At 65.6% G+C, this 56,688-nt stretch carries 56 protein-coding genes and 1 pseudogene (1 of these 57 only partly in view); 23 read left to right on the top strand and 34 right to left on the bottom strand.

All coding sequences use genetic code 11. The features are described from left to right. Positions 1–118 precede the first annotated feature (118 nt). Positions 119–691, bottom strand: a complete 573-nt coding sequence (locus tag A5785_RS20840) for a hypothetical protein (protein WP_231894132.1) — start codon at positions 689–691, stop codon at positions 119–121. Positions 692–764: 73 nt separating this feature from the next. Between A5785_RS20840 and A5785_RS20845 the strand changes: the two genes are divergently transcribed. From A5785_RS20845 to egtD, 3 genes are all read left to right on the top strand, one after another. After that, positions 765–1,295: a DUF5709 domain-containing protein gene (locus A5785_RS20845; protein ID WP_005206712.1), complete on the top strand. Its 531-nt coding sequence runs from the start codon at positions 765–767 to the stop codon at positions 1,293–1,295. Between the two features lie 178 nt (positions 1,296–1,473). Next, the gene (gene egtB / locus A5785_RS20850) at positions 1,474–2,799 is read left to right on the top strand and encodes an ergothioneine biosynthesis protein EgtB (RefSeq protein ID WP_064869045.1); all 1,326 of its coding nucleotides are present in this window, start codon (positions 1,474–1,476) and stop codon (positions 2,797–2,799) included. Further along, the gene (egtD, locus tag A5785_RS20855) at positions 2,796–3,755 is read left to right on the top strand and encodes an L-histidine N(alpha)-methyltransferase (protein ID WP_064869049.1); all 960 of its coding nucleotides are present in this window, start codon (positions 2,796–2,798) and stop codon (positions 3,753–3,755) included. Before egtB ends, egtD begins: the two co-directional genes overlap by 4 nt. Before the next feature lie 153 nt (positions 3,756–3,908). On the opposite strand, the gene A5785_RS20860 is transcribed toward egtD, so the two are convergent. Continuing rightward, entirely contained in the window at positions 3,909–4,946 is a 1,038-nt protein-coding gene (locus A5785_RS20860; protein ID WP_156525549.1) for an LLM class flavin-dependent oxidoreductase, read from the bottom strand. A 157-nt stretch (positions 4,947–5,103) separates the two neighbouring features. On the opposite strand from A5785_RS20860, the gene A5785_RS20865 reads away from it, so the two are divergent. After that, the gene (locus A5785_RS20865; RefSeq protein WP_064869055.1) at positions 5,104–5,490 is read left to right on the top strand and encodes an SHOCT domain-containing protein; all 387 of its coding nucleotides are present in this window, start codon (positions 5,104–5,106) and stop codon (positions 5,488–5,490) included. An 87-nt stretch (positions 5,491–5,577) separates the two neighbouring features. Here the strand turns inward: A5785_RS20865 and A5785_RS20870 are convergent, their stop codons facing one another. From A5785_RS20870 to thiC, 3 genes are all read right to left on the bottom strand, one after another. Then, the gene (locus A5785_RS20870; protein ID WP_197494480.1) at positions 5,578–6,384 is read right to left on the bottom strand and encodes an HAD-IIA family hydrolase; all 807 of its coding nucleotides are present in this window, start codon (positions 6,382–6,384) and stop codon (positions 5,578–5,580) included. A gap of 87 nt (positions 6,385–6,471) precedes the next feature. Beyond that, positions 6,472–7,335 carry a bifunctional hydroxymethylpyrimidine kinase/phosphomethylpyrimidine kinase gene (gene thiD, locus A5785_RS20875; protein ID WP_064869058.1) on the bottom strand — a complete coding sequence of 288 codons (864 nt, stop codon included), beginning with the start codon at positions 7,333–7,335 and terminating at the stop codon, positions 6,472–6,474. Continuing rightward, on the bottom strand, positions 7,332–9,047 hold the full coding sequence (gene thiC / locus A5785_RS20880; protein ID WP_082937890.1) for a phosphomethylpyrimidine synthase ThiC: 1,716 nt from the start codon (positions 9,045–9,047) through the stop codon (positions 7,332–7,334). Before thiC ends, thiD begins: the two co-directional genes overlap by 4 nt. 249 nt (positions 9,048–9,296) lie before the next feature. Between thiC and A5785_RS20885 the strand changes: the two genes are divergently transcribed. The 4 genes from A5785_RS20885 to A5785_RS20900 all read left to right on the top strand — a co-directional run bounded on the left by A5785_RS20885 (position 9,297) and on the right by A5785_RS20900 (position 12,484). Beyond that, positions 9,297–10,259: a daunorubicin/doxorubicin resistance ABC transporter ATP-binding protein DrrA gene (locus A5785_RS20885; protein ID WP_064869195.1), complete on the top strand. Its 963-nt coding sequence runs from the start codon at positions 9,297–9,299 to the stop codon at positions 10,257–10,259. Next, on the top strand, positions 10,256–11,065 hold the full coding sequence (locus A5785_RS20890) for an ABC transporter permease (protein WP_064869060.1): 810 nt from the start codon (positions 10,256–10,258) through the stop codon (positions 11,063–11,065). Before A5785_RS20885 ends, A5785_RS20890 begins: the two co-directional genes overlap by 4 nt. Next, positions 11,062–11,913, top strand: coding sequence for an ABC transporter permease (locus A5785_RS20895; protein ID WP_064869062.1), 852 nt, complete (start codon positions 11,062–11,064; stop codon positions 11,911–11,913). The genes A5785_RS20890 and A5785_RS20895 overlap by 4 nt, the downstream gene beginning before the upstream one ends. Before the next feature lie 223 nt (positions 11,914–12,136). Then, positions 12,137–12,484: a GNAT family N-acetyltransferase gene (locus tag A5785_RS20900; protein WP_049697561.1), complete on the top strand. Its 348-nt coding sequence runs from the start codon at positions 12,137–12,139 to the stop codon at positions 12,482–12,484. A 103-nt stretch (positions 12,485–12,587) separates the two neighbouring features. On the opposite strand, the gene A5785_RS20905 is transcribed toward A5785_RS20900, so the two are convergent. The 5 genes from A5785_RS20905 to A5785_RS20925 all read right to left on the bottom strand — a co-directional run bounded on the left by A5785_RS20905 (position 12,588) and on the right by A5785_RS20925 (position 15,831). After that, positions 12,588–12,890 (bottom strand): GlsB/YeaQ/YmgE family stress response membrane protein, encoded by a 303-nt coding sequence (locus A5785_RS20905; RefSeq protein WP_049697562.1) that lies wholly within the window; start codon positions 12,888–12,890, stop codon positions 12,588–12,590. Positions 12,891–13,020: 130 nt separating this feature from the next. Further along, positions 13,021–13,566, bottom strand: a complete 546-nt coding sequence (locus tag A5785_RS20910; protein ID WP_082937885.1) for a barstar family protein — start codon at positions 13,564–13,566, stop codon at positions 13,021–13,023. Between the two features lie 24 nt (positions 13,567–13,590). Beyond that, complete coding sequence (locus tag A5785_RS20915) at positions 13,591–14,130, bottom strand: ribonuclease domain-containing protein (RefSeq protein WP_064869064.1); 540 nt, start codon at positions 14,128–14,130, stop codon at positions 13,591–13,593. After that, positions 14,130–15,194 carry an N-acetylglutamate synthase, CG3035 family gene (locus A5785_RS20920; protein WP_064869066.1) on the bottom strand — a complete coding sequence of 355 codons (1,065 nt, stop codon included), beginning with the start codon at positions 15,192–15,194 and terminating at the stop codon, positions 14,130–14,132. Before A5785_RS20920 ends, A5785_RS20915 begins: the two co-directional genes overlap by 1 nt. Positions 15,195–15,213: 19 nt before the next feature. Further along, positions 15,214–15,831, bottom strand: a complete 618-nt coding sequence (locus tag A5785_RS20925) for a peptide deformylase (protein ID WP_064869068.1) — start codon at positions 15,829–15,831, stop codon at positions 15,214–15,216. Positions 15,832–16,087: 256 nt separating this feature from the next. Between A5785_RS20925 and A5785_RS20930 the strand changes: the two genes are divergently transcribed. The 5 genes from A5785_RS20930 to A5785_RS20950 all read left to right on the top strand — a co-directional run bounded on the left by A5785_RS20930 (position 16,088) and on the right by A5785_RS20950 (position 19,817). After that, a complete protein-coding gene (locus A5785_RS20930) occupies positions 16,088–16,456 on the top strand; it encodes a DUF3263 domain-containing protein (protein WP_049697566.1) in 369 nt (122 codons plus the stop codon). A gap of 45 nt (positions 16,457–16,501) precedes the next feature. Beyond that, positions 16,502–16,981, top strand: a complete 480-nt coding sequence (locus A5785_RS20935) for a LytR C-terminal domain-containing protein (protein ID WP_064869070.1) — start codon at positions 16,502–16,504, stop codon at positions 16,979–16,981. Positions 16,982–17,051: 70 nt separating this feature from the next. Beyond that, positions 17,052–17,723, top strand: a complete 672-nt coding sequence (sodC, locus tag A5785_RS20940; protein ID WP_064869072.1) for a superoxide dismutase[Cu-Zn] — start codon at positions 17,052–17,054, stop codon at positions 17,721–17,723. 53 nt (positions 17,724–17,776) lie between these two features. Next, a complete protein-coding gene (locus A5785_RS20945) occupies positions 17,777–18,907 on the top strand; it encodes a glutamate--cysteine ligase (protein WP_049697569.1) in 1,131 nt (376 codons plus the stop codon). Between the two features lie 172 nt (positions 18,908–19,079). Then, positions 19,080–19,817, top strand: coding sequence for a hypothetical protein (locus A5785_RS20950; RefSeq protein ID WP_064869075.1), 738 nt, complete (start codon positions 19,080–19,082; stop codon positions 19,815–19,817). Positions 19,818–19,832: 15 nt separating this feature from the next. Here A5785_RS20950 and A5785_RS20955 read toward each other — a convergent pair whose 3' ends face one another. The 7 genes from A5785_RS20955 to A5785_RS20985 all read right to left on the bottom strand — a co-directional run bounded on the left by A5785_RS20955 (position 19,833) and on the right by A5785_RS20985 (position 28,885). Further along, positions 19,833–22,151, bottom strand: coding sequence for a diguanylate cyclase (locus tag A5785_RS20955; RefSeq protein WP_231894131.1), 2,319 nt, complete (start codon positions 22,149–22,151; stop codon positions 19,833–19,835). Between the two features lie 125 nt (positions 22,152–22,276). Next, the gene (gene mnhG, locus A5785_RS20960; RefSeq protein ID WP_064869081.1) at positions 22,277–22,609 is read right to left on the bottom strand and encodes a monovalent cation/H(+) antiporter subunit G; all 333 of its coding nucleotides are present in this window, start codon (positions 22,607–22,609) and stop codon (positions 22,277–22,279) included. A 13-nt stretch (positions 22,610–22,622) separates the two neighbouring features. Beyond that, positions 22,623–22,886, bottom strand: coding sequence for a monovalent cation/H+ antiporter complex subunit F (locus A5785_RS20965; RefSeq protein WP_049697570.1), 264 nt, complete (start codon positions 22,884–22,886; stop codon positions 22,623–22,625). Beyond that, on the bottom strand, positions 22,883–23,674 hold the full coding sequence (locus A5785_RS20970) for a Na+/H+ antiporter subunit E (protein WP_049697571.1): 792 nt from the start codon (positions 23,672–23,674) through the stop codon (positions 22,883–22,885). Before A5785_RS20970 ends, A5785_RS20965 begins: the two co-directional genes overlap by 4 nt. Next, positions 23,671–25,278, bottom strand: coding sequence for a Na+/H+ antiporter subunit D (locus A5785_RS20975; RefSeq protein ID WP_049697572.1), 1,608 nt, complete (start codon positions 25,276–25,278; stop codon positions 23,671–23,673). The genes A5785_RS20970 and A5785_RS20975 overlap by 4 nt, the downstream gene beginning before the upstream one ends. Next, the gene (locus A5785_RS20980) at positions 25,275–25,964 is read right to left on the bottom strand and encodes a Na(+)/H(+) antiporter subunit C (protein WP_049697573.1); all 690 of its coding nucleotides are present in this window, start codon (positions 25,962–25,964) and stop codon (positions 25,275–25,277) included. The genes A5785_RS20975 and A5785_RS20980 overlap by 4 nt, the downstream gene beginning before the upstream one ends. Beyond that, positions 25,961–28,885, bottom strand: a complete 2,925-nt coding sequence (locus tag A5785_RS20985; RefSeq protein WP_064869084.1) for a Na+/H+ antiporter subunit A — start codon at positions 28,883–28,885, stop codon at positions 25,961–25,963. The genes A5785_RS20980 and A5785_RS20985 overlap by 4 nt, the downstream gene beginning before the upstream one ends. Positions 28,886–28,960: 75 nt before the next feature. On the opposite strand from A5785_RS20985, the gene A5785_RS20990 reads away from it, so the two are divergent. Together A5785_RS20990 and A5785_RS20995 are read left to right on the top strand one after the other, a co-directional pair. Further along, positions 28,961–29,377, top strand: coding sequence for a hypothetical protein (locus A5785_RS20990; RefSeq protein ID WP_049697575.1), 417 nt, complete (start codon positions 28,961–28,963; stop codon positions 29,375–29,377). A gap of 139 nt (positions 29,378–29,516) precedes the next feature. Beyond that, positions 29,517–30,101 (top strand): hypothetical protein, encoded by a 585-nt coding sequence (locus A5785_RS20995; RefSeq protein WP_064869087.1) that lies wholly within the window; start codon positions 29,517–29,519, stop codon positions 30,099–30,101. 27 nt (positions 30,102–30,128) lie between these two features. Here A5785_RS20995 and A5785_RS21000 read toward each other — a convergent pair whose 3' ends face one another. The 4 genes from A5785_RS21000 to moeA form a co-directional block, all read right to left on the bottom strand. Then, positions 30,129–32,432 (bottom strand): AAA family ATPase, encoded by a 2,304-nt coding sequence (locus tag A5785_RS21000; protein WP_064869090.1) that lies wholly within the window; start codon positions 32,430–32,432, stop codon positions 30,129–30,131. Further along, the gene (locus A5785_RS21005) at positions 32,429–33,535 is read right to left on the bottom strand and encodes a CDP-alcohol phosphatidyltransferase family protein (RefSeq protein ID WP_442902869.1); all 1,107 of its coding nucleotides are present in this window, start codon (positions 33,533–33,535) and stop codon (positions 32,429–32,431) included. The genes A5785_RS21000 and A5785_RS21005 overlap by 4 nt, the downstream gene beginning before the upstream one ends. 1 nt (position 33,536) lies before the next feature. Then, positions 33,537–34,361: a phosphatidylserine decarboxylase gene (locus A5785_RS21010; RefSeq protein WP_442902870.1), complete on the bottom strand. Its 825-nt coding sequence runs from the start codon at positions 34,359–34,361 to the stop codon at positions 33,537–33,539. A gap of 102 nt (positions 34,362–34,463) precedes the next feature. Next, positions 34,464–35,711 carry a molybdopterin molybdotransferase MoeA gene (gene moeA / locus A5785_RS21015; protein WP_064869093.1) on the bottom strand — a complete coding sequence of 416 codons (1,248 nt, stop codon included), beginning with the start codon at positions 35,709–35,711 and terminating at the stop codon, positions 34,464–34,466. 67 nt (positions 35,712–35,778) lie between these two features. Between moeA and A5785_RS21020 the strand changes: the two genes are divergently transcribed. Then, positions 35,779–36,579: an HAD-IIA family hydrolase gene (locus tag A5785_RS21020; RefSeq protein WP_049697580.1), complete on the top strand. Its 801-nt coding sequence runs from the start codon at positions 35,779–35,781 to the stop codon at positions 36,577–36,579. A 209-nt stretch (positions 36,580–36,788) separates the two neighbouring features. On the opposite strand, the gene A5785_RS21025 is transcribed toward A5785_RS21020, so the two are convergent. From A5785_RS21025 to A5785_RS21040, 4 genes are all read right to left on the bottom strand, one after another. Further along, positions 36,789–37,268 carry an SRPBCC family protein gene (locus tag A5785_RS21025; RefSeq protein ID WP_049697581.1) on the bottom strand — a complete coding sequence of 160 codons (480 nt, stop codon included), beginning with the start codon at positions 37,266–37,268 and terminating at the stop codon, positions 36,789–36,791. Positions 37,269–37,370: 102 nt separating this feature from the next. Further along, a complete protein-coding gene (locus tag A5785_RS21030; RefSeq protein ID WP_005206677.1) occupies positions 37,371–37,802 on the bottom strand; it encodes a DUF350 domain-containing protein in 432 nt (143 codons plus the stop codon). A gap of 78 nt (positions 37,803–37,880) precedes the next feature. After that, complete coding sequence (locus tag A5785_RS21035; RefSeq protein WP_064869096.1) at positions 37,881–39,224, bottom strand: NtaA/DmoA family FMN-dependent monooxygenase; 1,344 nt, start codon at positions 39,222–39,224, stop codon at positions 37,881–37,883. Then, on the bottom strand, positions 39,221–40,423 hold the full coding sequence (locus A5785_RS21040) for an LLM class flavin-dependent oxidoreductase (protein WP_064869099.1): 1,203 nt from the start codon (positions 40,421–40,423) through the stop codon (positions 39,221–39,223). Before A5785_RS21040 ends, A5785_RS21035 begins: the two co-directional genes overlap by 4 nt. Positions 40,424–40,578: 155 nt before the next feature. On the opposite strand from A5785_RS21040, the gene A5785_RS21045 reads away from it, so the two are divergent. Then, a complete protein-coding gene (locus A5785_RS21045; protein ID WP_064869101.1) occupies positions 40,579–40,764 on the top strand; it encodes a hypothetical protein in 186 nt (61 codons plus the stop codon). After that, positions 40,761–41,924, top strand: a complete 1,164-nt coding sequence (locus A5785_RS21050; protein WP_064869104.1) for an LLM class flavin-dependent oxidoreductase — start codon at positions 40,761–40,763, stop codon at positions 41,922–41,924. Before A5785_RS21045 ends, A5785_RS21050 begins: the two co-directional genes overlap by 4 nt. A gap of 19 nt (positions 41,925–41,943) precedes the next feature. Here the strand turns inward: A5785_RS21050 and A5785_RS21055 are convergent, their stop codons facing one another. The 3 genes from A5785_RS21055 to A5785_RS21065 all read right to left on the bottom strand — a co-directional run bounded on the left by A5785_RS21055 (position 41,944) and on the right by A5785_RS21065 (position 45,660). Then, positions 41,944–43,068 carry an acyl-CoA dehydrogenase family protein gene (locus A5785_RS21055; protein WP_064869107.1) on the bottom strand — a complete coding sequence of 375 codons (1,125 nt, stop codon included), beginning with the start codon at positions 43,066–43,068 and terminating at the stop codon, positions 41,944–41,946. A gap of 27 nt (positions 43,069–43,095) precedes the next feature. Beyond that, entirely contained in the window at positions 43,096–44,265 is a 1,170-nt protein-coding gene (locus tag A5785_RS21060; RefSeq protein ID WP_064869110.1) for an acyl-CoA dehydrogenase family protein, read from the bottom strand. Between the two features lie 147 nt (positions 44,266–44,412). Further along, complete coding sequence (locus A5785_RS21065) at positions 44,413–45,660, bottom strand: MFS transporter (protein WP_231894130.1); 1,248 nt, start codon at positions 45,658–45,660, stop codon at positions 44,413–44,415. Positions 45,661–45,786: 126 nt separating this feature from the next. On the opposite strand from A5785_RS21065, the gene A5785_RS21070 reads away from it, so the two are divergent. Both A5785_RS21070 and A5785_RS21075 read left to right on the top strand, forming a co-directional pair. After that, entirely contained in the window at positions 45,787–46,380 is a 594-nt protein-coding gene (locus A5785_RS21070) for a TetR/AcrR family transcriptional regulator (RefSeq protein WP_064869113.1), read from the top strand. An 82-nt stretch (positions 46,381–46,462) separates the two neighbouring features. Further along, positions 46,463–47,877 (top strand): annotated as a pseudogene (locus A5785_RS21075) (amidase). A gap of 263 nt (positions 47,878–48,140) precedes the next feature. Here A5785_RS21075 and A5785_RS21080 read toward each other — a convergent pair. The 6 genes from A5785_RS21080 to A5785_RS21105 form a co-directional block, all read right to left on the bottom strand. Then, on the bottom strand, positions 48,141–48,839 hold the full coding sequence (locus A5785_RS21080; protein WP_064869116.1) for a nitroreductase: 699 nt from the start codon (positions 48,837–48,839) through the stop codon (positions 48,141–48,143). Continuing rightward, on the bottom strand, positions 48,836–49,279 hold the full coding sequence (locus A5785_RS21085) for a nitroreductase family deazaflavin-dependent oxidoreductase (RefSeq protein WP_064869120.1): 444 nt from the start codon (positions 49,277–49,279) through the stop codon (positions 48,836–48,838). The genes A5785_RS21080 and A5785_RS21085 overlap by 4 nt, the downstream gene beginning before the upstream one ends. Further along, on the bottom strand, positions 49,276–49,677 hold the full coding sequence (locus A5785_RS21090) for an SRPBCC family protein (protein ID WP_064869123.1): 402 nt from the start codon (positions 49,675–49,677) through the stop codon (positions 49,276–49,278). The genes A5785_RS21085 and A5785_RS21090 overlap by 4 nt, the downstream gene beginning before the upstream one ends. Before the next feature lie 23 nt (positions 49,678–49,700). Further along, a complete protein-coding gene (locus tag A5785_RS21095; RefSeq protein WP_064869126.1) occupies positions 49,701–50,966 on the bottom strand; it encodes a cytochrome P450 in 1,266 nt (421 codons plus the stop codon). A gap of 61 nt (positions 50,967–51,027) precedes the next feature. Continuing rightward, the gene (locus tag A5785_RS21100) at positions 51,028–52,146 is read right to left on the bottom strand and encodes an NDMA-dependent alcohol dehydrogenase (protein WP_064869185.1); all 1,119 of its coding nucleotides are present in this window, start codon (positions 52,144–52,146) and stop codon (positions 51,028–51,030) included. A 325-nt stretch (positions 52,147–52,471) separates the two neighbouring features. After that, complete coding sequence (locus tag A5785_RS21105; protein WP_064869127.1) at positions 52,472–53,443, bottom strand: LysR family transcriptional regulator; 972 nt, start codon at positions 53,441–53,443, stop codon at positions 52,472–52,474. 160 nt (positions 53,444–53,603) lie between these two features. Between A5785_RS21105 and A5785_RS21110 the strand changes: the two genes are divergently transcribed. The 3 genes in view from A5785_RS21110 to A5785_RS21120 are tightly spaced (at most 47 nt apart) and all read left to right on the top strand, a layout consistent with a single transcriptional unit that may run on beyond the window. Further along, on the top strand, positions 53,604–54,857 hold the full coding sequence (locus tag A5785_RS21110) for a cytochrome P450 (protein WP_065181032.1): 1,254 nt from the start codon (positions 53,604–53,606) through the stop codon (positions 54,855–54,857). Between the two features lie 47 nt (positions 54,858–54,904). Further along, positions 54,905–56,299: an aldehyde dehydrogenase family protein gene (locus A5785_RS21115; protein ID WP_064869121.1), complete on the top strand. Its 1,395-nt coding sequence runs from the start codon at positions 54,905–54,907 to the stop codon at positions 56,297–56,299. A gap of 12 nt (positions 56,300–56,311) precedes the next feature. Then, on the top strand, positions 56,312–56,688 hold the 5' end (the start) of the coding sequence (locus A5785_RS21120; RefSeq protein ID WP_064869118.1) for a PDR/VanB family oxidoreductase. 556 nt of this gene lie beyond the right edge of the window; the window shows 377 of its 933 coding nt (coding positions 1–377); the start codon lies at positions 56,312–56,314; its stop codon lies beyond the right edge, outside the window.

The raw sequence follows: 56,688 nt of genomic DNA on the forward strand, positions 1-56,688 counted from the left end.
TGTGTACGTACCGGTCGGGCGACGCGCGACGTCGCCCGGGGTTGGTGATCGCGCCAGGTGGAGCAGGCCGTGTTTCTCGCGCTCAGGGCTGCGGGCTACGTCGCATAGCGCGAAATTCTCAGTGGAGAAGGCCGTCGATGGTGACCCGTTCGGGAAGCTGCGCGACATCTGCGGGCGGCGTCGTCGAGATGAACTCTGCAAGCGCTGAGCCCAACGCTCCCGCGTGATGGATCGGTACGCCGTCGAGTCGGTCGTCGGCGAGCAGCGTCGTCGGGTCGGTGTCGTGGCGGTGAACGGCTGCGGCGCCGAGTAATCTGCGCGCCTGCGCCGGGTCGGTGTCCCAGAGGGCGTCGGCGGTCAGCACGTAGAGGCGCAGCGCGCGTGCGTAGTCGGACAGGTGAATCAGTGCCCAGGCCCAGTGCTTGGCGACGTCGACGGTGTCGGCCTCGCCGCGGCCGTGGGTGTGCACGTACTTGCCGTAGAGCTCGTGGCAGAGCGGGTTGGAATCGGCCCACAGTTCGAGTGCCGACATGCAGCGCACGCAGTCGTGGACGTTGGCGAGGTACGACACCGAATAGGGGCCTTCGCGTCGTGAGCGCATCTCGCGCAGCACCGAGAACTCGGCGAGGGCGTGGTCGTACTCGCCGGCGGCGTAGAGCGACTCGGCATCTTGTTGCATTTCTGCCAACATCTCCATAGTTTCCCTGATCGCGAGTCCTCGCGTGCCGTCTTCTGCGATTCGCTCCTGGGCCTATCGTGGAGGTGTGAGCGACGAAAACGAATCCATCATCGAAGGTGACAGCGAGTACGCACTCGACCCCGACGATCAGTTGCAGCCTCAGGACTCACTCGACGACCGCGGCGTCGACGACGTCCTCGACGAGGGGTACTCGCCGCCCGACTACGAGCCCAAGGCCGCGATGCGCGGGCTCACCGCATCCGAGATGCGCGAGGGTGAGTCGCTCGACGAGAAACTCTCTGAGGAAGAGCCCGACCCGTGGCAGAAGGACGATCCGATCGACGAGATCGAGCGCGACGAGCACCCCGATTGGCAAGCGCACGAGAGCGATTCGAGTCCTGAGTTCGTCGAGGACGACCAGGTGGGCGATCGACGCGCAGGCCGACTCCTCGCACCCGATCAGGGTGGCGTCGTCGACAACGAAGCCGAGGCCGTGGCGACTGACTGCGGAATCGACGGTGCGGGCGCGAGCGCCGAGGAAGCCGCCGTGCACGTCGTCGACGAGGGCGAAGACGCCGCCGACGCCGAGTGGGAGGACGAGGCCGAGGGCCGCTGAGCGCTTCGGTGAGGGGTTGATGTCAGACCCCTGTGCTGGACTGGATGCAGGAGTACGCGAACCACCTGGTCGACGCCCACCGCGTTGACAGGGTGCGCGGCCCTGGCAACGATGGTGTTGTCGGCGAGTGATCGTTTGATCGCTTGTCCCGCGACGAACAGCCACCGGAGGTATTCCAGTGAGCATCACCAATCGCATATCCGCTGAGCAGATTTCGACATCTGCCACCGACGAAGCGTCGAGAACACGGCGATTCCTCGATATCCGCGCACTGACAGATCAGTTGTGCTCGACGCTGTCGGCCGAAGACCAGACACCACAATCGATGACCGCGGCCAGTCCCGCCAAGTGGCATCGCGCGCACGTGACCTGGTTCTTCGAAGAGTTCATCCTGCGCAACGATCCGTCGTACGTGGTGTACGACGAGACCTTCCGCTATCTGTTCAACAGCTACTACGAGACCGTCGGCGAGCGACATCCGCGACCCGACCGCGGGCTGGTCACCCGCCCCGGCATCACCGACATCACGCGGTATCGCGAATACGTCGACGCCGCGATGACCGAACTTCTTCAGCGCGGCGACCACGACGAGTCGACGCTGGGGCTGCTCGAGCTGGGCTGTAACCATGAGCAGCAGCATCAGGAGCTGATCCTGATGGACCTCAAGCATCTGTTCTCCACGCACCACTTCGACCCGGTCTACGTCGACCGCCCCGCCGACGAGCAGGGCGAGCCCGACGCGTTGACATGGCGTGAGGTCGCAGGCGGCGTCGTCGAGGTCGGTACACCGTTCGCCGGGTCGGGCACCACGCCCGAGACTTTCGCGTACGACAACGAGGGTCCGCGGCATCGCGTGTTCCTGGAAGACTTCGAGATCGCCGAGCGCGCTGTCACCAATGCCGACTGGCTCGACTTCATCGCCGACGACGGCTACCGACGACACGAACTGTGGCTGTCGAATGGGTGGGCACATATCAACGAAACCGGCTGGCGCGCACCGGGTTACTGGTCGTTCGACGACGGCGAGTGGACGACGTTCACGCTGTCGGGGCGTCGACCTGTCGTGTGGGACGAGCCTGTCGTGCACGTGTCGTTCTATGAGGCGGATGCCTTTGCGCGGTGGGCGGGGGCGCGGCTGCCAACCGAGTTCGAGTGGGAGTACGCGGCAACGGGCGCGCCCAGCGTTCCAGGCGGCCCGAACCCGGCAGGCGTCGGCGGCGCGCGTGGGGAACTGCTCGATCCGGCACGATGTCATCCCGGACGCGCAGGGTCGGCGATGATCGGCGATGTGTGGGAGTGGACGTCGAGTGCATACCTGCCCTATCCCGGTTTCGCGCCCGCGAACGGGGCCGTCGGCGAGTACAACGGCAAGTTCATGTGCGACCAACACGTGCTGCGTGGCGCGAGCGCGATCACGCCTCGCGGCCACGAGCGGGTCAGCTATCGCAACTTTTTCCCGGCCGATTCGCGCTGGGTGTTCTCCGGGTTGCGCCTGGCCCGATGACCTCAACCACAGCCAATCCGGCCCTGGCCGCAGATGCCGCCGAGGGACTCTGGCAAACCCCGCCTGTCCTGCCGACCAAATGGCTCTACGACGAACGCGGCAGCAAACTCTTCGACGAAATCACCTTCCTGCCCGAGTACTACCCGACGCGCAGGGAGACAGCGATCCTCGCCGCGAACGCCGCCGACATCGCGTCGACGACGGACGCGACGATGATGGTCGAGTTGGGTTCGGGAACGTCGACCAAGACGCGACTGCTACTCGACGCCTTTGCCGCGCACGCCGCCGAACGCGGACGTGAGTTCACCTACGTACCGGTCGATGTGAGTGCCGAAATGCTCGCCGGCACAGCCGAGATCCTCGCCGCCGACTACCCGTCGCTGACGATCGAGCCCGTGCTCGCCGACTTCACCGCACCGGGGCTCCAGCTGCCGCGGTCCGACGGACCCAGGTTGGCGGCGTTCCTGGGTGGCACCATCGGAAACTTCGACGACCCCGCGCGCGACGACTTCTTCACTGCACTGTCGGAGGCGTTGAGTCCGGGCGACTACTTTCTGCTCGGTGCCGACCGCATCAAGGACACCGGCCGACTGGTTGCCGCCTATGACGACAAAGCCGGTGTCACAGCGGATTTCAACAGGAACATGATCGAGGTGCTGCGTCGCGGACTTGATGCGTCGGGGTTGTTCGTCGACGACTTCGACCACATCGCCCGGTGGAACCCCAAGCTGCACCGGATCGAGATGTGGTTGCGGGCGCGGCGTCCGGTCAACGCGCACCTCGGTGCACTCGATCGCGAGTGGCAGCTACCCGAAGGTGCCGAGATCCTCACCGAGATCAGCACCAAGTTCGCGCCGGAGCAACTCGCCGCCGAGTTGTCCGACGCCGGGCTGCCGGTCGTGGAGACCTGGTCTGATCCTGCCGGCGACTTCCAGGTCACGCTGAGCCGGCGCTGACGCGTTGGGGCGCACCGCGACTGGGCGCGCACAGTCGACGGTATGCGGCGCACAGTCGGCGGTATGCGACGCCCAGTCGACGGGATAGAGCGCCCAGTCGGCTGTCTCGAGCGCACAGTCGGCGGTGTCGAGCGCACGGTCGGCAGTGGGCGGTCAGGAGTCGGCGAGCAGCTCGCGGACGCGCGGGATCACCTGTGTGCCATAGAGTTCGACGCTGCGCATGAGGGCGGGGTGGGGGAGTGTGCCGTGTGAGTACTTGAGGTCGAACCGGCTCAGGCTCAGCGCCTTCGCGGTGCGTGCGATTTTCTGCGCGACGGTTTCCGGTGATCCGACGTAGAGCGAACCGGCGGGTCCGGTCGACTGGTCGAACTCGATGCGCGTCGGTGGTGGCCAGCCGCGTTCGGCGCCGATGCGCCCGACGGTGACCCGGTAGTGCGGCCAGAGTTCGTCGCGCGCCTGCTCGTCGGTCTCGGCGATGTGCCCGGGGGAGTGGACGCCGACGGGAAGGTCGGTCGGCTTCTCGAGCTGTTCGAGAGCGCGACGGTAGAGGTCGACGTACGGCGCGAAGCGCAGCGGGTCGCCACCGATGATCGCGAGCATCAGCGGCAGCCCGTAACTGGCTGCGCGGACCACGGACTCGGGGCTGCCACCCACGGCAATCCACGTCGGGAGCGGCGGGTTCTCCAGCTTGGGATACACCGTCTGGTCGCGCAGCGGTGGTCGCAGCGCACCTTCCCAGGTCACCGGCTCACCCGTGCGCAAGTCGGCGAACAGTGACAGCTTCTCGGTGAACAACTCCTCATACTGATCGAGTTCGAACCCGAACAGCGGGAAGGATTCGGTGAAGGAGCCGCGGCCGAGGATGACCTCCGCGCGCCCGGACGAGATCGCGTCGACCGTCGAGAAGCGTTCGAACACCCGGATCGGGTCGTCGGAGCTGAGGACGGTGACCGCGGAGCCGAGTCGTATCCGCTCGGTGCGCGCGGCGATCGCGCCGAGGACGACGTCGGGCGCCGAGATCGCGTAGTCGTCGCGATGGTGTTCGCCGACCCCCAAGAAGTCGACACCGACCGAATCGGCGAGGACGGCTTGGTCGAGTACGTTGCGGATCGTCTGCGCATACGAGATGGTGTCGCCGGAGTCGTCGACAGTGACGTCGCCGAACGTGTCGAGGCCGAGTTCGATGGTCATATGTCTCATCATGCCGGACCTGCCAAATGGCCCGGGTGAGTGAAAGACATTTTGTGGAATTGGTGAATCCGCAGCTCGCGCTTACAGCGCTCGGGATTGCATGTACCGTCATCCACGGCCAATAAGGCCGATTCCCGCCAAGCTAGGAGAAACCGAAATGTGGGAAGGCTTCTGGAACTTCCTGTGGACGATGGTCGTGATCTTTGCGTTCGTCGCCTACCTGATCGTGTTGTGGTACATCATCGCCGACCTCTTCCGTGACCATAAGTCTTCGGGGTGGGCGAAGGCGATCTGGGTCATCTGCCTGATCATTTTCCCGTACATCACGGCGATCGTGTATCTGCTCGCCAAGGGCAAGGGTATGCAGGAGCGTGCGCAGGCAGCCGCCGCCGAGTACAAGAAGGCATCCGACACCTATATCCGTGACGTCGCAGGCACCTCGCCCGCACAACAGATCGCGGATGCAAAGTCGCTGCTCGACTCGGGAGCCATCACACCCGAGGAGTTCGAGCACCTCAAGTCCAAGGCCCTCGCCTCGAGCTGAGCTTCGACGACATGCAGAAGTGCCCGCCCCGAACTCGAGGCGGGCACTTTCGCGTGCACCACGGTGCTGTTCGAGAAGGCCGGCAGGCTACGTCGATGACTCCGGCGTGACGGCGTCGCCGAAGGGATCGTTGGTGTGGCCGACGAGGTCGTTGACCGAGTCCAGGATCAGTGTGGGGCGGTAGGGATACTTCTCGACGGACTTGCGGGTGGAGATTCCGGTGAGCACCAGGATCGTCCGCATTCCCGATTCGAGGCCCGCGATGATGTCGGTGTCCATGCGGTCGCCGATCATCAGGGTGTTCTCCGAATGCGAGCCGAGGCGTCGTAGCGCCGACCGCATCATGATCGGATTGGGCTTGCCGACGTAGTAGGGCTCGCGGCCGGTCGCCTTGGAGATCATGGCGGCCACCGCGCCGGTCGCCGGGATCGAGCCGTCGTGCGAGGGGCCGGTCACGTCGGGGTTGGTGGCGATGAACTTCGAACCGCGCTCGATCATCCGAATTGCGCTCGTGATCGCCTCGAACGAGTACATGCGCGTCTCGCCGAGCACCACGTAGTCGGGGTTGGTCTCCGTCGTCACGAACCCCTTCTCGTACAGCGGCGTGGTCAGCCCCGATTCGCCGATGACGAAGGCGGTGTCGCCTTGGTCCTGTGACGCGAGGAAGTCGGCCGTCGCCATTCCCGACGTCCAGATCGATTCCTCGGGAATGTCGAGGCCGATCTGCAGCAATCTGGCGTGTTGGTCACGTGCCGTGCGGATCGAGTTGTTGGTGAGAACGGAAAAGGGAATGTCGTTGTTGCGCAATTCCGCGATGAATTCGTCTGCGCCGGGTACGAGGTGTTCCTCGTTCGTCAGCACGCCGTCCATGTCCATGAGAAACGTCCAGCCCATGACTCTCACCCTACGGCGAGCTTCGTGATGTTTATCGCGAGATGTGGCCGACTGTTATTGGTCCGCTACCTCTCAGACGATTCCCGTTCACGCATGTCGGACGTCGTTGCCGACGCGCCACAACGGGTTGACGGGGCCGTGCCCGGCTCCCAGCGGATAGGCCGAACGCAGGCCGCGGGTAACCCACTGCTTTGCGAAATCGATGGCGTCCGGCACGGCATATCCATGCGCGAGAGCGCACGCGATGGCCGCTGCGAGTGTGTCGCCCGCGCCGTGATCGTGCGGGGTGTCGACGCGAGCTGTCGCGAACTCGAGAAAGTCGGTGCCGTCGTACAGCAGGTCGGGACTGAGCGCACTGGAGCGCAGGTGGCCACCTTTGACCAGTGCCCACTGCGGACCCAAACCGTGCAATTCGACGGCGGCCTTGCGCTGCGACGCCGCGTCGACGACCTCGATGCCCGTCAGCAGTCGCACTTCGTCGAGATTCGGTGTGACGACCGTGGCAAGAGGAAATAGTCTGCGCCGCAACACATCCAATGCTTCATCGGCGAGTAACTGATCGCCATGCATCGACGCGCAGACCGGGTCGACGACGAGCGGTGTGTCGCCACCGCGCCCGATGCCGAGTTCCACGCAGGTATCGACGATGGCGTCGATGATCGGTCCCGACGCCAGCATGCCGGTCTTGACGGCACTCGTCCCGATGTCGGTCACGACACTGCGGATCTGCGCCGCGACCGTCTCCGGATCGATCTCTTGAAAGCCGCTGACGCCCACCGAATTCTGGACCGTCACCGCGGTGACCGCGACGAGTCCGTGTAGTCCGAGCAACGCGAAAGTCCGCATATCTGCTTGGATTCCGGCGCCGCCACCGGAGTCCGAACCCGCGATGGTCATCACCCGGACGGGCGTGGCTCCCGGTTCGGTGGTGGGCAACAGTGGTGTCGTCATGATCTGCTTGCGGCTCCCGATGTCGCATCGATCGGCAGGTAGACGCGGTTGCCCGCGTCGGCGAACTCGGCGGACTTCGCTGCCATCTCCTGCTCGATTCGTCGGTCGATGTCTTCTGCCGTCACCAGATTGTGTTCCTCCGCGTAGGCCCGCACGTCGGCGGAGATGCGCATCGAGCAGAACTTGGGGCCGCACATCGAGCAGAAGTGAGCCGTCTTCGCGGGTTCCGCGGGGAGGGTTTCGTCGTGGTACTCGCGTGCCGTGTCGGGGTCGAGTGCGAGGTTGAACTGGTCTGTCCAGCGAAACTCGAAGCGCGCCTTGCTCAAAGCGTCGTCGCGTTCCTGAGCTCGCGGGTGGGCTTTGGCGAGATCGGCTGAGTGGGCCGCGATCTTGTACGTGATCACACCGACTTTCACGTCGTCGCGATCGGGTAGCCCAAGGTGCTCCTTTGGTGTGACATAGCAGAGCATCGCCGTCCCGGCTTGCGCGATCATCGCTGCGCCGATCGCGGAGGTGATGTGGTCGTATGCGGGCGCGATATCGGTGGCGAGCGGGCCGAGGGTGTAGAACGGCGCCTCCTCGCACAACTCCTCTTCGAGGCGCACGTTTTCGACGATCTTGTGCATCGGGATATGACCCGGACCCTCGATCATCACCTGCACGCCATGGGATTTCGCGATGCGGGTCAACTCGCCGAGGGTGCGCAGTTCGGCGAACTGTGCCTCGTCGTTGGCGTCGGCAATCGAGCCCGGACGCAGTCCGTCGCCGAGTGAGAAGGTGATGTCGTAGCGCGCGAAGATCTCGCACAGCTCGTCGAAATGCGTGTACAGGAACGACTCTTCGTGGTGGGCGAGGCACCACGCGGCCATGATCGACCCACCGCGCGAGACGATTCCGGTCACCCGGCGAGCCGTCAGCGGTACGTAGCGCAACAGCACGCCCGCGTGCACCGTCATGTAGTCGACACCCTGCTCGGCCTGCTCGATCACGGTGTCGCGGTAGATCTCCCACGTCAGCTTGGTGGGATCGCCCTTGACCTTCTCCAGTGCCTGGTAGATCGGCACAGTCCCGACCGGGACGGGGGAATTGCGCATGATCCACTCGCGGGTGAGGTGGATGTCGTCGCCGGTGGACAGATCCATGATCGTGTCGGCGCCCCAACGCGTCGCCCAGACCATCTTCTCTACCTCTTCCGCGATGGAGCTGGTCACCGCCGAATTGCCGATATTCGCATTGATTTTCACCGCGAACGCCTTGCCGATGATCATCGGCTCGGACTCGGGATGACGGTGGTTGGCGGGGATCACCGCGCGTCCGGCAGCGACCTCGCTGCGCACGAGTTCGACGTCGACGTTCTCGCGTGCGGCGATGAAGCGCATCTCGTCGGTGACGAGTCCTGCTCGTGCCCAGGCGAGTTGGGTCGACGCTCCGTCGACGGGGTCGGGACGGTGCCACTCGTCGCGGGTGCGGGCGAGGCCTGCCTCGACGTCGATCACGGCGGTGGAGTCGGTGTAGGGGCCCGACGTGTCGTAGACATCGAGGTGCTCGCCGTTGGTGAGGTTGATGCGTCGCTGCGGAACCCGTAACCCGTCGACGTCGGCGTAATGCTTGGTGCTGCCCTCGATCGGACCGGTTGTCAGGATGTCGGAGTCGACCTTGTACGCGGAATTCTTGTACGCGGAATTGCTGCCGCCGGATACACGTGTGCCCATGAGATTCTCCCTACGCCGGCATTACCCGGACAGGTTCATGCGGTCAGCGGCCGCCTGCCGCCATCTCAGCCCCCGGTTACGTGAGAGCCCCCGCGTTGATTCGGTTGTGTGCAGTTCACTCTACTGGCTTGCTGCTGTTGCGTCACGAAACCGGGGGGTAGCCCAACGCGAGTTCCTAACTTAGGATTGCCTTACCAAACGGACAGGGTGCTGTTCGAGCTCGCGACGATCCGGAAGGGTGCAACAGCGATGACGTTGGTGGAGATCGTAGGTCTGCAGAAGGATTACGGGGAGGTGCACGCGCTTCGCGGAATCGACGTCGAGATCGCCGAGGGAGAGGTCCTCGGCCTGTTGGGTCCCAACGGCAGCGGCAAGACGACGACCGTCTCGATCCTCGCGACGCTGCAGCGTCCGACCGCCGGGCGCGCACTCATCGCCGGACACGACGTCGTCGACGACGCGGCGCGGGTGCGCGAATTGATCTCTCTCACAGGGCAATACGCATCGCTGGACAACACCCTGTCCGCACGAGAGAACCTCGTCATGTTCGGCAGGCTCACCGGCCTGTCGTCGGCCGAGGCGAAGGGCTCCGTGGCACACGTGGCGGAGGCGTTCGGACTGAGCGAGTTCGTCGATCGTCGAGTGTCGGCGTTGTCGGGTGGCCAGCGCCGCCGGGTCGACATCGCGTGCGCACTCGTCACGCGACCACGGGTGCTGTTCCTCGACGAACCGACAACCGGGCTCGACCCGCGTAGCCGTGCCGCGGTGTGGGAAACGATTGCGGCGCTACGAACCGAGGGCATCACCGTGCTGCTCACGACGCAGTACCTCGAAGAGGCCGATCGTCTCGCCGACAACATCGTCATGCTCGATCACGGCTCAGTGGTCGCTCGCGGAACCCCCGAGCAGCTCAAACATCAAGCGGGATCGGCGATCTGCGAGATCACGCTGCTCGACGCAGCCGATGTGACACGGGTACGGACCGCGCTGGCCGGCCACGAATTCCTCGACGCCGCGACGTCGGCGCAGTCGCGTCCGGTCCTCGTCGTCGAGGCGCCGGGAGAACTCGACACTGTCGTCGCCGTCGCGTCGACGCTTCGCGCCGAAGGTGTGGGCGTCTTCGACATCGCGCTTCGCCGGCCGTCGCTCGACGAGGTGTTCCTGCAGTTGACCGACGAGAATCGCGCTGCCAGTGAGGAAGTCGTGCCATGACGATCTCCGCGGAGCGAACGGCGGTGCGTCGGGAAGCGGCGCCACGCACGTCGGTCGGCTGGTCGACGGCATACGCTGTGCTGACCAGGAGGAGTCTCGACTCGTCGATCCGCACCGGGTTGCTCTTCTTCGCGATCGGCTCGCCTATCGTGTTCTTCACCTGCTTCTACGTGCCGCTGCACTCTCGCTTTGAACGCAGCGGCGTCGACTACGCGCAATACGTTGCGCCGCTGGTCATTCTGCAGGCTGCCATGTTTGTCGCCATCATTTCGTGTGAGATCGCGGGCGACGAGGCGACCGGCGGTATGCGGGAGCGGCTGAGTTCGCTGCCCATCTCTCGCCTGACGCCAGGGGCTGCGCGCATGACGAATGCTGTTGTGCGGATGTGTGTCTCGGCTGTATCGGTGTCGCTGTACGCGTGCGTGTTCGGCTTCAGGCTGCGCGGAAGCATCGTCGAATCGATCGGGTTCTTCGCGCTCGCAATCGTTTTCGCGCTCGCACTGAGCATGATGGCCGATGCTCTGGGTAGCGCCGCCACACACGCCGAGAGCGTTGGGCAGATGCTGATGATTCCGCAGCTGTTGCTCGTGATGTGTTCGACGGGCTTGGTGCCTGCCAATGCTTTTCCCGGGTGGATCGAGCCTGTCGTCCGCAATCAGCCCGTGTCGGTGTTCGCCGAGGCAATGCGCGCGCTCTCGACCGGTGCCGACGTCCAGACCGGGCCAGTCGTCGGGTGGAGCGTCGGGCTGTTGGCCGTCGGAGCGCTGTGCTCGGCGCTGGCCGCACGAAAGGAGGAGCAGCGATGAGCGTCGACATCTCGCCGCGCGGTGCAGAAGGGCGCGGCGCGGCCGGAGCAGTGGAACGCAGAGCAGTGGATCGCAGACCAGTGGGGTGGGGTGTCGGGGCGCGGGTGCTCGCGTCGACGCTGCTGCGGACGTGGTCGCGCGACCCCGGGGTGCTCATTCAGGCAGTCGTCTTTCCCGCCTTCCTTCTCGCGATGTTCCAGCTCGTGCTCGGCCGGATCACCACCGCCATCGGTGCCGGTCAGAGCATCTACGGCTACGCCGGGCTCGTCGCGTTGGTCGGCGCGATGTTCGGCACGCTGATGACGGGCATCTACCTCGTGTCCGAGCGTGAATCCGGGGTTCTCGGGAGGCTGTGGACGCTGCCGATTCCGCGGTCGAGTTTCCTGGCCGGCCGTGTGCTCGCAGAGATGGCCCGCACGTTGCTGGGCACGGTCGTGTTGTTCGCGGTCGCGGCGCTCATGGGATTTCGGTTCACCCAGGGCTGGCTCGCCGGGATAGGCGCGGTGCTGGTGCCGGTGGTCTTCGGCATCGGATTCGTCTTCGTGGTCATCCCGATCGCGACCGTCGCGCAGAAGTCCGTCGTCGACCATCTCGGGGTCCTGTTCTTGCTGATGCTGTTCTTCAACACGGGGTTCGCGCCGATTTCCGAGTACCCGGGATGGCTGCAGCCCGTCGTGCGGTATCAGCCGATGAGCCCGGCGATCGACACCATGACCGGGTTGACCGAGGGCGGCCCGATTCTGGTTCCGTTCTGCCTCACCCTCGGATGGGCGGCGGCATTTGCGGTGGTCTTCGGCGCGCTCTCGATGCGTGGTTATCGGCGGGCCGTCGAACGTGGTGCCTCGTAGCGAGCCGTCGACTTCCTGTCACAGCCGGGTGAACCGCAGACGAACGTTTGCCGTGGATCTGTCTCGATACCGGCGATCTCGACTCAAAGTCCTTGAACCTACGCTCCCGCAGGTTACGATGTGACTGCGATCACACACCGTCGTGCCCGGAGGGGAACCGGACGCAGCAATCAGTGAGCTGTGTAGACGCTGCGAACGAGCCTGAAGAGGGGATGGACGAGCCATGCATCGGAAGAATCATCAACGGCCGACTCAGTCGGCGCGGTCGATCCTGCAGCAGATAGCGCAGGTCGTGCACAACCCGACGCGTGACAGATTCGAGCTGTGGGTTGCCGGTGACCTGGTGGGTGTTCTCGGATACTCGAGCGAGACGGTCGACGGCGAGACAACACTGACCGTTCTCCACACGGTGCTCTACGACGAGTACACCGGTCACGGCCTCGGTACCGGACTCACGCGCAGCGTGATCACCTACGCCAGAAGCCAGGGCGCCCGGCTACGCCCGGTGTGCACCTTCACCAAGCACTATCTCGACGGCCATCCGGGGGTTGTTCCGCTCGCTCCTGCCTGAGAGCTGCTCCTGCCTGAGAGCCGCTCCCGCCTGAGAGCCGATCCCGAGTGTGGAGCCGGGCCTGCCCCCGCAGACCCGGCCCGATGAACTCAGCGCCCAGACGTCAGCGCCTGCTCTGAACCACGCCAACGATCCACAGCAGGATCACCGCGCCGAGAACTGCGGTGAAGAGTGTGAACCACCAGCCGCCGGACGCGGTGTCGACGAAGAAGCTCAGCAGGAAGCCGCCGATCAGTGCGCCGATGATGCCGATGACGATGTTCATCAAGATGCCGGAGCCGCCGCCCTTGACGATCTTTCCGGCGATCCATCCGGCAATGGCGCCGATGATGATGTAGCCGATCCAGCCGACGCTTGTCGTCGTCGTCGATCGTGCGAGTACCTCGGTTGCAGCGAGAATTGTCATGACCGACTCCCTATTTAGTGGTTCCCCGTCTGTCTGCAGGGGTGCTGTCAACGTAACCCGTTGTGGCGCGGTGCAACAAGCGTTCCGTCACATGCGTGGCAGTGGGTCGTTTGCCTCAGAGTAGTGGCCGTCACCGACGGAGAAAATGGTCGTCACCGACGGTAACGACGGTGACGCCAGCCCGACGCCATCCGGTGATCACATCGCGTCGTCGGCTTGCCGACGTTTCGAGAAGCGTGGCAAAGGTGCTGCGCGGCACGGCAACGTCGCGATAGTGGTCGCGGAACCGTAGCTGCGACGTCGCGAACCAGCCGAATGCCTCACGGTCGGCGGTGAGCAGGCGGTCGGCGTCGACGATGTCGGTGAGGTAACCCGCGGGCTTGGAGGTGTGGTTGTCGGAGTCGTCGAGTTCGCGCATGCACTCGTCGAAGGCGTCGGCGTTGTGGCCGAAGTAGTCCGGAAAATCCCATGCGCGCGCATAGGTTTCGTAGAGGCCGCGCAGCGTGGTCATCGTTCTGCCGGTCACTTCACGGAACTCGTACGACGACGGCGCGCTCGGTGGTCGGCTACCAACCCAGAGTCCGACGGCGGGTCCTTGTCGGGCTGCGTCGTCGAGGAAACGCGCTAGGGGAATTCCGGTGTCGGAGATGTTGTCGCCTCCCGTGCTGGGTGTCATGGTTTGCGGCTCACAGGTTGGCGGTCATCGGTCGGGGCCTCGGATCTGGACGAAGGTGTTGTAGTGGTCGGCGGTGTACCACGCGGAACCGTCGCTGCCCGTCACGATACGTTCCGCGTCGCGGCTCCTCCCCGCTTCGCGGCGGTTGACGTCCCACTCGGTGTAGGTGATCCGCTTACCCGACGACGTCTTCTTCGGCAGCCGGCCCTCGAAGTTCCCGAAGTTGGTCCCGCCCTTGGTCCCCGACGCGTCGTCAGGCGGCCACTTACCGGCGTCGATGAGCGACAGCGTCTTGGTCACCTGCGCCGGAACCGATGCCGCCGCGGTCGGTGCCACCGTGGTCCGAGAAGCGGTGCCGCCCTGAGAAGCTGTGCCCGACTGCTTCTTCGACGACGGCTTCGCCGTGGACGATGTCGACGAGGCCGAATGGGTGGCGCAGCTCGAGTCGTCGGATCGGTTGATCAGCCACGTCGCCACGACGACGAGTCCGATGACCACCAGAGCGACGGCCGACACCACCGCTTGTCGACGGCGCTGCGCGACCGTCGGTTTGCGTGCCGACATCAGGTCACCGACTCGTAGTGCGAGGTGTGGTGCAAGGCGAATCCCCTTCTGCGGTACCAGCGTCCGGCAACAGCGTTGTCTGCTTCGACTTGCACGTACGCCGACTGCGCACCGTGTGTCACGCCCCACGCCATCAGTCGGGCGAGCACGGCGTCGGCGATATGGCGCCGACGGTGTGCCGGGTCGGTCCACAGCGCGGTGACTCCGAGCCACGCGACGCCGGACGGCGACGAGGTGACGGCCGCTCGCCCGGTTGCGATCAGCGAACCGCTCTCGTCGACGACCGTCGCGAACGTCACCGTGCCCTGCGCCGAACCGGCAACCGCGGCAACGAGATCTGTGTCGGTGCCGGGTCGGTACGACTGTGACCAACGCGCGCTCGGCGTCGGAGCGAGTTCGACGTCGATTTCTGTCGAGGTTGCCGGGAAATCACTTGCGCTACTGGCGGAGTCGTCGAGGTCGCGGGTCAGGATGTGCACGGTTGGGCTGGCGGGTTCGCCGCCGACCGTACGTGCTGCGATCAATCGCTCGGGAAGCGCGAGCAGGACGGGTAGTCCACGTTCGGCATACCAGGATCCGATGGCGTGCAAGGTCGGCGCATCCGCGTGTGCCGAACGGTCCAGTGGCACAGCGGAATTCGCGCGGCGGGAGAATCCGCCACCCGCACGCACCAGCCAGCCGCCGACCCACGTCGACTCGACGCCCGGCCACGCGAGCGCCGCGGCATGCTCGAGGTCGCGGATTGCGCTGTTGCGCACAGGCTTTGCCGACAAGAGGCGGATCGACACAACCGACTCGAGGGGGATGGACTCGACCTTTCCGTCGCGCTCGATCAGCAGCGTCGAGTCGAAACTCCCGGTATCGGCGCGTTCCAGGAGAAAACCCGTGACATCGGACATCGTGGGCGCCGCCGCGGGAGCCGGGTTCGGTGAGTGCCGCCAGTCGGCGGGCGCGGCGTCGCCGACTAGATACCGCACGACGACGCGGTCGCCGGGGTAGGCGTCGGCGGGCAGACGTGCAGGGGGCAGACGTGCCGGATCGGGACTCGAGGGTCGCTCGCTCATCGCGTGTCCCGTCGGTGGGTCAGTCGTCGTCGTCGTCGTCGTGGCCGAACGGGTCGGCCTGCTCGCCGGGAATCCAGGTCAGCCCTGGGATGCCCCACTTGTGCTTCTTGATCGCCTTCTTGGCCGCGCGGGCGTTGCGGCCGATCAGGACGTCGACGTAGAGGAAGCCGTCGAGGTGTCCGGTCTCGTGCTGCAGCATGCGGGCGAAGAATCCGTTGCCCTCGATGACCACCTCGTCGCCGTTGCGGTCGACGCCGGTGACCCGCGCCCATTCGGCGCGGCCGGTGGGGAACTGCTCGCCGGGCACCGACAGGCAGCCCTCTTCGTCGTCGTCGGGGTCGGGCATGGTTTCCGGGATCTCCGACGTCTCGAGGACGGGATTGATCACCTCTCCCCGTCGCCGCGCCGAGGCGCGACCCGCGTCGCCGTCGGGACAGTCGTAGACGAACATCCGTTTGCCGACGCCCACCTGGTTGGCGGCGAGACCGACGCCGTGCGCGGCGTCCATGGTCTCGTACATGTCGTCGAGGAGGGTGACGATCTCGTCGGACGGACGACCGGCGTCGTCGAGTTCGACCAACTCGGTCTGCTGGTGCAGGACCGGCTCGCCAACGATGCAGATCGGAAGCACAGACATGAGTGAAAAGCCTACTGCGCGCGGATGACGTCGACTGCCCTGGGCCTTGCGTGATCGGCTCGGTAAGAGCGACCCGACCGGGCGAGTCACACACGGTTGACGGCTTGCGGGCGTGGTTAGATGGTCACGAACCACATCGGTGTCATTCGACGGTCAGCGCACTCGTAGCCCGAGTTCTGTCACCGGGGTGGTACGCCGATTGACCCGGTCGAGGAGCCGACGCGGGTAGGGCCGGAGGCGAGCGTGAGGGAGCAAGATGGACGGCGCAGCAGCGCGTAGTCGCAAGCACGGTGATCAACCCGAGAACGCACCCCAACCGACAACGCAGAGTGCGGCCGGACAATCCGTCGATCCTCACGAGGTGGGTCCGGATGGTCTGTCGCGACGCGAGCACGACATCCTGGCGTTCGAGCGGCAGTGGTGGAAGTACGCGGGGGCCAAGGAAGAAGCGATCAAAGAGCTGTTCGGATTGTCGGCGACGCGTTACTACCAGGTGTTGAACGCACTCGTCGATCGCCCGGAGGCGCTGGCTGCCGACCCGATGCTGGTGAAGCGTCTGCGGAGGCTGCGGGCATCGCGTCAGAAGGCCCGTGCGGCGCGGCGGCTCGGCTTCGACATCACCTAACGCTGAGCGCGGTTGCCCGCCGCGTGTGCGTTAAGGTCATCGGTGATGAATGCTGATCGCGAGCCCAATCGCCTTCCCTTGCGGGCGGGGGCCATGTTGCTCCTCGCGGTGGCTGTCGTGTTCGTCGGACTCGGCTGGCACTCCGCGGCGACCTCTGGACAAAGTCCGGACGAAGACCTGCGCGAGGCCCAGGCGAGCGTCGCCACCACGACGACCCCCGCGTCGTCGTCCGCCGCGAATGCCTCGACGAGCGAGCGTCTCTGCGTGATCAACGCGGGTTCGATCGCTGGTCTCGCGTCGGAGGTCACCGACGATCTGAAGGCCAAGGGTTTCAACACGGCCAGCCCGGCGAACTACGACGGCGGCAGCTTCACCGAGAACACCATCCTCTACCGCGACTCGTCGCAGAAGGCGGACGCGGAGAAGGTGGCGACCGCGCTGGGTTCAAACCCCAGCGTCGAGCAGCGCCCGTCGTCGTTCACGATGTGCCGGGACGGTCTCGCGGTGGTGGTGGTCACCCGATGAGTTCTGACGCGGCAAGACTTTTCATCCGACTTTGTTCACCCGACGGCCCAACGGATCTCTAGGAGCTTTCATGACCGGCAGTTCGACACTCGGCTCGAAGACCCTGCGCAGCGTGCTCGCGCTGGGTGCTGCGGGCGCCATCGCCGCGGCGCTTGCCGGCTGTACTCCCGACGAACCGCGGTCGGACACTCCCGGCACCACCCCGTCGGTCGTGACGGGTAATCAGGCTCCCCCCGGATCCGTCGACGACGCCGACGGCATCCCGAACTCGTCCAAGGAGTCGGCGACCGCCGAGCTCAAGGACACCAAGGGCGCGACCGTCGGCACCGCGACGTTCACACCGAGCGGGTCGTCGCTTCGCGTCGACGTCAATGTCACCAACGGCATCGCGGCGGGCTTCCACGGCATGCACATCCACGAGAACGGCGTGTGCCAGGCGAGCGGCTCGACTCCGTTCTCGTCGGCGGGCGGTCATCTGCAGGTCGACGGCCGTACCACTCATCCGTCGAGCGGCGACCTCGTGTCGATCAACGTGCTCGCCGACGGCACCGGCGAGACCGTGACCACGACGGACTCGGTGAACCTCAATCAGGTCGCTGGTAAGTCGATCATCATCCACGAGAAGCCCGACAACTTCGCGAACATCCCGACTCGCTACGCACCGGCGCCCGACGCCGACACGATGAAGACCGGCGACGCGGGCTCACGCTTGGCATGCGGCGTCATCACCGTCGAGGGCTGACGCGACACCGGTACCGGTCTGACCGGCACCGGTCTGAGCGGAAGGCCTGATCGATGCCGAAGATCATCCCGATCGAGTTCTCCGGTTCGCCGACGCCGACGCTGGGCGTCGAGTGGGAGTTCGCACTCACCGACAAGGTGTCCGGCGATCTGTCGAACTCGGCGGCGGAGCTGTTCACCGAGGTCGGTCGTCGTGCCCCCGACCGTGCGGGCAAGGTTCACAAGGAGTTGCTGCGCAACACCGTCGAGTTGGTGACCGGTGTGAGTACGACGACGCGTGAGGCGATCGACGACCTCTCGGCGACGCTCGACGTCGTGCGGTCGATCACCGACGGGCTCGGTGTCGACCTGTATGGCGCAGGCACGCATCCGTTCGCGGAGTGGTCGACGCAGTTGCTCACCGAGGGACACCGGTACGCGGAGTTGATCAATCGCACCCAGTGGTGGGGCAGGCAGATGCTGATCTGGGGTGTCCACGTGCACGTCGGCATCGACCGACGCGACAAGGTCCTACCGATCCTGACGTCGCTGCTCAACTACTACCCGCACCTCCTCGCGCTCTCGTCGTCGTCTCCGATGTGGTCGGGTCAGGACACCGGCTACGCGAGCAACCGCGCCATGATGTTCCAGCAGTTGCCCACCGCGGGGCTACCGTTCCAATTCCAGACGTGGCACGAGTTCGAGGCGTTCGTCGCCGACCAGAAGACGACGGGAATCATCGACCATCTCAACGAGATTCGGTGGGACATCCGTCCCTCACCGCACCTGGGCACCATCGAGGTGCGGGTGTGCGACGGGATGACGAACCTGGTGGAGCTGTCCGGGATCGTCGCGCTCATCCACTGCCTCGTCGTCGATCTCGATCGTCGGCTGTCGGCGGGTGAGGAACTGCCGCACATGGCGCCGTGGTTGGTGCAGGAGAACAAGTGGCGAGCCGCGCGTTACGGCCTCGAGGCCATCGTCATCCTCGACTCCGATTGCGATGAACGACTCGTGACCGACGACCTCACCGTGCTGCTCAAACGACTCGAGCCCATCGCCGAGGAACTCGGGTGCATCGATGAACTGGCGCGCGTGGTCGACATCGTCGATCACGGAGCCAGCTATCAGCGGCAGCGCAGCGTCCACGAGCGCACCGGTGACATGCGCGCCGTGGTCGCGTCAGTGGTCTCAGAACTGGATTGAAAACCCGCGGGTGACGCTGCCCGTGGCATTCTCGGTTGTCGCGAAATCACGTTTTGCGTACATAGCGTGCGTGGTCGATTTTGGCGTTGTCATCGGTTTCACTTCTCGCTTTGCGGTCGGCAACCGGCACAATCAAGGGGTCGACCTTAAAACCCTCTGAAGGAAATCAGCCATGCATGCTGTTGTGCCCTTGTCGAGTCCTGCCCCGAACATCGCCGGCCCGCTCGATCCGATCGTCGTCCCGGACGCGACGAGCGATGCGACGATGGTCGTCGCATCGCCGACAATCGTCCCCGACCTCTGGCGCCAGTACCTCGACGGCGCTCACGCCGCGTACTCCGCTCGTGGCGTCGACGATGCGCTCGACTACGACGCCATCAGCGACGGCTCGAGTACCACGCTGTTCTGCGCGGTGCTCGATACCGCCGGGGACATCGTCGGTGGCCTGCGTGTTCAGGGACCGTACACGCTGCCGCATCAGTCGCATGCCGTCACCGAATGGGATGGCCAACCGGGGCAGTCGGAGCTGATCAGAGCGATCGGTGCGCGTCTGGCGGGAGGCCTGATCGAGGTGAAGTCGGCGTTCGTCGATCCGACGTCGAGCGACGCGGCGGCAGCCGCGGGCTTTCTTGCCCGCACACCGTTGATCGTGATGGCGGCCACCGGCACGCGACACATGCTCGCCACCGCGGCCGACTATGTGCTCGCCAGGTGGGAATCGGGTGGCGGTCGGGTTGATACCGACATTCCATACACGCCGTATCCCGACGAAAGGTATCGGACGCAGGCAATGTTCTGGGACCGCGACCTACTCGCACGTCATGCGAAACCGTCGGTGTGGCGAACAATGTGTACCGAATTCAGGCAAATTTCCCACACATTCGACGCTGGATCCGTCGACGTCGCGTGAAACACATCACCGACGCTATTCGGAAGTGAGCGGCCCGCTGGTCTTCGGTCGTTCACTCGTGCTCTCGCTGAAGACCTCGGCGAACACGTCGGGGGTCAGTTCGTTCCACTGCAATTCGTGGTACTCGCGTTGCGCCAGAATCATGCGCTCGATGTCGAGGACGTAGCGTCCGGACATCACCGGACGACCGCACACGATGTTGCGCGCGGCCGCGGCCGCGATACCACCCGACATTGCCGCGGTGGAGCCCAACTGCGGCCAGGAGGCGAGACTTCGACCGACCTGACTGGCGGAGAACGCCATACGCGACGTCAGATTGTCGCCGACGATGGCCATGGCCATGTCGAGGCGCTGCACCGGGTCCGCAGCGTCGGCGGCGCTGAAGTTCTCGCCGCGTCCGTGGAAGATCGGGTACTCGGGATCGAGATCGTATCGTTCGATGTCGAGCATCACGTTCTCGCCGATGTCGGTGACGCTGACCACCGGAATGCGCGCCGCGCGTGCCCGACGACGCATGTCGATCTTCATCGCGATGTCGTCGATCTCCTCGATGATCACCGAGACCGGCTTGCCCGTCGCCACGCCGAGGAAGGCGTCGGCGACGTCGGTCGAATAGCCGTGCACGAACTGTGTCACCGACGAGTACGGATCGCCCTCGAGGATGCGTCGTTCTGCGATGTCGACCTTGGCGAGCCCGACGTCGCAGATCGAGGTCGTCATGCGGTTGAGGTTGGTCGGTGAGAGTCGATCGGAGTCGGCGATGTGGAAACTGCGGGCACCGGTCAGCGCGCACGACGCCAACGCCGACGACCCGACCGAAAGGCCTGCGACGGCGACGGTCGCGTCGCGCCACGCCTCCTGCTCGGAAGTGGTCAGCAGGAATCGGTTGCGCGCGGTCTTGAGCCGATAGAACAGCTCGGCGTCGGGCATCCGGACGACCGTGTTGCGCCAGTCGATCACGACGTACCGTGTTCGGTCGTCGATGACGGCGGGATCGCCGAAGTCGACGAGGGCGTCCGGCGCGGGCCCCGGCTCGACATGCTCGAGCGCATCGAGCGCGCGAAGCTCTTCGAGCGCGGCGGGCCACATGTCGACCAGTTCGCGACGTGACGAGTCGGTGAGCTGCGCGATCCGCGCGGCGTCGTAGTAGGGGTGCAGGATCTCGATCATCGACTCTCTCCTGTTCCACTCGTTGCCGATGACCGTGGCAGTCACGGAGTCGGGCGGTGTGTCGGGTCCAGACCTCGCCGGAGCCGGGGTCGGTGCAGTACCGGCCTGCGCCGCCTTCATGTCGTCCGAGTGCCCATTGACCTCGGCGATCGAGGAGACGACCGACCGGTTTCTACCAAGGTGTTTTGCTGCGTAGAGGAGATGGTCGGCGGGAGCGATTAGCTGGTCGAGGCTCCGCGAGGTCAGCGTGGAGTCGCCGTCGTGGAGTTCGGCGGGGTCGGCGGTCACACCGCCGACGCTGATCGTGACTCCCGCGTGTACATGCACCGTCAGACACAGCCGCGCAGCGATGTCGCGCAGTTGTGCCTCGTCGTCGACGGCCATCAGGATGGTGAACTCCTCGCCGCCCGTTCTCGCGACCAGAGCGTCGTCGGGGACGTTGTTGCCCAGCATGGTCGTCACGTCGACGAGGATCGCGTCGCCCGCGGCGTGACCGTGGGCGTCGTTGATGCGTTTGAAGTGATCGATGTCGATGACGAGCATCGCGATACATCTGCCCGCGCGGTTCGCGGCGCGGAAGATCGGTGTGGCGCCGTCGAAGAGACCGCGTCTGTTGAGAGCGCCGGTGAGTGGGTCGGTGATGCTCAGCCGTGCCTGTTCATCGATCAACGACGACAGCGTGCGACGCAGCATCGTGACCATGATCGTCGGGACCGCGATTGCCATCAGCACCGCGCCACCACCGACCGCGAAAGCGGTCACCGACGTGGCGCGTACGGCCATTACCCCACATGCGAGAGCCATTGCCGCGACCACGAAACCGACAACGAGATGCTGTGGCGACGCCATGGCGGTGAGTGCGGGCACCGCAGCGATGAGCACGAGAACCGCGATTGCCGAGCCGTTGTCGGCGATTACCGCAGCAGAAGCCGCGATGCCCAACATTCCACCGAAACCGTCAAGCGTGAACTGCTGATCACTGAGCTTGCCGGCGCGAATAGTGAGCGCGACCGAGAACAGCGTGAAAACCCCGACGAGTGCCAATACCCAGTGCGTACCGGGCATGAGAAAAGAATCCGACGCGAGCCCGAATGCGATGAGCGGGACAGCGCCGACCTGGCTGCACAGCATAGCGAGCGAGCGCTGATCAAACCGCTGCGCCACCGACGACACTTCTCACCTCCGCGTGTGCTCTTCGTTCGCGCAGTCGGGCGCGAGGACGAATCCCCTACATGATTGTGACCGAACACTGTGTAGCGTGCGACGCTTCACAGGCGATTGTGACGAGATCAGTCGATATCGCCGCGGTCCAACCGTTCTTTGGCGATCAATCCGTCCTGGGCACGTTGTTCCTGATATACCAGTCGCCCGATTCTATGCGCGATGACCGGTGCAGTGATGATGGCGAAGAGGCCGGCGAGAATCAACATTCCGACGTCGACGTTGTCGCCGAGTTGGATGATCGCGCCGAGGAGGATTTGCAGCAGTCCGAAGGTCTGAGGTTTGGTCGCCGCGTGCATGCGGCTCAGGGTGTCGGGGAAACGGAACACGCCGAGCGCCGCGGTGAACGCCATCAACGCGCCGAGTATGAGGAAGACCGAGCTGATGATGTCGACGATCATGGTCGTTGCCCCCTCACGTCTGGTCGTCCCGGACTCGGAATCGGGCGATCGCGATCGACCCGACGAAGCTGAGTAGTGCCAGCGCCACGACGCCGGGCACCACGGTGGTGTCGCCGCTGTAGGCCGCCCACACCGCGAGACCGCACATCGCGAGCGCGATGAGAGTGTCGAGGGCGACGAGACGGTCGAGAGTTGTCGGTCCCATGAGCGCGCGGGCAGCGGTGAGCACGGCTGCGACGAGCAGCAGCGTGGCCACGATCACCCAGACGACGCTCATTGGTTCTGCTCCGCTTTGATCGACGCCCGCTCGGCGGTGCGCACGTGGTGATAGTCATCGTCGATGCCGTGGTACGGACTCGGGTGCCATTCGCTGTCACGCTCGAACGCCTTGATGAACATCCGCTCGACGAACGCGATCTGCCGGTGGAACGCCCGCACCTTCTTGTCTGAGCGGACATCGAAGACGTGCACGTAGATCAGCCGTCGACGATGGTCGATCTCCAGCACCATCGTGCCGGGCACGAGATTGAGATAGTCGACGGCGAGGGTGAGCACCATGTCGGATTTGATTGCCACCCGCACCCGGATGACCGCACCGAGTGGGCGATAGCCGGGTCGGATCGCGGCCCACGCCACCTGCGCGCTCGACACGAAGAAGTCGACGATCAGCCGTGCGATGAGCCAGAGCACCGACACGGGGTGGATACGGCCCTCGACCGGAACCCGCGGCAGCGGCAGCACGATGGAGATGACCAGCGCGAGCACGACGCCACCGATGATGTTGGCCCACGACACCGTGCCCCACAGCAGCACCCAGACAAAGGTGAGCCAGGCGAGGACCCACAAGCGGACGGCCAGTTCGCGGCCGTCGCTCGCGATTCGGCCGGGAAGCCGGATGTGTTCGCGAAGCCACACGAATACCCGGACGGTGTTCCAGAAGATGAACAGCAGCGACACGCGCCACGCATTGACGAGGAACGATCTCACGGGCCCCTTGCCGGGCGCGCGTACCGCCCCGGAGCTGCGGCGTCGGGGGTCTTGGTTGCCCTGGTCCTGGCTCGTCATCTGTCACCTCCCAGCACGCTGACGATGTAGTTGTCGCGGTCGGATATGTTGTCGGCCGCGCTGTCGGTGAAGCGCAGGATCGGGCCTGCCCAGAAGGTCAGCACGAGACCGGCCGCGACCATCAGCGCGGTCGGTACCACCATCGACGTCGGCATGCGGCCGACGTCTTCGCGGTCGTCGAAGGAGATGTCGGCACGCTCGTCGATGAGGGCAGACGGTGCGCTGTCGGCGAGCTCGCCCTCGGGAGCGTCGGCACGCGGTCGCCAGAACGCCTTGGTCCACACGCGGGCCATCACGTAAAGGGTCAACAGGCTGGTGATCACCGAACCGGCAACCAACAACCACGCGAGCACCGACCCGTCGCGAGTGCCCGCCTCGAGCAATCCGACCTTGCCGATGAACCCGGAGAACGGGGGGATACCGCCGAGGTTGAGGGCCGGGATCAAGAAGAGTCCTGCGAGCAGGGGACTCGCGATCAGGCCGCCGAGCCTGCGCAACGACGCAGAGCCCGCCTGTCGTTCGATCAGGCCGACGACCAGGAACAGCGTCGTCTGCACGAGGATGTGGTGCGCGACGTAGTAGATCGCCGCGGACAGTCCCAGTCGCGACGACAGCGCGATGCCGAAGATCATGTAGCCGATGTGCGAGACGAGCGTGAACGACAACAGGCGCTTGATGTCGGACTGCGCGATCGCACCGAAGATGCCGATCAGCATCGTCAGCAGCCCCGCGACCATCAGGATCGAATCCATCGATCCGCCGGGGAACAGCAGCGTATGTGTGCGCATGATCGCGTACACACCGACTTTGGTCAGCAAGCCTGCGAACACCGCGGTGACCGGGGCGGGAGCCGTCGGATACGAGTCGGGCAGCCACGACGACAGCGGGAACACGGCGGCCTTGATACCGAATGCGACGAGGAGCACCGCGTAGAGCGCGTTGCGGGTGCCCTCGGCCACGGTGTCGAGTCGCAGTGCCATCTCGGCGAGGTTCAGCGTGCCGGTCGTCGCGTAGGCGAACGCGATCCCTGCGAGGAAGATCAGCGACGAGAGCATCGACACCATCACGTACGACGCTCCTGCACGCACGCGCTCTCCGCTGGCACCGAGTGTGAGCAGCACGAAGCTCGCCGACAGCAGGATCTCGAACGAGACGAACAGGTTGAACAGGTCGCCGGCGAGGAAGGAGTTGCAGACGCCCGCGCACAGGATCAGATAGGTCGGCAGGAAGATCGACACCGGCTGCTGCGACGTGCCGTCGCGAATACCCTGCCCGATCGCGTAGCTCACCACGCACAGCAGCACCACCGTCGAGACCACCAGCATCAACGCCGCGAGCGGATCGACGACCAACGTGATCCCGAGCGGACCGTTCGGGTACCCCTTCGACCCCCACCCGCCGATATGGACCGAGAACGTTCCGTGTTCGTCGGTGAGGTAGAGCATCATGCCCGACGCAACAAGTGCGGTACCGATTGCGACGAGAGCGACAGCACGCTGCAGGATGGGGCTTCGACCGGCGAGCAGCGTGATCGCGGCACCGAGCAGCGGTACGAGCGTCGGCAGCGTGATGAGAACCGGAATCCACGAGGGCTGGGGGATCATCGATCGTCTCCCGGCTGCGGGGGATCACGCGGGTCGGCCGTTCCGGGATAGGGCTTGTCCGGATCCTGCAGATCGTTGCCCAGCGGCCACGTCATGTCGACGACGTCGAGGCCGGCTTCTGCGAGTTCGTCCTCCTCGCGCGAGACCTCATCGATGACGTCGTCATCGTCTGGCATGAGGTCGGTCTCGATCTTGGTCCGGTGCAGTGCGGCATACTCCTCGGGTGTCAGTGGGTTGCCTTCGTCGTCGAACAGGTCGCCGAGTGGTGTGTCGGCGCCGGTCTCGGGGTTGTCGCTGCGGTCGCGGTCCGGTGCGGTCTGCAGGTTCGTGTTGAGGACCTTGCGATCCTCCACGTCGTCTTCGAGGTCGTCGTCGTCTCGGTTGAGGACGAACAGGCGGTAGACCATCGCGAGGATGAACGCGGCGACACCCATCGTGATGACGATCGCCGTGAGGACCATCGCCTGCGCGAGAGGGTCGGCGTCCTGCGTGCGGTGATCCGACGTCCTGCCGAGGATCGGCGGATTTCCCGGAGGTCCCGCGAGGGTGATGATCAGCAGGTTGATGCCGTTTCCGACGAGCAGCAGACCCAACAGCATGCGGATCAGGCTGCGTTCCATGAGCAGATACGAGCCGCAGGCGGCGAGGATCGCGACGATGACGAGGAGTCCGAGATTCACGCTCATCGGCTTGCCTCCCCGGGTACGCGCATGATGGTGCCTGCCGGGATCGAGGTCTCGACGTCGAGACGCGCGCCGAGGCTGCGCAGGATGTCGAGCACCAGGCCGACCACGATCAGGTAGATGCCGAGGTCGAAGAACAGTGCGGTGACGATCTTGATGTCGCCGAGCAGCGGCAGCGTGACCTTGAGGACCGCCGACGACAGTGCGGGCGCACCGAGCAGCATCGATGTCGCCGCGGTGCCCGCGGAGATCAACAATCCTGTTCCGAGGAACTTGCCGGGTTCGATGGGTAGCGCCTCGCCGAGTTCGTAGCGGCCGCCCGCCAGATAGCGCAACACGAGTGCCAGTCCCATCGTGAGACCACCCGCGAACCCTCCGCCGGGAGCGTTGTGGCCCGCGAAGAAGAAGTAGATCGAGAGCACGACCATCGTCGGGAAGATCAGACGCGTCGTCGCCTCGAGCACCATCGACCGGTGGCGTGGGTCGCGGAACTCGCTGCCGCGCAGCCACGTCGTGCGATCCGGCGGGATCGGGTCGTCGTCTTCGTCGTTCTGGCCGTTCGGGTTGCCGTTGGGGCCATTCGCGAGCATGCGTGCGGCGTCGGACACGCGCGGTGCGGCACCGAACCTGCGGTTGCGGAACACCATCGACGCGACGCCCGTGGCTGCGACGATGAGGACGCTGATCTCGCCCATCGTGTCCCACGCGCGGATGTCGACGAGCAGCACGTTGACCGCGTTGGCGCCGTGGCCCCACTTGTACGCGGCTTCGGGGATGTCGACCGAGACAGGCTGTGAGTTGCGCGCGGCCGCGGCGAACAGGCCGATGACCACGAGGCTGACACCGACCGCTGCGCCGATGAGTGCGCGGACCGCCTTGAACCCCGTCGCGTGCCGCGGCTCGGGTTCTGCGGGCAGCTTGCGCAGGACCAGCACGAAGATGACCAGCGTGAGCGTCTCGACCAGGAACTGGGTGAGCGCGAGGTCGGGGGCGCCGTAGAGAGCGAACAGCACTCCGCAGCCGTAGCCCGTGACACCGACGATCAGTGTTGCGGCGAGTCGGTTGCGCAGCAGGACCGCCGCGATCGCCGCGGCGGCCATGATCCCACCGATCACCACCTCGATCGACGAGTCGAATCCGCGCGGCGAGAGTCGATCACGTGCACCGAGGAACAGCACTGTGACGGGCAGGATGATCGCGGTGCACATGATCACGCCCTGCGTGATGGGCAGCGAACCGCGCTGGGTGTTGCGCGTCAGTGTGAGCGAGAGAGAGTCGGCCGTGCGCAGCGTGGCGTCGTAGATGCGGTCGGCGTTGAGTAGCGGGCGGTAGCGGAACAGCACATCCCGAAGACGTCGGATCAGCATGAACAGCGCTGCGCCACCGACGATGACGATGATGGAGAAGACCACCGGCAGCCCGAAGCCGTGCCACATGGCCAGATGCTCGATCTTGTGGCCGTACGACGGCAGGGTCTCGGCGTAGGGCTCGAAGGCGGTGCCGATAAGCGGGCTCAGGAAAGCGGTGACGACACCGAGTACCGCGAGGATCGCGGGTGGCGTCTGGAACGCGACCGAGGGCGGATGCATCTGTGCGACGACGCGGCTCGGGAGCTGGCGCACCTTGCGACCGAACGCGCCCCACAGGAATCGCGTCGTGTACGCCATCGTGATGATCGACCCCGCCAACAAGACGTAGTCGACGGTCTCGGCCTGCCAGTGCTGCAGCGATCCGGTATCCCAGATCGAGGCGAACGCGGTCTCCTTGCCGACGAACCCCATGGTGAACGGCAACCCGGCCATGCTCGCACCCGCGATGGCGGCGATGAGGGCGAGGGCGGGCAGACGGTGGCCGAGGCGGGCCAGCTTGCGGATGTCGCGTGTGCCTGTCGAGTGGTCGATGATGCCGACGACCATGAACAGTGCGGCTTTGAACATCGCGTGCGCCACCAGCATCGCCAGCGCGGCCATCGCGACGTTCGCGTCGCCCATGCCGAACAACACGGCGAGGAAGCCGAGCTGCGACACAGTGCCGAACGCGAGGATGAGCTTGAGATCGAGTTCGCGAAGCGAGCGCCAGCCGCCGAGCAGCATGGTGAAACAGCCGAGCCCGATCGTCATGACCTGCCAACTGGTGAGGCCGGAGAAGCCGGGAGCCAACCGCCCGATCAGGTAGATGCCCGCCTTCACCATCGCCGCGGCGTGGAGGTACGCGCTGACCGGTGTCGGCGCGGCCATCGCGCCGGGCAGCCAGAAGTGGAACGGGACGATCGCGGACTTGCTGACGGCGCCGATCAGCACCAGCACGATCGCGACGTCGACAAAGATGCCGCTCGACGGCGGGTGCGCCACCAGGTCGGAAAGCAGATACGACCCGGTTCGTTCGCCGAGCATGATGATGCCGACGAGCATCGCGAGTCCGCCGAGGGTGGTCACGAGTAGTGCCTGCGTCGCGGATCTGCGCGAGGTGGCGCGGACGTGATAGAAGCCCACGAGCATGAACGACAACACCGTGGTGAGCTCCCAGAAGATATAGAGCATCAGCATGTTGTCGCTGGCGACGAGTCCGAACATCGCCGCTGCGAACGCAATCATCTCGCCACCGAAGATGGCGACCCGTGGGCGAGCGTCGTCGAAGTAATTGGCGCAGTAGCAGAGCACCAACGCCCCGACACCGAGGATCAGCACCGACATGATGGCCGTGAGCGTGTCGAAACGCATCACGAAATCCATCTGCAGCGTCGGAGCCCAGGTGACCGTCTCGACGCGAGGAGGATCGTGCGCGTGTGGCCAGTTGAGCAGGACCCAGATCAGTCCGCCGAGCGGAGCGAGCGCGAGTACGTAGAAACCCCTGGTGCCGAGCGCATGAACGATGGCGGGTGCGATGAGCGCACACACGGCCAACGCGGCCAACACCGAGATCAAAGGGCACTCCGTCTTTCGTCGTCTGGCGGGGTGTCACGGAGCAACTGCCCGCTCGACTATCTTACCGTTGCAGTCATGTCGCGCTTAGTCAGGTTCACAGTCGTTCTGCTGACGTGCACGCTTGCGCTGGTCATCGGTGCTTGCGGGTCCGACGAGGACAGCGGTCTCAAGGGAGTGGCACTACCGTCTGATTTTCCCTCCGATCAGGTTCCCCTGATCGACGGAACGGTGCTGACTGCGTCGGGTGATGCGACCAAGGGCTGGTCGGTGACGGTCCAGGCACCCGCGGGCGATTCCGGCGTCCTGGACACCGCGGTCAAGAAGTTGACCGACGCCGGCTACACCGAGTCGCAACGAACGTCGCAGAACGGACAGTCCGTCGTGGTGCTGACCGCGGACAAGGCAGGCAAGACGTACTGGGTGAGCGCGGGTGTCACCCCTGCCGCCGCGTCCGGCGGGTCGTCGGTGTTCTACACGATCACGACGAGCTGAGGTTCACAGCCGACTGCCAGAGAGTGGGCAGTCGGACGCAAGGGATGCCACGCACCGTGGACGGCACTGTTGATGCGTCATCAGCGCGCCGAACGTCGGCGCTGTTCGACGACGCACCCGAGCGCAGGGAGTCCCCACGATGTCCGCACCCACCACCGGAGAACACTCGACGAACCCCGAGTACCCGACGAATCCCGATCACCCGACGCCAGGGCAGTCGGCTTGGCAGGCGGAAGCGCCTCCGGCCGGTGACTCTGCGCAGCCACGAGCCGACCAGGTGCCGCCGAAGGTCAAGAACGCGATCATCGCAGGCGGGATCGGGCTGGCGGTCGGGTTCGGACTGCTCGGCTTCGGCGCGGGGTACGTCGTGGGCCACGACAACTCGTCGGGCCAGAGCCAGATGCGCGGCCCCGGGATGAACGGTGGCGGCATGAACGGGGGCGGGATGCCCGGCATGAACGGTGGTGGCATGAACGGTGGTGGCATGAATGGGGGCCAGATGCCTGGCATGAACGGCGGCACGGGCCAGAACGGGCAGCTTCCCAACGGTCAGCAGGGGCAGATGCCGAACGGCCAAGTGCCGAACGGCCAGCTGCCGAATGGCCAGCAGGGCCAGACCCCGAACGGGCAGGTGCCCAACGGCCAGCAGGGCCAGACCCCGAACGGGCAGGTGCCCAACGGCCAGCAGGGTCAGACCGGGCAGGCCGGCACCCAGACCAGCTGAACCCAGCCGTTCACTCGCCCCAGCTGTTCACTCACTCCGTCGGTCGGCGTAGGCGCGCAGATCCTCGACCTGTGCGGCGTCGAGTGACGGTCGCACCCGGGTGCGGGCGTCGACGACGTCGTCGGCGGTGACGGTCGCGGCGTCGATGTCGCGGCGCATGGCTGCCAGCGCCGCCTCGCGCAGCAGCGCGGCGCAGTCGGCGGCCGAGTAGCCCTCGAGGTCGGCGGCGAGCGCGTCGAGGTCGATGCCGTCGGCCAGGGGCACCTTGCGGCCCGACGTGCGCAGAATCTCCGCGCGGGCTTGCGCGTCCGGTGGCGGGACGAAGACCAATCGCTCCAGCCGCCCCGGACGTAGCAGTGCCGGGTCGATGAGGTCCGGCCGATTGGTCGCGCCGAGGACCACGACGTCCTGCAGCGGCTCGACGCCGTCGAGTTCGGTCAACAGCGCGGCCACGACGCGATCGCCGACGCCCGCATCGGTCGACTGGCCGCGACGCGGGGCGAGGGCGTCGACCTCGTCGAGAAAGATCAGCGACGGCGCCGATTCGCGTGCCGCGGCGAACAGGTCGCGCACCGCTTTCTCCGACGACCCGACCCACTTGTCCATGAGCTCGGCGCCCTTGACCATGTGCACCGAGAGCATGCCCGACGCCGCAAGCGCGCGTACGACGAAGGTCTTGCCGCAGCCGGGTGGTCCGTACAGGAGCACACCGCGCGGCGGCTCGACGCCGAGCCGTGTGAACGTGTCGGGGTGCTGCAGCGGCCAGAGCACGGTCTCGGTGAGAGCCTGCTTCGTCTCGGTCATGTCGCCGACGTCGTCGAGGGTGATGGACCCGACCGCGACCTCGGGGGTGCGTAGCCGCGAGACGGGTCGGATGACGTCGAGTGCCCCGATGAGATCATCGTCGGTGAGTGAGGGCGCCGCATCGCTGGCGCTTGCCCTCGCGGCCGCACGCAAGGCTGCCTCGCGCGCGAGCGCAGCCAAGTCGCCTGCGACGAAACCCGGTGTGCGCGCGGCGATGTGGTCGAGGTCGAGTGCACCGTCGGTGGGTACTCCGGTGAGGATCACCCCGAGTATCCGTGCGCGCCGGGCGGCGTCGGGTAGTCCGATGACGAGTTCGCGGTCGCACAGGTCGGGAGCGCGTAGGCGTTCGTCGAGCCCCGCGGGTTCAGCGCTGGTGACGATCAACGCGATGTGGTCGTCGGACGTCGACGTCGCGTCGGTGGGGCTGATCGCTGCGCGCAGTTCGTCGAGGATCAACGTCGAGACCGGCTCGGACTTCGCGGGCAGCAGGGCGTCGACGTCGGTGATCAGTAGCACCCCCGAGCCGGAGCGTCGGAGATCGGCGATCGCGTCGCTGACCGCGCGGAGGCGGGCCGAGGCCTCGAGCGATCCGATGGTTGGTCCGTCGATCGTCGTCAATGTCCTTGCGGCACAGACGGATCGCACAAGTGTCGCCTTCCCGGACCCTGCCGGACCGGAGAGCAGCACGCCGAGTCGGGGAGTGGCCCCGAGCGCGCGCAGTACGCCTGGCTCGTCGAGCGTGATGCTCAGCCACTCGGTGAGTTTCGCGACCTGCGCGTCGACCCCGACCAACTCCGATGCCGGGCGCACCACGTGCCCCGGCGATTCCGCACCCGGCGGTGTGGTGAGCCAACCGCGCCCGACCCCGCCTGCTGCCGCGCCGACGGCGCCGCGACTCTCGCCGACAACGCCGGGACTCGTGTCCGCGGCGCGAGGTGCTGCACCTACGCCGCCGCGTGCGGCGTCGACGCCATCCGACGCCCACAGCACGGCCGTCGACGGCTGCACGCTGACCGGCGACCCGGGATCGGTTGCGGTGACCGTCAGCAACTCGTTGGTCCAGGTGATCCCGACCGACAACGTGAGCGCGCGGGTCGCGGCGCTCGCGCTGAGTTCCGGACCGAGGTCGCGTGGAAGCAGCGACACCGCATCCCCGACCGACAGCACCTTGCCGAGGAGTGCACGCCGCAGCGTCGCCTCGTCGACGCCTCGACTCGCAACAGCAGAACCGGTGACGACGACCCGTGCCGCACCGTGCACGGCAACCTCGGAGAGCACGACGGAAGCGTTTTCCTTGATGCCCGCGTTGGAGAACGTGATGTCGTCGAGCAGTAGCGTGCCGGTCGGCGTCCCCGACGGTGCTGCCGCGACGACGGCTGCGGTGACCCGTGCACCCGTGATCGACACCGCGTCCCACTCGCGCAATCCGAGCGCCGTCAGCGCTTCGGGATGAGCGCGGACGATCCCGCGGCGCGAATCCGCAGCCGACGTATTGAGCCGAGCGGTCAGAGTGAGCTGCGCGTTCACCTGGCTTCACCGCCGGCAGGGGCGTCGGTGACAGGGGCGTCGGAAAGGGGGACGTCGGAAGCGGGGGCGTCGGAAACTGTGGTGTCGGAAACCGGGGCGTCGGAAACACTGTGCGGCGCCGTGGGTTCAGAGCCCGGGATGTGCAGGCCGAGTCGCGCGGTCGACTTGCGCGGTGGCAGCGTGCGGCGCGGCTGGCCGCGGGCGATCGCCCGACGTTCCGCCCGGCGCTCGGCGGGCGGGGCCTCCCAGTGTTCTGGCCGCGCCTGTACCCAGCGTCGACTGCGCCAGGCGAACGGAATGTGCACGGCGTATGCCGCCACCAGGATGATCATCAGCACGTATGGGTAGGTCAACAGCAGTGCTGCGCCGATCGCGACCAGGATCAACAGGCCCGCAAGCTTGCGCGGATGCACAGACGACGTCTTGAGCGATGCTGTCGGAACTCGACTGACCGCGAGCAGCGCCACTACGACCAACCACAATCCGACGACCAGCGGCGAGGTCCACCATCCGTCGCCGAACTGCTGGGCGAGCCCGATCGGCAGCAGGGCCACCAGGGCTGCTGCGGGCGCGGGGACACCGACAAAGAAGTCACGGGTGTAGCCGGGGGCATCGGTGTCGTCGAGCAGGGTGTTGAACCGCGCGAGCCGCAGCACGATCGCGCAGCAGTAGATCAGCGCGAATCCCCAGCCGAGGTCGTGTCCTTGCAGCAGATAGAGGTACACGATCAGTGCAGGCACGACGCCGAAGTTGATGGCATCGGCGAGTGAATCGATCTCGGCGCCGATCTTGGTGGTCGCGCCCATCAGCCGGGCCACCCGGCCGTCGATGCCGTCGAGCAGTGCCGCGGCGACGACGAGTGCCATCGCAAGGTCGACGTTGTCGTTGATGACAGCGCGTACCGCCGTCAAACCCGCGCAGATCGCGAGAATCGTCAGCGCCGACGGTACGAACATGCGGCCCGCTGCGGCCTGTCGCCGCAGTCTGCCCTGCTCGTCGTTCGATGCCGAGCCCCGGGGGACTCGACGTCGCGTCGACCTCATCGACGGATTGCGGTAGTGCAGCGGGGTGCGGTCTACGCCCGCTCGATTGTTGGTCGGCATGTCACCCGCCGTCGCGGACGCGGGTGGTATCCGAGGTACTCAGCGTGGCGAGCGGGGTCTCGGCGCCGACGGTGCGCTGCCCGACCAACACTCGTTGCTTCGTACCCGGCGGGAGGTAGACGTCGACGCGTGAGCCGAACCGGATGAGTCCGTAGGTGTCGCCGATGGAGAGGTGATCGCCGACCTTCGCGGTGCAGACGATTCGACGCGCAAGCAGGCCGGCGATCTGGACCACGGCGATGTCGGAGTCGCGGGGTGTCGGGTCGGGATCGTCGCCGTCGGAATCGTCCCCGCCGTCGGGGCGCACGACCATCGTCGTGCGCTCGTTTGCCGAACTCGCCTCCGGGAGGTCGGCGGACACGAACGAACCGGGCGTGTGCGTCACCGACAACACGCGACCGCTGATCGGGACGCGCTGCACGTGGACGTCGAAGATCGACAGGAACGTCGAGACGCGCGGTCGGGGCTGGTCGCCGAGACCCGATTCCGCTGGGGGCACGGCGTCGTCGACGAGGCTGACGATCCCGTCTGCCGGAGCCACCACGACGCCCGGCTCGGTCGGCGGAACCCGTGAGGGATGCCGGAAGAAGGCTGCGCACGCTCCTGCCGCGGCGGTCGCGGGTACCGCGATCCACCGATGTCGTCGACCAACCACCGCCACCGCCGATGCCGCAGCGACGAACGGGAGGCCTGCCGGGTGGATCGGGGGAAGGGTCTCGCGCGCAAGAGCAACGAGGTGCGTCGGGGTCAGGCCGGAACGGATCGGACCGTCGGATTCGGTTGCCGGATGTTGTGCTGATGCGTCCGGTCGCGGGCGCCTGGCCACCTGATCATCCTCCCGAGTCGGTCGCGCCGGAATTGCCCGTCGCGTCCGTACAGCTTAGCGATGCCAGACAGCTGCGGTTCCGGGGTCTGGGGGTCGCAGACGTCACAGAACGACGACGTCGACGACCGAACCCGCAGGCAATGCGGTGGTCGCGGCAGGGATGTCGATCAACGCGTTCGCCCCCGCGAGGTATCGCAGATGATGCGACCCCGGCGGACCTATCGGCTCGACGACCAGTTGGCCGTCGACGCCCGGGAGCAACGACTCGTCGACGACTCCGCGCATGAACTGCCTTTTGCCCTCCGGTGATCGGATGTCGCTGCCGAGCGTGGCTGCGACGCGCGGTCGGTCGGGTGACAGGCCCATCGCCGCGCGCAGGGGAGGACGGATGAACACCTCGAACGACACGAGTGAACTGACCGGATTTCCCGGCAACGTGATGATCGGGACGCGACGGCCGGCCGGGTTGAGGTGATGCCCACATCCCTGCGGCATCCCGGGCTGCATGGCCACCTTCACGAACTCGACCGGCCCGGCGTCGAGTGCCTCCTTGACCACCTCGTAGGCCCCGGCGCTCACGCCGCCGGAGGTGATGATCAGGTCCGCGTCGGCCGACGCCTCGTCGAGGCGCTCGAGGAAGTCCGCGACGTCGTCGGGCACGAAGTGAACGTGCCGCGCCAGTGCGCCCGCCTCGGTGAGTGCCGCGGTGAGCATGGCGCCGTTGGATTCGTAGATCTGACCGTGCTGCAACGATTTTCCCGGCTCGACGAGCTCGGAGCCGGTCGACAGCACCACAACCCGCAGCCGTCGGGCAACCGCGACGTCGGCGAGGCCGAGCGCCGAGAGGAGTCCGATCTGTGCCGCCCTGAGCACCGTGCCGGCGGGTAGCGCGACGTCGCCGCGCGCGATGTCGGAGCCTTCGCGTCGAATGTGCTTTCCCGCCTCGACGCCCGAGCTGAACCCGACCGTCGAGTCGGGCACGTGGTCGACAGAGAAGTCGCCGTCGGTGAGCTCCACCGGCACAACGGCGTCAGCGCCGTCGGGCAGCGGTGCGCCGGTCATGATCCGCGCGGTCGTCCCCGGTGCGAGTGTCACCAGACCCGTGCGGCCGGCAGGAATGTCGTCGACGACGGGCAGCCGGACCGGCTCCGCCGCACTGGCACCGGCGATGTCGTCGGCCCGCACCGCGTATCCGTCCATCGCGGAATTGTCGAAGGCGGGCATCGCGAATGCCGCGACGGCGTCGTCGACGGTGGCCATACCCAGCGCATCCGCAACCGCGACGCGGACCGTTTCCGGAGGCCCGAACAGCTCGCTGACGATCTTCTGATGCTCGGCGACGGAACGCATTGGCCCAGCATGCCACGTAGATCGAGCCCGTCCTGCGCTCGCGCCCGACGGGCACTAGATTCGATGCATGACGCTGGGGCTGCTGCTCGACATAGACGGGGTGATGGTCACCTCGTGGCATGCGCTGCCCGGCGCCGTCGAGGCGATCGAAGAACTCTCCGAGCGCGGCTACCCGCGAATGTTCTTGACCAACACCACATCACGGTCGCGATCACAGATCGCCGAAGCGCTCGGCAACTGCGGATTCGAGGTCGAACCCGACGAGATCCTCACCGCCGCCAAACTCACCGCCGAATTCCTGGCCCGCAACTATCCCGGCAAGCTCGCCTGGGTTCTCAACGAGGGACCGATCGCCGAGGACATGACCGGCGTCCCACTCACCGACGATCCGAACGAAGCTCAGGTCATCGTCCTCGGCGGCGCCGGGCCGGTTTTCACCCACACTGCGCTGTCGACAGTGCTGGAGAAGATGCTCGCCGGTACCCCGGTCGTCGCGATGCACCGTTCGATGATCTGGTCGACGGCCCGTGGACTCTCGATCGACACCGGCGTCTACCTCGAGGGCCTCGAGAAAGCCTCGGGTCGAAAGATCCGCGCGATCGGCAAGCCCTCGCCACTGGGCTTTCGCGCCGCCGTCGAACTCATGAATCTCGAGCCGACCCAGGTGGTGATGGTCGGCGACGACATGCACAACGACGTCCTCGGCGCCCAGGCCGCCGCACTCATCGGCGTGCTGGTGCGCACGGGCAAGTTTCGCGAAGACGCGCTGCGCGCCCTGCAGCGCGACGAGTTCGGGCCGGTGCCCGACCACATCATCGACTCCCTCGCCGACCTCCCGGCCCTGATCGAGAAGCTCGACGGCGCCTGAGCCTGCCCACTCGACCGTCTGGGGCGCCCACTCGACCGTCTCGGGCGCCCACTCGACGCGAAGTGCACCCGTCGACTGTGCGCTCGAGAGCGTCGACTGGGCGCTGTATCCGGCCGACTGGGCGCTCTATACCGTCGACTGGGCGCTGCATTCCGTCGACTGGGCGCTCTATCCCGTCGGCTGGGCGCTGTATCCGGCCGACTGTGCGTTCAGGCGGCCCGGGCGGTGCTCGATTCTGCGGCGCGCTTGATCTTGCCGAGGGTCTCGGCCATCCCGACCTTGAGCTCTTCCTCGAACGAGTCGGAGCCGCCGAACACGAGGTCGACGAGCGTCGACGACACCTTGGTGGTCTTGCCGCCCGCGGCTTCCCGACGTTCCGTCACCGTCACGCCGCCCGACGGGTTCGGCTCGATGGTGTAGCTCCACACCGTGTGGTTCTCCGCGACGCGGAACCCGATCTCCTGGTTGGGTGCGAACCGAACGACCTTCGACGTCGTCGGCCAGGCGAGCGGTCCGCGACGGTTGATGTTGACGGTGCGGGTGCCCAGCTTCACAGGCCCGCCGATGATGAACATCTTGGCGCACTGCGGACTCCACTCGCCCATGCGGGCGAGGTCGGAGATCACGGACCAGACCTGCGTGGGCGTGGCGTCGATGTCGATGGACTCTTCGATCAGTGCGGCGGTCATGGTTCCCCCGGGTTGTGCGTTGCGGACGGTCGATGACCGACGGTGTCGCCGGTCACAGCTCGCATCACCCTAGAACGCCTATTGTCGGACAGTCAATAAGGCTCAGACGATGAGCACGGTCCCGATCATCGCCGCGACGCCGACGAAGACCGCGGCAGAGATCCATCCCGCGGGATGCGCGTCGTTCTCGAGCAGGATGGTCCCGAGCTTGCCGGGCGTGAGCCAGTCGATGAGCACGAATGACCACATCATCACCGCGATGGTCAGCACCGCGTAGGCGAGCGTGTAGAGCAGCGCCTTCCACAACACGAGGGTCACCGTGTCGACCACCGAGGCGACCAGCACGAACGCGATTCCGACGACCATCGACGTCGTCAGGATCATCGCGTTGCGGTTGTTGTCCACCCAGACGAGCTGCCGAAGTCGGCCCGGCGTCACGAGGTCGAGGGCGCCGAACCCGACGACCATGAGCGCAACCCCCAGGAGGCTGAACGACGCACCCCAGGCCAGATTGGTGCCGAACACTGCGTCCACCTGTGATCTCCCCTCGTCGCCGACCCTCTGGTCGGTGCGTGGTCGCCGGTGCACGCGGGCGCGACACCCACGAAAACCCTAACCCGCGACGACCCCTGCGAGCCCGAGGTTCTCACGCAGTGTCCGACCCGGATACTCGGTCCGGTACACGCCGAGGTCTTGAAGCTCGGGAATCACGTCGTCGACGAAGCGGTCGAGGCCGCCCGGAGTGACGTGTGGAACGAGGATGAAGCCGTCACTCGCGTCGGCCTGCACGAAGCGGTTGATCTCGTCGGCGACGGTGCGCGCCGAACCGACGAACGCCTGACGCCCCGTGACCTCGATGATCAGCTCACGCGTCGTGAGCTTCTTCGACTCGGCCAACGCGCGCCAGCGGGCTGCGACGTCGCGTGGGTCCTCGTGGATGCGGACACTGGCTCGCCCCTTCGCGACTGTGTTCTCACCGGGCAGCGGGTCGATGCTCGGCAGCGGGCCGTCGGGATCGTGGTCGTGGAGGTCTCGATTCCAGAGTTGCTCGAGGAACTTGATCGCGGTCTGTCCGCTGACCTGCGCGAGTCTGATCTCGTGCGCGAGTTCGGCGGCGTCGGCATCGGTGTCTCCGACGACGAACGTCGCGGCGGGCAGGATCAGCAGATCCTCCGGTGTCCGCCCGTGTGCGGCGAGACGTCCCTTGACGTCGGCGTAGAACGCCTTGCCGTCGTCGAGCGTCGAGTGTCGCGAGAAGATCGCGTCGGCGCGCGCGGCGGCGAACTCCCGACCCTCGTCCGAATCGCCCGCCTGGAAGATGACCGGCCTGCCCTGCGGGCTGCGCGGCACCCCGAACGTGCCGCTGATGTCGAACTGCGAGTCGAGGTGCGCGAACTGTCCGGCGTGTGGCCTGCGCAGGAATTCGCCGGCGGACCGATCGGCGACGATGTCGTCGCGTTGCCACGAATCCCACAGTTCCACAGCGGTTTCGAGGAACTGCCGAGCCCGCACGTAGCGCTGATCTGCGGGAAGATATCCGCCGCGGCGGAAGTTCTCGCCGGTGAACGCATCCCACGATGTCACGACGTTCCAGGCGGCGCGACCGTCGGAGAGGTGGTCGAGCGACGCGAATTGCCTTGCCACCTCAACGGGTTCGTTGAACGTCGAGTTGATCGTCCCGGCGAGTCCGAGGTGTTCGGTGACGGCCGCGAGTGCGGCGAGAATCGTGAAGGTATCGGGTCTTCCGACGACGTCGAGGTCGTAGATCTTGCCGTTCTGCTCGCGCAGCCGGAGCCCCTCCGCGAGGAAGAGGAAGTCGAACAATCCGCGCTCTGCGGTCTGCGCGAAGCGCGTGAACGACGAGAACTCGATGTGGCTCCCGGCGGCGGGATCACTCCAGACCGTCGTGTTGTTGACGCCGGGGAAGTGCGCCGCGAGGTGTACCTGCTTGGTCATCGGACACCGCCTGACACGGTCGCACGTGAGTATCGATTGACGGGATGGCGCAGACCCAAGGTCTCCCGAAGGGTCTGTGCTCCTGAGGTTTTCGCTTCCGAGTCGACGACCAGACCGCGTCGACGCAGCTCGGGCGCGAGGTCGTCGGCGACGCGGCGTAGGTCGTGCCCGATCGCGGCCGGGTGTAGCCGGACACCCTGTACCGCACCTGCACGCTCCTCGATGAGGTCGGCCAATCCTGCTGCGGTACCGACGAATTCCTGTGTGCCGTCGTCGAAGTGAGTGCCGAGCCAGTCGTCGTACTGCGCTCGACGACCAGCCGCCGACGCCTGCGTGTCGTCGAGGTAGACGACGAGGTCGTCGTAAAGTCGTAGGTCTTCTCGGCGATCGCTGTCCGACGCTGCGAGCACCTCGTCGAGCGTCGCACGGTCATCTGGACTCGCGAAGAACCCGATATCGGCGCTGCCACTGAGCAATTCGAGTGACGCGGGATCGCCTGCCGAGACCGTCGTCGCGATGATCGGCTGGCCCTGTGGGGGTCGTGGTGTGATCGACGGACCGCGCACGGAGAAGAACTCGCCCTCGAAGTCGATGTAGTGCAATCGATCCCGGTCGATGAAGCGACCGGTCGCGACGTCGCGGATCTCGGCGTCGTCCTCCCACGAATCCCACAGTCGGCCGATCACCTCCGCGTACTCGGCAGCTTCTCGGTGCAGCGCAGCGCGATCCAACGCCACCTCGACGTCGCGACGCCCGAACAGTGAGACGTTCTCGGGTCGGTCGTCGACGGCCAGCACGACTCCCGCACGTCCACCGCTGACGTAGTCGAGCGTGGCGATCGCCTTCGATGTGTGGAACGGCTCCGTGTGCGTCACGGTCACGGTGGGCAGGAGTCCGATTCGCGAGGTGAGCGGTGCGATACGTGCCGCGATCAGCACGGTGTCGAGCCTTCCGTTGACGAGGTCGGTACGCACCGGCGGCGCGCCGGCCGACGACTCGCCGGGCAGTAGCGGTCGGGCCTCGAATCCGTCGTCGAGCGTGACGAGATCGGCTCCCGCGCGTTCGGCGGTGACGATCGCGTCGCGCCAGTAGCTCGCGCTGAACAGTGCGTCCGGTCTGGCCTCCGGGTCTCGCCAGGCGGCCGGGTGTCGACCGGCGCCACGCAGTCCGATGGCCAACGACAGCGTTGAATCACTCACGACTCGTCTCAACGGTCGGCCCGCTCGAGCCTCTTCCCGACCGCGACCAAAAGATCAGCGTGAGCGCAACCGTTCTCTCGATCGTCATATGGGTGCTTACTGGGACATTGCGGACTGGGAACAGAGCTGCCGAAATTCGAGCTGCGGGAGTGACGATGAGCTGGTTGTCCAAGGTGGGCGGGTTGTCGCAGATGGTCGAGACGCACCACCAGATGTTGTTGCGCGGAGCCGCTGGCCTGACGCCCGAATCGTCGGCGGCGTGCTACCCGGGATTCGGCGACGTCGACGCCGGCGTCAGCACACAGACCGCTCACACCAACCCCCAGCGCGTCCGCCGATGACAGCGAAAGGCGCTGCGCCGCTGCCACTCTCAGTCCTCGACCTTGCGCCGGTCAGTGAGGGGTCGACACCCGCAGAGGCGGTGCGGCGCAGCATCGCGCTGGCGCGCGCGGCCGAGGAGTGGGGCTATCGACGCTTCTGGCTCGCCGAGCACCACTTCGTCTCGGTCGGCTCGTCGTCGACCGCCACGCTGATAGCCCTGGTCGCTGCCGCGACCGAGTCGATTCGGGTCGGTAGTGCGGCAGTGCAACTCGGGCATCACACCGCGGCGTCGGTCGTCGAGGCGTTCGGCACCATCGACGCCGTGTTTCCCGGTCGCCTCGACCTCGGGCTCGGGCGGTCGGGGCAGAAGCGCACCGAAGCGCTCGCCGCCGCGGCGTCGGCGCCCAAGGGCCCGAAGGGTCCGCCACCCGCGACCGAACCCGAACGCGTCGTCGACGGCCTGCTCCTACCCGAACCGTTCTTCCTCGCGAGCATTCTGTCGTCACCGCTCATCGGCGCCACCGCGGCGGCACTGGAGTTCGAGGGGGCCGCGCAACCCGACTTCGCCGACGCCGTCTCCGACATCCTCGCGCTGCTCGACGGCGGTCTGCGCGTCGGCGACGTCGAATTGCACGCTGTCCCAGGCGAACACGCCGACCTCGAGGTCTGGGTGTTCGGTAGCAGTAAGGGGCAGAGCGCGCAGGTCGCGGGCGCAGAGGGTCTGCCGTTCGTCGCGAACTATCACGTCAGTCCCGCAACGGTTCTCGAGGCGGTCGAGGCCTACCGGGCCAACTTCCGTCCGTCGGCCCGACTGCGCGAGCCGTACGTGGTGGTGTCCGCAGACGTCGTCGTTGCCGACAATGATTCGACTGCAACACATCTCGCGTCGACCTACGGTCACTGGGTGCACGACATAAGGACCGGTCGGGGAGCGCAACCCTACCTCGATCCCGAGAACGCCGCGCCGCTGACCGATGAGCAACGCGCCGTTGTCGACGACCGAATCCGCACGCAGTTCGTCGGCTCGCCGTCGACCGTCGCCGAGCAACTCGACACGCTGGCACGCGTGACCGGCGCCGACGAGCTCGTGATCACCAGCGTCACACACGATTTCGACGACCGGCTTCGTTCCCATCAGCTCCTGGCAGCAGAATGGGGGCTCACCGACTCACGTCGATGAACCCCCATCCGGTGCGAACCTAGTTGACGGTCACCATCTCGTAGTCGCCCAGCTTGCTCGAGAGCACGCCGAGGTGCTCGTCGGCGTCGCCGAGCGTGCGAGAGATCGCGGTGAGGCGTGCAACGTAATGTCCCACAGGGTATTCCGCTGTCATGCCGATGCCGCCGTGCATCTGGATCGCCTCCTGGCCCACCTTGCGTGCCGAGCGGCAGATCTGCAGCTTCGTGCGGCTGTAGACCGACGGGTCGTCGACCTCGTCGTTGAGAGACGCCGTCGCGTACAAGCTCATGCTGCGTGCCAGCTCGAGCGCGACGTAGACGTCCGACGCGCGCTGCGTCAGCGTCTGGAAGGTCTTGAGCGGCACCCCGAACTGCTTGCGCGACTTGAGGTATTCGGTCGTCAGTTCCATCGCGCGTTCCATCGCACCGACAGCCTCGGCGCACTGAGCCGTCTGCGCGAAGATGTCCGCGTAGGCGATCGCGTCGGACTGATCGCCGTCGGCCAGTTCGATCGCCGGGGCGTTGGTGAAGCTCACCCGGGCGGCACGGCGATCGTCGTAGGTGCGGAAACCGTCGACGGTCACACCCGACGCGTCGGCGTCGACGATGAACAGTCCGATGGTTCCGTCGGTGCGGCGGGCGCTGACGACGAACTTCTGTGCCACGTCACCCGCGAGGACGGGGTACTTCACTCCATCGAGAGTGACGCCGTCGCTTGCGCCGGTCGCCGTGGTGGTGACTGCCGCTGCGGGCCAACGATCTTCGGGTTCTGCGTGTGCGTATCCGAGCAGCAGCCGCCCCTCCGATACCTCTGTCAGCAGACTGGTACGGCGGTCGCCGGATGCGACCTTGTCGATGACGACGCCCGGCAACAACGCGCCGTACAGCAGTGGCTCGGGTGCGAGGCTGCGACCAACCTCGCCCATCAGCGCGCTGACCTCGACCGGCCCTGCGCCGGTGCCGCCTGCGTCCTCGCTGAACGGCAGTCCGAGGATGCCGATCTCGGCAAGCGATTCCCAAATCGACGTCGACCAGCCCGTGTCGGTCTCCGACACGGCGCGGATCTTCTCGATGTCATAACTCTTGAACACGCTGCGGACGGTGTCGCGCAGCAGTGACTGCTCTTCGGTGAGCTCGAAATCCATTGTGTTACTCCAAGTGTGGTTGTCGGGCTACAGGCCGAGGATCGACGACGAGATGATGCTGCGCTGGACCTCCGACGAACCGCCGTAGATGGTCACCTTGCGGTAGTTGAGGTATTCGGGCACCGCGAGCTGCGCCCACTCCGGAGTTCCGACGCCCGGCGCGTCAACGGCCAATCCGCGCGCGCCCGCAACATCTGCGAGCAACTCGGTTGCCGACTGCTGCAGCTCACTGCCACGCAGCTTGACCAGTGACGACACCGGATTCGGCTTGCCGTCGGCAGAGCCTGCGACGACGCGCAGCTGGGTGACCTCCAGCGCGAGCAGTTCGGTTTCGAGTTCGGCGAGGCGCGCGGCGAACAGCGGGTCGTCGATCAAGGTGCCGGTCGCGGTCTTCGTTGCGGCGGCGAGCTTCTTGGCCTCGGCGAGCTTGGTCTTGGTCCAGCCGACGCGTGCGATACCGGTGCGCTCGTTGCCGAGCAGGAACTTGGCGTAGGTCCAGCCGGCGTTCTCCTCGCCGACGAGATTCTCGACAGGCACCTTGACGTCGTTGAAGAAGACCTCGTTGACCTCGACGCTGCCGTCGATGAGCTTGATCGGACGCATCTCGATGCCCGGGGTGTCGAGATCGATGAGCAGGAAGCTGATACCCGCCTGCTTCTTGACGTCGGGGTCGGTGCGCACGAGGCAGAAGATCCAGTCGGCGTACTGTCCGAGCGTGGTCCAGGTCTTCTGGCCGTTGACGATGTAGTGGTCGCCGTCGCGGACGGCGCGGGTCTTGAGTGACGCGAGGTCGGAGCCGGCCTCGGGCTCGGAGAAGCCCTGGCACCACCAGATGTCGAGGTTGGCGGTCTTCGGGAGGAATCGTTCCTTGATCTCCTGTGAACCGAACGTCGCGATGACCGGTCCGACCATGTTGACGTTGAACGTCAGAGGATCGGGCACGAAGTTCAGGCTGAGTTGATCGTGGTAGATGTTGCGCTGGATCGGCGTCCAATCGCGGCCACCCCACTCGCTCGGCCAGCCGGGTGTGGCCAAGCCCTCGGCATTGAGGATGCGCTGGGTGGTGACGATGTCGTCGGGCAGGTTCAGCGTGCCTGCGGCAGCACGCTGACGGATCTCCTCGGGGATCTTCGTCGTGAAGAAGCTCTGGAGTTCTTCGCGGAACTTCTGTTCATCTGAATCGAACTTCAAGTGCATGTAACCAGTCTTACCCTGTGGCACCTGTACTGCGAAAGTGCGGCCCCGCGAGATTCCTCCAGATCGTGATCTCGGCCACGCTGTCGCTGCATTCTGAGTCCTCATCGTAGTGAGGCGGGTCCGTGGCGTTGGGTCAGTGACGACGCCTCAGGCGCGAACGCGATTGTCTCTGGTTCGCGTCCATGCGGTGACGAGTGCGCCGAACACGGTGACGGCGAGGACATAGGCGACGTAGCAGACGACGGTCTCCTGCAGACCGATGTGCGACACCACGAGTCCCGCGATCACCGCGGGAACGCTGAAGGCGATGTAGCTCGTGATGAAGACTGCCGAGAACACCTGCCCGCGCTGATGTGACGGGGTTTGGCTGCTCAGGTTGTCGAGTGCCCCGAGGAACGTAGCCGCGAAACCGGAACCCGCGATGATCGACCCGACGATGTAGAGCGGAAGCATCGACGTGAGGACGCCCGCCAGAGAGATGATCGCGCCGCCGGCGAGTGCGGGATAGCCGTAAGCGAGTTTGGTACTGGCGTCCCAGGTGGTGATCGCCAGCGAGGTGACTGCGCCGGAGGCGAAGAATACGAACAGAACTGCGCCTGCTGCTCCGTGATTGGCGATGCCGAACACACGCGCCACCACCGATGAACCAAGCGAGAGGTAGAGGCCTCCCATCGACCAGGTCGCCACGAAGGCCGGGATTGCGGTGACGAACAGCTTCCGCAAAGCCGACGGCACGGACGCCTGCGGCGCGAGCGTTCGCCACAGATGGCGGCGGGAATCGAAGCCGACGCGTTCCGACGTCTCCGGGATGATCAGAAGTGCGACAAGCAAAATCGCGAACACCGCCAGCGTCACCTCGTAGACGAGGAATCGCGGCGCGGGTGCGTACTGGACCAGCACGCCTGCAACGACGACGCCTGCCGCCAGTCCGAGTGTGGGTCCCGCGCCGGTGATCGCCGAGCCCAGTCGCTCCGACGGCTGCATGTCGACGACCGTGGCGGTCAGCGTGCCGATCGCCGCTCCCGTCGCGAGTCCCTGTAGGGCCCGTGCGGCGATCAGGAGTCCGACGCTGTCGGCCACGACGAACAACACCATGCTGCCGATGAGCAGCACGAGCGCGACCGCGAGGACCGGGCGTCGGCCGATGTGATCCGACAGCGAGCCGACGGTGAGCAGGCTGACCAGCATGGTTGCGACATAGATCGCGAACACCACGGTCAGGGTGAACGGCGAGAATCCCCATAACTGCTGGTAGACGGGGTAAAGGGGGGAGGGGGCTGCCGACGCGAACAGCACCGTGATCATGGTTGCGGTGACGATCCAGAAAGCGCGGTGCGGGTGCAGCGGCCGCGCGCCGCGGCGGCGTCGAGCGGTGTTCTCCAACGTTGCGGTCACGACCGTGTCTCCTAAGGCAAAGCTGATTGCATTAAGGCCAATGTATGCGGTCGCTGTTCTAAAAGCAATGGGATTTGCAATAATGGTGACATGGCTGGAACGTCGCAGGCAACGGAGAGATCGTCGATGGAAAGCGCAGCGTCGAAGACCGTTCCATCAACGGCCCCATCGCACGGCAAGCGTCCCGGTGGCCGGAGCGCTCGCGTGCAGAGTGCGGTCTTCACGGCTGTCGGTCAGCTCGTAGGAAGCGGAGAGCGGGAGACGATGACCATCCCGCAGGTCGCCGAGCTGGCGGGAGTGAATCCCACAAGCATTTATCGACGCTGGGGGACCATCGGCGATCTACTCGAGGAGGTCGCGGTCGCCGCGCTGACGCAGGGCGAGGAACTGCCCGATCACGGCACATTCACCGACGACCTCGCCGACTGGTCGCGGATCATCGCCGCCGACATCAGCCGTCCGAAACGTCGTGCGTATCTGCGGGCGATGACGTCGGCTCGCGACGGCATTGTCGAGGTGTGTCCCTGCTGGGAGATCCGGCGGGAGCAGGCGACGGAGATGATCGACCGCGCCACCGCGCGCGGCGAGAGCGCACCCAGCGTGCCGCAGGTGCTCAACCACATCATCGCCCCGCTCTATCACCATGCGGTCTTCGCGCTGCCGATCGACGACGACTACGCCACCGACCTCGCCGCCGACGTCATGGCCATGGTTCGGTAGCGGTTCGGTGAGCTGGGGTGCGGTGAACTGTTGCGAACTGATTGTGTCCTGACGGCGGTCCGCTGCGGCTAGGCTTCGGGCCATGCAGCACGTACATGCCTTCCGCGACGATGCGCTGGGCGAACTCGACGGGGTAGGTGTCGGCGCGGCCATTGCCGCAGGCGAGATTTCGGCGGTTGAAGCGGTCGACGCGGCGCTCGACCGCATCGACGCGGTGAACTCGACGCTCAATGCGGTCGCCTTCGACGATCGTGAGCGCGCCCGCACACGCGCCGTCGAGGCCGATTTCGGTGCGGGGTCGTTCGCGGGGGTGCCCTCGATCGTCAAGAACAACACGGACTTTGCCGGGATTCCGACTCGTAACGGCTCTGCCGCTACTCCTGACACCCCCGCGTCGACCACCGAACCGCTCCTCGAACAGTTCGTCTCAACCGGTGTGAACATCGTCGGTGCGTCGACCTTGCCCGCCTTCGGGCTCACCGCGACAACGGAATTCGTCGACAGGCCGCCCACCCGCAATCCGTGGAACACCGAACTCTCCTGTGGCGCTTCGTCAGGAGGGTCGGCCGCCCTGGTCGCGGCAGGCGCGCTCCCGATCGCGCACGCGAACGACGGAGGCGGGTCGATCCGTATCCCCGCGGCCGCCTGCGGCCTGGTGGGTTTCAAGCCGAGTCGGGGACGGCTGCTGCTGACGGCGGAATCCGAGCAGATGCCGATCGACCTGATTGCCAACGGAATCGTGAGCCGCTCGGTGCGCGACACCGCACACTTCCTCGCCGATGCCGAAAAGTACCGGTCTGCAGCCGATCTGCCCGCCGTTGGTCTCGTGGCCGGCGAGAGTCGACGTCAGCTCCGCGTCGCGATGATGACCGAACCGATCACCGGAAGTTGCTCGACCGCGACACCGAGACCGCCGTCGCAGGCGTCGCCGAACTGCTCGAGTCGCTCGGGCACGGCGTCGAACATGTGCCGGTCCCCGTAGACAGGCGATACGTCGACGACTTCACCGAGTATTGGGCGCTGCTGGCCTTCTTCATCGACCACTTCGGAAAACGGTCCTACGGCAAGGGATTCGAGCGATCACAGCTCGATGCGTTCACGCGCGGACTGTCGCGGAAGTATCTGCGTCGCATGTGGCACACCCCCGCGATGATCCGCGCGCTCACACGCTCCACCGCGACGTTTCGGGAGATGTTCACGCGGTTCGACGTGGTGCTCTCGCCGACACTCGCGCACACCACTCCCGAGATCGGATACCTCGACCCCGCAGGCGATTTCGACGTCGTCTTCGAGCGGTTGATGCGATACGTCTCGTTCACGCCGATCAACAACACCTCCGGTACGCCCGGCATCAGCCTGCCGTTGGCGCAAACCGACGCCGGACTGCCACTGGGGGTCCACTTCTCCGCCGACGTCGGAGACGAGCGGACCCTCCTCGAGTTGGCATTCGAACTCGAAGCAGCGCAACCTTTTGCGCGGATCGATGCCTCGCGCTGATCGAGTAGCGACGAGCGAACGCAGTGAGCCCGACGCGTATCGAGATCCACAGTGCGCCCCACAGCTCCGTAGATCTGGTCGCTATATGCGACCAGATCTACGGAGTTGTTGACACGCATCCGGCAATGCGGGCGCTCAGTGCACGACGGTCTTCTCGGCGCCGACGCTGGTGCACCGGTCAGCCGTGACGTGCCACATTCCCGCGCGTCGACTGGTGCGGTCCCACGTTGACTGGGCACGCCTACGCGTCGACTGTGTCCGGCTCAGTCACCGATCCAGGTCACCACATCGTCAAGAGGTGCGCGGGTGGTGCGGAAGCCGTTGGCCGGGTGCGTGGTGTCAGCGAACCCGAAAGAGATGCCGCACAGGATCTTTCGATCGATGGGGATGGAAAAGTACTCGCGGAAGAACTCCGAGTGGTTCGCTACGGCCGCCTGGGCAATGGTGGCCACACCCAGGCTTTGTGCGACGGTCAGGAAAGTGGACACGTAGACGCCGGTATCGACCGCGCCGTACACACCGAGGGTCGCGTCGGTGGTGATCAACGCCAGATGTGGTGCGCCGAAGAAGCGGAAGTTCTCCAGGCCCTGTCGTGCCGATGCCGCGCGGTCACCACGTTCGATGCCCACCGCCTCATAGAGCTGCCAACCGCATTCGCGCCGACGGTCGCGGTAGACGCCGACGTAGTCGGTAGGTGGCGGGAAGTCGAAACCCGTTGCTGTGCCAGACTTTACATGGTCGACGAGTGCGGTGCGCATGTCGTCGGTGGCAGTTCCAGAGGTGACGATGACGTTCCACGGCTGGGTGTTGCACCATGAGGCGCTGCGTTGCGCGCCGGTCAGGATGCGTTCGATCGTGGCCCGCGGCACCTGGCGATCCTCGTACGCGCGACAACTGAACCGCTCCGAAAGCACCTCGTCGACGACGTCGGCGCGGTGCACGGACTCGATCGACGAACTCACTGCTCGCTCTGTGGGCGCAGCACGAACACCGGGATCTTCCGGTTGGTCTTGGCCTGATAGTCGTTATAGGCCGGCCAGATCGCGACGGCACGATCCCACCATTCGTCGCGCTCGTCGCCGGTGACGACCTCGGCCCGATAGGTCTTCGACGTCGGGCCGTCCTGCACCGTGACCTGCGGATCGGCCAACAAATTGCGGTACCACGCCGGGTGCGTCGGAGCGCCGCCCTTGGACGCCAGGGCCGCGTACTGCCCGTCGTGTTCGACGCGCATGACGGGCACCTTACGAATCTTGCCGCTGGTGGCACCGCGCATCGTCATCACGACGACAGGTACACCAGCGAGGGTGTTTCCCTCTGTGCCGCCCGAGGATTCGTACTTCGCGACTTGTTCTCGAACCATCTCCGACGGGCTGGGTTCGTAGGTGGACTGTTCGGTCATACGGTTTCTCTTTCCATGAACTCACGCAGCGCGGCCACCGCGTTCTCAATCACCATTGCGATACGTTCGGCGGCCACGTCCGGTGTGACATCGTTGGTGTGAACCACCAGGGAACTGTCGTCGTCGATGGCGATGACATCGACGACACCCACGTGTGAAGTCAACGAAGGGTTTCCGCCGACAATCCGGTACCGGAATCGGCGGATCGCGTCATCGCAGGAGAGTACCTCCTCCACCAGGGTGCCGCGGCCCTCGATGGTCACTGTCCTTGTGGTGCCGTCGAATTCGACGTTCTGCACGCCGGGGAACCACCAGCGGATCGCGGTGGGATCGGCGAACGCCGCCCACACGTCGGCGGCCGGCCGTCGGATGCACGCATGACTGCGCACTGCTGCCATGAATCCTCCAATCCGCTCCGATGTCAGACGAGCTGTGCCTGACGCAGGCGGTAGCGGATCGGCAGCGACGTCACGCCGCTGACGAAGGTCGACGCCAATCGTCCTGGCTCACCGGCGAGTTCGATGGATTCGGTGCGATCGAGCAACTGATTGAACAGCGCGGTCATCTCGAGCTTGGCCAGATGCTGGCCCAGGCACTGATGGACACCGAAGCCGAATCCGAGGTGGCGGTTGGGGGAGCGGTCGATCCGGAACTCGCGGGGGTTGTCGAATGCGGTCTCGTCGAAGTTTCCCGACGGGTAACACAGGAACACCGCTTCACCCTCGTGGATGGTAGTGCCAGCGACCTCGGTGTCGGCGGTAGCCGTGCGCATGAAGTGGTTGGCCGGTGAGCCCCAACGGATTCCCTCGTCGATGGCAGTGGGGAGTAGCGATCGGTCCTCACGCAGCCGTTCCAGCTGGTCGGGATGCTGCAGGAGGGCCAGGAGCAACTCACTGAGCGAGATCGCCGTGGTGTCGTGCCCGCCGATGGCGAGCAGGAAGAAGTAAGAGTTGCGGTCATGATCCGACAGCGGCTCACCATCGATCGTCGCGTTGCAGAGCAACGTAGCCAGGTCGTCGCGGGGGTCGGCACGACGGGCCGCGACGAGATTGTTGAAGTACTCGAAGGCGCCCTGCAGGGTGTTGCCCAGATCGATCTTCTTGCCCTTGTTGATCGACGGGTCGGCGGGTGAGAAGAACCGTTGGGTGATGTCGATCATCAAGTCCTCGTCCTCGGCGGGGACTCCGATGATCTTCATCAGCGCGCGGATCGTGTACTTGGCTGCGACATCTTCACCGAAGTCGTATTCAGTTCCCGCAGCGGACATGTCGTCGAGAAATGACGAGGCCAGTTCGTCGAGCGAGTCGGTCAGTGTCCGAAGGTTGGGCGGCATGAACCATTCCTGGGTGATCCGACGGTACTTGCGATGATCGGGCTCATCCATGTGCATCATCGAATGCATCGGTTGCGACGAGCCGGTGACCCGCCGGATGCTCTCCTCACGTTCGATGGTGCGCAGCACCGTGCGCGGCGCTGCGATCCATTGTTGTTGTGCACGTTCGATATTCATGATGTCCTGATAACGGCTGATGGTCCAGAACGGGTTGTGTCCGTCGGGTTGCGTCCACCGGACGGGCTCGTCGCGACGCAGTCGGCTGTAGAGGTCGTGGAAGATCTCTGGGTTGGAATACGTTGCCGCATCGGCGATGGCGTTATCGATTGCTTGACGATCGGTATCCTCGGACATGAGTGAACCTTTCTGAGTGACTGGTGAGTACTGGGCTGCGTAGTGGTTGGGCTGCTGACGATCAGAACCGGATGACGCCGCGAATGTTGCGGCCTTCGCGCATGTCGTCGAATCCCTGGTTGATGTCATCGAGTGTGTATGTGCGGGTGACCATTTCATCGAGCTTGAGTTTTCCGGCGCGGTACATGTTCAGTAGCATCGGCATGGCTTCGCGTGGTGACTTCATTCCGTAGAGCGCGCCCTGGATCCGCTTCTGGCTCATGGCCAAGACGTTCGCGTTCAGGCCTGGGATGATGGCTTCCTCGTTGTGGGAACTCAGGCCGGTGACGACGAGCGTGCCGGCCTTTCGAGTCGCCGCGAAGCCGGCGCCGATCAGTTCGTTGGGCACCAGGCCGGCGGCTAGGATCACTACGTCGGCGCCCTGTCCGTTGGTCAGGTGCGCGATCCGCTCCGCGCTCTCGTCGAAGCTGCCGTAGGACTCGGTGGCACCGAAGTCCAGGCACCACTTCTGTTTGTCGGCAACGGGATCGATCGCGATGATGTGGGCCGCGCCGCTTTCCCGTGCACCCTGAACGGCGCTCATGCCGATGCCACCGAGCCCGGCAATGACCACTACGTCACCCGCCGAGACATTGCCCGCGGTGGTGGCCGATCCGAAGCCGGTCTGCACACCACATGCCACCAGGCATGCGATTTCCAGCGGAATATCCTTGTCCACCTTGAGAAGTGAGATTTGGTCGTAGACCTGCCACTGGGAGAACGTGCCGAGCAGACCCATCGCCGAGACGTCGAGGCCGTCGTCGGTGTGCATCCGGAAGGTGCCGTCCATCTGGTGGCCGACCATGATCAGCCGGCCGTTGTCGCAGAGGTTCTGCATGCCCGCCGCACACCAGCGGCACTTCCCGCAGGCCGGGATGAACGACGTCAGGACGTGGTCGCCCACCTCGAGGCCGGTCACATTCGGGCCGACCTCGCGGACGATGCCGGCGCCCTCGTGTCCGCAGATCTTGGGCAGCATCGGTGCGTAGATGTCGCCCTGGGCGATGTGGTCGTCGCTGTGGCACAGGCCGGTGGCCACCATTTCCACCAGCACTTCGCCGGATCGCGGGGCGTCGAGTTCGACCTCCTCGACCGACCATTTTCCGGGTACTTCGCGCAGCAGGGCGGCTTGTGTTCGCATGGTGTCCTCTTCTGAATCAGCGGCCGAGCCGCGGACCGTGATCATCGTGATCTGTGTCCCAGACGCTAGGACTGTGTGGCGTGACTGACAAATGACAGTCGTTGATGTGATCTATTCGCGCGGTGAATGCTGATCGGTGTACCGATCGAGTCGACGCAACCACAATCGCGCTGAAAGTGTTTGTGCGTCAACGGTATCCACTCGATACGCGAACGGGAATCGACTGTGCGTTGTCGGTGCGCAGAGACGCCACTTCTCGTAAGAAACACTCCGCGCGCTTGACGTTTCTGGCCAAATGTGAGGTTTCCGCAGGCGCGGGATCGCTCTACTTGGTCAGATCCGACAAATTGTCCGAGGTCGACGCGGGTGGGCTGTCCGGTTCGTGGAAGAGCTCGCGGAACTGGGTGCGTAGCCAGGTGGTCGCCGGGTCGGTCTCGGCGTGGCGGCTCCAGTACTGCGCGACGGTGGTCCGAGGCGGTGCCGGATCCTCGTGAAAGGGAACCGGATACACCCGGATGCCGGGATAGCCGCTGAAGAAGGTGCCCACCGTCTGCGGGACGGTGGCGATGAGATCGGACTCGCGGACCACCGCGGGAACGCTCAGCATGTGCGGCACGGTCAATGCAACGCGGCGATCAAATCCGTTCTCGCTCAGGAACTCCTCGAACACATCCCGGGTGCGGCCGGGTGAATGGATGACCAGGTGGGCCTCGGAGAGGTAGACCTCGCGGGTCAGTCCGTGCTGGTTGACCGCGGGTTGATCGCGCGCGGCGAGGCACAGAAAACCACGCCGGTAGAGCCGCTCGCGTCGCAGGCCGGACTGCGAGAGCTCAGGGAACGGTCCGACGGCGAGGTCGGCCAGACCCCGGTCGAGCGCCTCCACCATCGCATCCGGCGGCAGGGTCGACGAGGCGATGTTGATGCGTGGTGCCCGCGCCCGCAGACGGTGCATGATCTGCGGCAGCAGCACCATCTCGGCCGAGTCGGTCATGAAGATCCGGAAGGTCCGCTCAAGCCGGCCCGGATCGAAGGTCGACGACGAGTCGAGTTCGTCATCGACGACCGCACGGATGCGCCGGGCCGCGCCGGCGAGGTACTCGCCGCGCTGCGTGGCGAGCATTCCGGTCGGTGTCCGCACGAACAGCTGATCGTCGAAGGTGGTGCGGAGCCGCCGCAGCGAGTGGCTGACGGCGGGTTGGCTGACCCCGAGTTCGTCAGCGGCTTGCGAAATCGACCCGGTCCGATGGATGGCCTCCAGTGTATACAGCAGGCGAACATCCAGGTCACGCAGGTTCATATGGTCGATATTCGCACATCTCATGCCGCGTATGTCAAGGATTCATTTTTCTAATTTCTCAAGCGCTGTTAGCGTGCTCTCACAGCCGGAATGTGATGTAGGCCACCTGCGTAAATGCATGAGCTCCGCCCCACATTCCCTCATTACCTCGGGAGACACGATGGACGACCAAGCTCTGAGCAACGCGATCGCCGATCCGCGCACCTACGCAGACATGGCGCGCTACCACGAGATCTTCTCGACGTTGCGGCGTGAGGCTCCGATCCGGTGGACCGAGCCGGAGGGCTACCGGCCGTTCTGGACAGTGAGCCGCTATAGCGACGTCGTCGAGATCGAGCGTCAGCAGAAACTGTTCATCAACGCGCCGCGCACGGCGTTGCGCTCGGTGGTCGAGGAAGAGCAGATCCGAGCGGTCACCGGCTCGACGCAGGCATCGCACACGCTGATCCAGATGGACGATCCCGAACACAAGAAGTACCGGATGCTCACCCAGTCCTGGTTCATGCCGCCCGCGTTGAAGGCGATGCACGAGCAGTTGACGGGACTGGCCTCGACATTTGTTGATCGCATGGAAACCTTCGGTGGCCGTTGCGATTTCGCCCGTGACATCGCCGTCTGGTATCCGCTGCGCGCGGTGATGCTGCTGCTGGGGGTGCCCGAGGAGGACGAGCCGCTCATGTTGCGGCTGACCCAGCAGCACTTTGCCGGCAACGACCCCGAGGTCAACGGCGGCGAGGCCGTCGACGCCGGTGCCGCGGCCAAGCAGGTCTTCGCCTATTTCACCGAGCTCACCGAGAAGCGGCGCGCAGATCCGCGTGAGGACATCGTCTCGCTGCTGGCCAACGCGGAGGTCGATGGCCAGCCCATCAGCGACTTCGACCGCAACTCCTACTATTTCGTGGTCGCCCTGGCTGGTCACGACACCACCAGTTCGTCGACGGCGGGATTGCTCGACGCACTTCTGCGCCACCCCGAGCAACTCGCCAAGCTGCGCGAGGATCCCTCGTTGCTGGACTTGGCGATCGACGAGGGTATCCGCTGGACCTCGCCGGTGCGGCACTTCTTCCGTACCGCCACTGAGGATTACGAGGTCGGCGGACAGACGATCCGTGCCGGGGACTCGTTGATGATGTGTTACCCGTCGGCGAACTTCGACGACGACGCCTTCGACGCACCGCACGAATTCCGCGTCGATCGAAAGCCCAACCGCCACATCGCCTTCGGTTTCGGCGTCCACCAGTGCCTCGGCCAACACCTGGCGAAGATGGAGATGCGGGCATTGTTCGGCGAACTGCTGCGCCGGATCGACTGGATCGAGGCGACCGGCGATGCCCAGCTCCTCGAGACGAATTTCGTGGGCGGCATCAAGTCGCTGCCCATCCGATACCGCATGCTCGCACCGCAGCCAGCCTGACCGAATGTCCCTGACCGGATATCACTGTCCCACAACAGAGGTGAACAATGAACGACTACAATCTGCTGATCGACGGCAAGCTCGTTCCGGGAGCTCTCACACTGCCGGTGATCAACCCGGCCACCGAAGAGGTGGTCACGCACGCACCGCGGGCTTCCCGAGGCCAACTCGACGAGGCGGTCAACGCCGCCGCGGAGGCATTCCCCGCGTGGGCGCAGACCTCCGTCGACGAACGTCGTGACGCGTTGACCGCCATCGCGAAGGTCGTCACCGACAACAGCGATGAACTGGCCGAACTGATTACCGTCGAACAGGGAAAACCGTTGCGGGAGGCGCGACGTGAGGTCGGCGGCACCGCCGCGTTCTTCCGGTACGCCGCGACGCTGGAGATCCCGGAGACCACCATCGCCGATCCTGACCGCGACGTCGTCGTGGAGCAGCTGCCGCTTGGCCCGGTCGCAGCGATCATCCCGTGGAACTTCCCGTTGTTCACCATCGCGTTCAAGCTGCCGTGGGCATTGTTGGCCGGCAATACCGTGGTGGTGAAACCGGCGCCGACAACACCGCTGACCACACTGCGTTTCGGCGAGCTGGTCGCCCCCCTGCTGCCTGCCGGGGTGCTCAACATCATCGTCGACGACAACGATCTCGGGGACGCACTCACCTCGCACCCGGCTATCCGCAAGGTGAGCTTTACCGGCTCCACCCAGACCGGTGCACGCGTGATGGCCGGTGCCAGCGCCACCGTCAAGCGACTCACTCTGGAACTCGGCGGCAACGACTGTGCGCTGGTGCTGCCCGACGCCGACCCGGAACCGGTGGCCGACAGCATCTTCCGTGCGGCCTTCACCAACAACGGTCAGGTGTGCCTGGCGATCAAGCGCGTGTATGTACATCGCGCGAACTACGACGCTTTCGTGGCGGCGCTGGCCACGCGTGCCGAGGCGTCGGTGGTCGGTGACGGACACCAGGAGACCACCGACCTCGGGCCGGTCCAGAATGCCAAGCAGTATCAGAAGTTGTTGGGCCTGCTGGAGTCGGCTGCGCGCGACGGCCGGATCGTCGCCGGTGGCACGGCCATTGATGGGCCGGGCTACTTCCTGCGACCCACCATCGTTGCCGACATCGCCGAGGGAACCGAGATCGTCGACGACGAACAGTTCGGCCCGATCCTGCCGGTGGTGGTCTACGACGACCTCGACGACGCGGTGAAACGGGTGAACAACACCACCTTTGGGCTCGGTGCCTCAGTGTGGTCGTCGGATGTGACGCGGGCGCGGGAGGTCGCACGCCGGATCGACGCCGGCACCGTGTGGGTCAACAAGCACGCCGATCTGGCCCCGCACGTCCCCTTCGGAGGGGCCAAATTGTCCGGTGTCGGTGTGGAATTCGGGCAACAAGGACTGCTCGAGTTCACCCAGCGACGTGTGATCAGCAGCTGAGGAACCACAGATATGTACGACGTGAGGATCGGCCGCATCAACGAGCTGGCCACCGACATTTACGCCATGACGCTGGAGCCATGCGACGGACGTGACGCCCCGGAGATCACCCCTGGCATGCATGTGAACCTCCGGATGCCATCGGGTATCGAGCGCAGTTACTCACTGGTCAACGCACCCAAGATGCGCAAACACCTGGAGATCGCGGTCAAACTCGAAGCCGACGGACGTGGCGGCTCACGTGAGTTGTGTTCGCTGCCAACCGGAACGCAGCTGACCGTCGTCGAGCAAACCAACGACTTCGCCCTCGACGAGAACGACGAGACGCACGTGCTCATCGCGGCCGGCATCGGGATCACCCCGCTGTGGAGCATGATCCAGTACGCCGA

This window comes from Gordonia sp. 852002-50395_SCH5434458 (genome assembly GCF_001665905.1).
GTDB classification, from domain to species: Bacteria; Actinomycetota; Actinomycetes; order Mycobacteriales; family Mycobacteriaceae; genus Gordonia; species Gordonia jacobaea.

Coding starts and splice junctions, on each gene's coding strand:
- A5785_RS21085 (WP_064869120.1), bottom strand. CDS start 49,279: ATGACCGAACAGTCCACCTACGAACCCAGCCCGTCGGAGATGGTTCGA.
- A5785_RS20965 (WP_049697570.1), bottom strand. CDS start 22,886: ATGAGCGTCGTCTGGGTGATCGTGGCCACGCTGCTGCTCGTCGCAGCC.
- A5785_RS20970 (WP_049697571.1), bottom strand. CDS start 23,674: ATGACGAGCCAGGACCAGGGCAACCAAGACCCCCGACGCCGCAGCTCC.
- A5785_RS20870 (WP_197494480.1), bottom strand. CDS start 6,384: ATGGGCTGGACGTTTCTCATGGACATGGACGGCGTGCTGACGAACGAG.
- thiD (WP_064869058.1), bottom strand. CDS start 7,335: ATGACGACACCACTGTTGCCCACCACCGAACCGGGAGCCACGCCCGTC.
- A5785_RS20865 (WP_064869055.1), top strand. CDS start 5,104: ATGTGGGAAGGCTTCTGGAACTTCCTGTGGACGATGGTCGTGATCTTT.
- A5785_RS20995 (WP_064869087.1), top strand. CDS start 29,517: ATGTCCGCACCCACCACCGGAGAACACTCGACGAACCCCGAGTACCCG.
- A5785_RS20945 (WP_049697569.1), top strand. CDS start 17,777: ATGCCGAAGATCATCCCGATCGAGTTCTCCGGTTCGCCGACGCCGACG.
- A5785_RS20920 (WP_064869066.1), bottom strand. CDS start 15,194: ATGAGCGAGCGACCCTCGAGTCCCGATCCGGCACGTCTGCCCCCTGCA.
- A5785_RS21050 (WP_064869104.1), top strand. CDS start 40,761: ATGACAGCGAAAGGCGCTGCGCCGCTGCCACTCTCAGTCCTCGACCTT.
- A5785_RS21035 (WP_064869096.1), bottom strand. CDS start 39,224: ATGACCAAGCAGGTACACCTCGCGGCGCACTTCCCCGGCGTCAACAAC.
- A5785_RS20890 (WP_064869060.1), top strand. CDS start 10,256: ATGACGATCTCCGCGGAGCGAACGGCGGTGCGTCGGGAAGCGGCGCCA.
- A5785_RS20980 (WP_049697573.1), bottom strand. CDS start 25,964: ATGAGCGTGAATCTCGGACTCCTCGTCATCGTCGCGATCCTCGCCGCC.
- A5785_RS20895 (WP_064869062.1), top strand. CDS start 11,062: ATGAGCGTCGACATCTCGCCGCGCGGTGCAGAAGGGCGCGGCGCGGCC.
- sodC (WP_064869072.1), top strand. CDS start 17,052: ATGACCGGCAGTTCGACACTCGGCTCGAAGACCCTGCGCAGCGTGCTC.
- A5785_RS21105 (WP_064869127.1), bottom strand. CDS start 53,443: ATGAACCTGCGTGACCTGGATGTTCGCCTGCTGTATACACTGGAGGCC.
- A5785_RS21025 (WP_049697581.1), bottom strand. CDS start 37,268: ATGACCGCCGCACTGATCGAAGAGTCCATCGACATCGACGCCACGCCC.
- thiC (WP_082937890.1), bottom strand. CDS start 9,047: ATGGGCACACGTGTATCCGGCGGCAGCAATTCCGCGTACAAGAATTCC.
- A5785_RS20860 (WP_156525549.1), bottom strand. CDS start 4,946: ATGACCATCGAACTCGGCCTCGACACGTTCGGCGACGTCACTGTCGAC.
- moeA (WP_064869093.1), bottom strand. CDS start 35,711: ATGCGTTCCGTCGCCGAGCATCAGAAGATCGTCAGCGAGCTGTTCGGG.
- A5785_RS21095 (WP_064869126.1), bottom strand. CDS start 50,966: ATGTCCGAGGATACCGATCGTCAAGCAATCGATAACGCCATCGCCGAT.
- A5785_RS21100 (WP_064869185.1), bottom strand. CDS start 52,146: ATGCGAACACAAGCCGCCCTGCTGCGCGAAGTACCCGGAAAATGGTCG.
- A5785_RS20840 (WP_231894132.1), bottom strand. CDS start 691: ATGTTGGCAGAAATGCAACAAGATGCCGAGTCGCTCTACGCCGCCGGC.
- A5785_RS21090 (WP_064869123.1), bottom strand. CDS start 49,677: ATGGCAGCAGTGCGCAGTCATGCGTGCATCCGACGGCCGGCCGCCGAC.
- A5785_RS20900 (WP_049697561.1), top strand. CDS start 12,137: ATGCATCGGAAGAATCATCAACGGCCGACTCAGTCGGCGCGGTCGATC.
- A5785_RS21020 (WP_049697580.1), top strand. CDS start 35,779: ATGACGCTGGGGCTGCTGCTCGACATAGACGGGGTGATGGTCACCTCG.
- A5785_RS21115 (WP_064869121.1), top strand. CDS start 54,905: ATGAACGACTACAATCTGCTGATCGACGGCAAGCTCGTTCCGGGAGCT.
- A5785_RS20915 (WP_064869064.1), bottom strand. CDS start 14,130: ATGTCGGCACGCAAACCGACGGTCGCGCAGCGCCGTCGACAAGCGGTG.
- A5785_RS20910 (WP_082937885.1), bottom strand. CDS start 13,566: ATGACACCCAGCACGGGAGGCGACAACATCTCCGACACCGGAATTCCC.
- A5785_RS20975 (WP_049697572.1), bottom strand. CDS start 25,278: ATGATCCCCCAGCCCTCGTGGATTCCGGTTCTCATCACGCTGCCGACG.
- A5785_RS20930 (WP_049697566.1), top strand. CDS start 16,088: ATGGACGGCGCAGCAGCGCGTAGTCGCAAGCACGGTGATCAACCCGAG.
- A5785_RS20885 (WP_064869195.1), top strand. CDS start 9,297: ATGACGTTGGTGGAGATCGTAGGTCTGCAGAAGGATTACGGGGAGGTG.
- A5785_RS20905 (WP_049697562.1), bottom strand. CDS start 12,890: ATGACAATTCTCGCTGCAACCGAGGTACTCGCACGATCGACGACGACG.
- A5785_RS21060 (WP_064869110.1), bottom strand. CDS start 44,265: ATGCACTTGAAGTTCGATTCAGATGAACAGAAGTTCCGCGAAGAACTC.
- A5785_RS20935 (WP_064869070.1), top strand. CDS start 16,502: ATGAATGCTGATCGCGAGCCCAATCGCCTTCCCTTGCGGGCGGGGGCC.
- A5785_RS21110 (WP_065181032.1), top strand. CDS start 53,604: ATGGACGACCAAGCTCTGAGCAACGCGATCGCCGATCCGCGCACCTAC.
- A5785_RS20990 (WP_049697575.1), top strand. CDS start 28,961: ATGTCGCGCTTAGTCAGGTTCACAGTCGTTCTGCTGACGTGCACGCTT.
- mnhG (WP_064869081.1), bottom strand. CDS start 22,609: ATGATCGTCGACATCATCAGCTCGGTCTTCCTCATACTCGGCGCGTTG.
- A5785_RS20950 (WP_064869075.1), top strand. CDS start 19,080: ATGCATGCTGTTGTGCCCTTGTCGAGTCCTGCCCCGAACATCGCCGGC.
- A5785_RS21055 (WP_064869107.1), bottom strand. CDS start 43,068: ATGGATTTCGAGCTCACCGAAGAGCAGTCACTGCTGCGCGACACCGTC.
- A5785_RS20925 (WP_064869068.1), bottom strand. CDS start 15,831: ATGTCTGTGCTTCCGATCTGCATCGTTGGCGAGCCGGTCCTGCACCAG.
- egtD (WP_064869049.1), top strand. CDS start 2,796: ATGACCTCAACCACAGCCAATCCGGCCCTGGCCGCAGATGCCGCCGAG.
- A5785_RS21005 (WP_442902869.1), bottom strand. CDS start 33,535: ATGCCGACCAACAATCGAGCGGGCGTAGACCGCACCCCGCTGCACTAC.
- A5785_RS21070 (WP_064869113.1), top strand. CDS start 45,787: ATGGAAAGCGCAGCGTCGAAGACCGTTCCATCAACGGCCCCATCGCAC.
- A5785_RS21045 (WP_064869101.1), top strand. CDS start 40,579: ATGAGCTGGTTGTCCAAGGTGGGCGGGTTGTCGCAGATGGTCGAGACG.